The sequence below is a fragment of the Halobacillus shinanisalinarum genome (assembly GCF_022919835.1).
In the GTDB taxonomy this organism is placed as follows: domain Bacteria; phylum Bacillota; class Bacilli; order Bacillales; family Halobacillaceae; genus Halobacillus_A; species Halobacillus_A shinanisalinarum.
Genome location: NZ_CP095074.1, coordinates 3,680,687 through 3,738,357, shown reverse-complemented (window position 1 = coordinate 3,738,357; position 57,671 = coordinate 3,680,687). Strand labels below are relative to the sequence as shown.

The following is a 57,671-nucleotide window of genomic DNA, read 5'->3' as shown; positions in this document are numbered from 1 at the left end:
ACCATACTAATTGATAACAAGTCGCCCCTTGTCACCTCAAGGACGTGATACAAGTTCTTCTCAATTAATTGCATCGATCCTTGAGGGGCAAAAGGTCTGACAAGATTCAATACAGATTGTGTCGAGACCGGCAAGAAGCTTAACAAGCTGAACATTAGTATTAAAAATGGAAACAATGCGAGTAACAAATAATAGGCCAGCTGTGCAGCCATATCAAATATTTTATCTTGGAAAGAACGGCCTATTAACCTTTTGAAAAACCAGCGTATTCCTACTGTATATTGCCGTGTCATTAACTTCCCCTCAATATCCTATTTTAATGAAAGCCTCTTTCTACGAGATATATTCACCTTTCTAGAAATTATTCGAACCCGTATGTGGAAGTAAAAAAATCCATGAGGCAACTAGTTGCCTCATGGATTTCCATCTTCATACTTTCCCTTACTCGGGTAATAACGATCATTTTGTACTGGCATTCATGTGCTTATCTTCACACTTAAGAAGTTCATGGCAGCCGGTTATTTTTCTCTACTTTTGTGATCACCTGATGAATTCTGAGCGGATCCCTTTAATTTATCTTTCTTGCCGTCATTCTGCATTATCTGGTTATTCGTTGCGTTTCCTACTTGATCCTTCATTTCGCCTTTTGCCTTACTTACGGCTCCTTTAACTTTATCTGAATAGCCTTTCCCTTTAGTCATTTTCTATCGCCTCCTTGCAATCTATATAAACGTTTTCGAAGTTTATTAAACTTCTTACAGAAAAACTTAATAGGATTTGATTATTTACATTCTTTTATACAATCATTACTTACTATTTCCCCCTTGATAAATACCTTCATCTATGGCACAGTTTAAAAGACAACGTGTTAACTAAAAATGAATAGATTCCATGTAGGGGGACCAGTGCAGCTGGTTGAGATTGTATCCTTTTCAGATACTGACCCTTAGAACCTGATCTGGGTTAAACCAGCGTAGGAAACATATATGAAACGACCTCCGTTTACTAAGATATGCACCCTAGGTATGGTACCAGGGTGCTTTTTTGTGTACCCGGACCCTTGATTCCTGACCCACTTAAAAGTCAGCATTTCCGTTAGCACACGATTAATCTTTTGGAGGGAACGAAATGAAGAAGCTTCTACTATCGATCTTTACCCTGTTTGTATTAACTGCCTGTTCGGGTGGCGAGGAAGAACAGACTGGTGCGTCGTCAAGCGAAAATACAATTCAAGACATTAAACTTGTGCTGGACTGGACACCAAACACAAACCATACAGGGCTTTATGTGGCCAAGGCTAAAGGATATTTTGAAGAACAGGGATTAGATGTCGAAATTATGCTGCCTGGTGAAGCTGGGGCAGACCAACTCGTCGCCTCTGGCCAAGCTGATTTCGGTATTAGTGCCCAGGAAACATTAACAGAGGCCCGTGTTCAGGATATTCCGATTGTCTCTATTGGAGCGATCATTCAACATAATACGTCTGGATTCGCTTCACCAAAGGAGAAAAATATTACATCTCCTGAAGACTTTGAAGGCAAAACATATGGCGGCTGGGGTGCCCCTGTAGAGAAAGCTGTCCTCTCGTCTTTAATGCAAAAAGAAAACGCAGATGTTGAGAAAGTCGACATTATCAATATGGGGAACACAGACTTTTTCACAGCCATCAAGCGAGACGTTGACTTCGCCTGGATCTACTACGGCTGGACAGGTGTTGAGGCAGAACTTCGCGGACAAGAATTGAACATGATGTACTTAACCGATTATTCCGACAAACTAGATTACTATACACCCGTTTTAACAACGAATGAAAAAATGATCGCAGACAGCCCTGAGACCGTGGAAGCGTTTATGGCAGCTGTATCAAAAGGCTATCAATATGCGATTGATCAACCAGACAAGGCTGCTGATATTTTGATAGAATCCGTTCCCGACCTTGATCCTAAACTTGTGAAGGCAAGCCAGAAATGGTTGTCTCCTAAATATCAGGATGATGCAGATCAATGGGGGCAGCAGGATTTAAGTGTTTGGGAGAATTACGCTGAATGGATGTATAACCATGATTTACTTGATAAGAAGTTGAAAGCAAAGGATGCTTTTACGAATGAATTTTTGCCCGAAAAATAAGTGTTAAGCACCTATTTCGAAGACTAATGGAATAAACCGTTGTCCACTAGCTTGCAATCCTAGCAACGCGGCCCCACATTATATAAAGGAGGACGATAAAATGACTAATTCACTAGTAAGTATTCAAATTCTACCTAAGACGAAAGAGGGGGAAGACGTGATTCCATATGTTGATCACGCTATCTCAGTCATTGACGCATCCGGACTGAAATATGAGGTTCACCCACTGGAAACCACGATCGAGGGCAACCTTTCAGAGATTTTACCTTTAATTGAAAAAGTAAATGAGGCGATGGTGGAGAAGGGCTCAACCAATGTCATCTCACAAATTAAAGTACTATACCAACCGATCGGGGCTTCTATGGACTCATTGACGGAGAAATACCGTTGATGAAAAAGCTCATTCATAAAGGATGGAGACCAGCATTGGTCCTCATCCTTTTGCTTATCATTTGGGAAGGAAGCAGTCGTATGTTCGATGTGCCTGAGTGGCTGCTGCCCGCTCCCTCCTTAATCTGGCAGGAAGCCATCAGTGGCTGGTCTCAGTACAGCCATCATCTGTTCTCAACCATTCAACTAACGTTACTAGGGTTCGCTATCGGCTCAAGTTTTGGGTTGCTCGTAGCAATCCTCCTGCATATGATCCCTAAACTAAGGGAAGCCATCTATCCCCTTCTCATTTTATCGCAAAATATTCCGATCATCGTACTTGCTCCGCTGCTAGTGATCTGGTTCGGCTTTGGCTGGCTGCCGAAAGTGATCGTCATCGTGCTCGTCTGCTTCTTCCCAATTGCCGTAGCCACGATGGATGGATTGAGACAAACCAATCAAGAACTCATGCACTATATGAAAATGGCCGGAGCTTCAAAAGCACAGATTTTTCGTAAATTACAATGGCCTCATGCGATTCCGTCGATTTTCTCCGGGTTGAAGATCTCCGCTACGTACAGTGTGATGGGTGCCGTCATTTCCGAATGGCTCGGAGCTAATGAAGGGATTGGTGTGTATATGACACTTGCTTCTTCCTCCTTTCGAACAGACCGCGTATTCGTAGCGATTTGTTTAATCATGGTGTTAAGCTTATTATTATTTGGCATCATTTCCCAGATTGAAAAAGCACTCACCAAATGGCAGTCAAAGGAGGCCGATCAGCAGCATGGCTAAGCTTTCGATCAAACATTTATCAAAAACATTTGGTTCCCAGTCCATCATTGGGACCTATCCCTTACTGTCGATGACGCTGAATTCGTATCGATCTTGGGACCATCTGGCAGCGGAAAGAGTACTCTTTTCCATATGATTGGAGGTCTTTATCCTCCTGATCATGGCGATATCTACCTTGACAATAAGTTGATTACCGGTGAAAAAGGAGCCATCAGCTATATGCCGCAAACCCCCTCCCTTCTTCCTTGGCGAACCATTTTAGATAATGTGCTGCTGGGCGGAGAAATTGTCGGGAGACGCGATTCGGACAGGGCCATGGAGATGATTCAAAAAGCCGGACTGAGCGGATATGAATCAGCTTACCCAAGCCAGTTGTCTGGCGGCATGAAACAGCGTGCTTCCTTTATCAGGAGCCTGCTTAGTCCTCAATCTCTTATCTGTCTGGATGAACCGTTTTCTGCACTCGATGAATTTACGAGACTTGAAATGCAAAAATGGCTGTTGTCCATTTGGGAACAATATAAACGCTCGATTTTATTTGTTACCCACAATATTGAAGAAGCTCTCTTTTTATCTGATCGCATCATCGTACTCTCGGATAAACCCGCTCATGTACAAAAAGAGTACACCATTCCTTTTAAGCGGCCTAGAGAAGAAGCATTAATGCTCAGCCATGAATTCTTGGAATGGAAGAAAACAATTTTCAACGAACTGAGGGAACTTTAGTGAAGCAACCTATCATCGATGCCCACATTCACTTAGATATGTACAGCGAGGAATCACGGAAGAAGATGCTGAAGGAGCTGGAACTTTTCCACGTAGACAGCCTCCTCTCCGTATCTAATCACGCAGAATCCGCACGGAAGAATTTGCAGCTTGCTCAAAAAGACAAAAGAATTAAATCAGCAATTGGCTTTCACCCCGAGCAGGAATTGCCTGACAATAATCAACTTGAGAAGATTTTTACACTTATTAAAAAACATAAAGAAGAAATAGTGGCCATTGGAGAAGTCGGTCTCCCTTACTATTCCCGAAAAAAAGACGCAACCCTATCACTAACGCCTTATATAGAAATGCTTGAACAATTTATAAGGCTTGCCGTCAAGTTGGACAAACCTATCATCCTTCATGCTATTTATGAAGATGCGGATATTGCTTGTGACTTACTAGAAAAATATGCTGTGAGAAAAGCTCATTTCCACTGGTTTAAGGGCTCTGCTGCAACGATTCAACGTTTGATCGAGAATCGCTGCTACATTTCTGTTACACCCGACTGTTTATATGAATTAGAAATTCAGCAGCTTATCGAGCAATATCCTCTCGAGTTAATGATGGTCGAGACAGACGGACCTTGGCCATTTGAAGGGAAATTCAAAGATGAACGAACACATCCAAAAATGATTCATGAATCCATTCGTAAAATAGCTGAGATTAAATCTCTTCCATTGAATGAAATGTATAAGCAGTTGTACCAAAATACAGTCGATTTTTACGGCATTGACAGCAGCTTTACTCTTAAAAATTAACATTGGTCTATCCCGTTGGATTTAACATTGATCAAAAATGGGTATAGATAGGTATAACCTTTAAAATAGGAGGCTCACATATGAGCGTTTTTAAATTAGGAGAAAAAATACCAAATTTTAATTTGCCTGCTGTTTCAGGAGAAGAATATTCATTTGAGGAGTATCGTAATGCTAATGAAGGAAACTGGCATTTACTCGTTTACTTCAGAGGATCATGGTGCCCGGCATGTATGGAAGAATTAAAAGAATTTGAAGAAAGCAAAGGCTATTTCGAAGATAAAAAAATTAAACTAACAACGATCTCAACAGATAATATGGAAAGTCTGAAAAAGATGGTCGATGAGCACGGATTTTCATTTCCAGTGCTGGCTGACGAAGATCTCACTGTATTAGCCCAATACGATGTCCACTATCACGGGGCGGATGATCCGTATGAAGATCACGGCACACACGGGGAGCCAGCCTATTTTTTGACGGATAGCCAAGGAAACCTTCTTTACCAACAGCGGCAAACTAGCCCGTTCGGCCGCCCTCATCCTAAGGAAATCCGAAAAATCATTAAGTATATTAGCGAGAACTTAAAATAGTACAGATTTTGAAATGCTAAGCTAGGACCCGATAAATGGATAATCCGTTTATCGGGTTTTTAATGTTCAAGAGGACCTTTAATCTGGGGTACCATGAGAGAAATGATTCGGGATTCTACCCAAAAGCTAAATGGATTCTATTTCTGACCTAACCTCCCTGATTCTATCAAAAAAGCTGAGAATTCTACCCAAGATCATTAAGATTCCTCCTAAAAACAAGCTGATTCTTCCCTAATAGCAAAAGATTCTGACCAAAACGTTTTTTGACGAAATTACAGAAATAGTCCCTCTCTTTAATTTTGACAATAAAGATGGACCACCGAGTCTCCCCTTTTTTTAAAGAGGAAAACGATACTGATAGGATTCCCTGCTATTATGATCTATCCCAAAGAGTTGTAGTCCTCATTATGCCATTCCATTGATGTCGCATATTCTAAAGATGCATCATCACCCGGCAAGTAACCAGGGATCATTTCATTCAATACGAAACCGTTCTTCATTTGAAACGTCATCACAGGGTCGTAGATGTTTTTCTTCATCACTTGGTCGGCGTACTCCTGCGCCGACATCTGATCGGCATACTTGTGGTAGTATGGAATCCGACCGCCGATGATAATACTTTTCAGATTCAAATCCTTACACAGTTGTTTTCTAGCATCATATAGACGGCGCCCTAGCTTCAATTGTCTGTAATCAGGATGAACACATACTTCAACGCCATAGAGGTTGACCCCGTCTGGATTATGATTACGAATATAGCCATGGTCCGAAATTTCAACATAGGAATGTTTGTCTGTATACTCGTCAAAATTAACGATCAGGCTCGAAGAAGAACCGACGATTTTCCCCTCGAACTCCACAATGATTTGTCCTTCTGGAAAAATTTTAGATTGGCTCGCAAAATGTTCCCGTTTGAACGCTATGTCCGGACCGAAACTGTTATCGGATAGGGCAGCAACTTCATCAAGATCTTCCAGTGTGGTGTTGCGAATGACGATTTTTTTCTCTGACCTATTCAGGTTGATGTTTGACATGAATGTTTTCTCCCCTTTCAAAATTTCTTTCCCTGTCACTCTCCTGTATGAATAGAGACAAACTTCTCTTCCAAATACTCCATCATTCCAGATTTTCCACCTTCTTTGCCTATGCCGCTTTCCTTAATACCGCCAAAAGGTGCTTGAGCAACGATAGGCAAGGGATCATTGATTCCAACGATGCCATACTCCAGTTCACGCATCATCCGGTGGCCCCTGGCCAAGTCTTTCGTGAAACAGTAGGCGGCTAGTCCGTAGCTAGCATGATTGGCTCTCTCAATAATTTCTGCTTCATCTTTAAACGTAAATATCGGTGCCACGGGCCCAAAGGTTTCCTCTTGAGCGATCTTCATTTGATCATGAGCTTGATTGATCACGGTAGGCTCATAGAAATGGCCATTCGGTAAGTTTCCCGTATATCGCTTTCCTCCACAAAGAACAACTCCATTATGCTTACGTGCATCTTCCACATGACTTTCGACTTTCTCCAATGCCTGCTCGTTGATGAGCGGACCGACATCCACACCGTTTTCTATTCCATTACCAACCCTTAACTGTGACACTTTTTCAGCTAATTTTTGGCTGAAATTCTTCGCAATGCTATCAGCGACATAAACACGATTGGTACTGATACACGTTTGACCGGAGTTTTTGAATTTCGTCAGTAAAACACCTTCTACAGCAGCATCGATATTGGCATCCTCAAATACAATCAGCGGTGCATGCCCGCCAAGCTCCATCGAAACCTTTTTAACGGTGTCTGCAGAGTCGCGGAGCAGCTTTTTCCCGACATGGGTCGACCCAGTGAAGGTCAGCTTGCGCACGTCAGGATGCTGGGTCAGTTCAGGTCCGATTTCCTCAGCTTGACCGATGACCAAGTTGGCTACACCCTTCGGAAGCCCGGCTTCATGAAAACATTCAAACACCTTGATGGCCGATATCGGGGTAGAGGGGGCTGGTTTCAATACAACGGTACATCCAGCCGCGATGGCCGGAGCAATCTTACGAGTAATCATCGACGCCGGGAAATTCCATGGCGTGATCGCAGCGGTTACACCAATTGGCTCCCTGAGAACCATCAGCTGTTTGTCAGGATGGGAGGCAGGAACGATTTCTCCATATCCCCTCTTCGCCTCTTCTGCATACCAATCCACGTAGCTGATCGCCCCAAGGACTTCTCTCTTTGCGTCAGGGAAAGGTTTTCCCATCTCAAGTGTGATGGTTTCTGCAATTTCATCCAGCTTTCCCCTCATTTTCGAAGAAACTTGAGCCAAATAATTGCCTCGCTCTTGGCCAGTTACTCTTTTCCATGTCTTGAAGGCTGCTTTCGCTGATTCTATGGCCTCGATCGTCTCCTCACGGCCACCTGCTGCTACTTTGTCGATCAACTCACCTGTTGCCGGGTTCGTTACCTCGATGGTTTTCCCGGAGTTTGCTTGTTTCCATTCTCCATTGACATAAAGCATGTGATCCCCTCCTTACTGTATTTCTTCAAATTGTGCGTCAGACGGATGCCCGACACAAAGAAATACTTTTCTTTCTGATAAATTCATAATGATAGAAAACACTGTTTCCATGCGCCGATGTTCAGGAGCACGCAAGTTTTCATAATGATCGATGGAATTCGGTGTATTGAATTGATCTGCAAGCCATTCCTTAAACGCTGCCTCATTAATTGGTTTTTGCTGGGCAATCTTTGAATCTATTAACTGTTCGGCCCTCTTTTTACGGATCATCGAATCATCGAAGACAAATTCGCTCATGTCTTTAAGATTTTGTTTAAGGTCAGAAGAGACTAAGTGATTGGTATGGACTAACTTACCTTCATTTCCTCCTACCATATCAATCCCAAATGGCGAGACCTCCACGTTCAAGGCCATGCCATTCCCCTCTCCTTCGTCGATTCCAATTAAAAAACTAGCAGCGGCGGCTATTTGGCCACCTTTAATCTTCGAGATGGCTTCATGTAAAGAACTCGAATTCAACACGCTGCGCAACCCAAGATGGATGGGAACTTCACTCGACTTTTTATCTGTCAACAGTGCATTAAAGCAAAGACCGATTCCAGCAGAATTAAAGCCGATTTTCCCGATGATGCCCCCTCGGTCACCATAGTTATCACAGGCTTCGATTGATTGTGAATTTCAAGCAGCAGAAGGCTTTCCTTTTGCTCAGCTTTCCAGTCCCAATTTTGCCCGATGATCGTTTCCATCGTTAACGGGGCTGTCACAGCGATGGCCGTACAACCATCAGAGAAATTTGCTCCTCTATAGTTAGCTAACGCAATTTCACTTCGCGCGTTCAGTGCTAGAATATCTTCAAATTCCACCCCTGCTCCTTCAGCGACCCCCTCCATTTCCTCAATCAGCTGCTTATCGTACTTCTCGATTGCCGGTAGATGCTCACGCGCAATTTCCCTGGCTTCCTCCCAGCTGATGCCTTTATATCCGTGAAACAATTTCTCGTACGTCTCCAAACTTTTCAGCACTTCCGCTTTTCCCTGATTTCCATGCTGCTTGCCTATTTCTCTTGGAGAACCTTGAAGTATCAGCTTCTTAATCATTAATGACGGCTCCTTTCAATGCTAGTTTTAACAAAATTTCTTTTCAAATACAGTGATAGAATCGTCTATAATATTGATCATGTCGTCCATTTGTTGTTTGTTAATGATCAGCGGCGGTGCGATGGCAACAATGTTCCTTCCTACATTTGAGGAAAGTGCTCTTAGGATTAGTTTACGTTTGAAGCACTCTTCCACTACCTCGGCCGACGGATGAATCGATGAGTCGAAGGGGATACCCTTGTCACGGTCGGCATACAGTTCAAAACCGGCTAACAGTCCCAGTGCTCTCGTTTTTGTGACAGTAGGGTGTTTAGCTTTTAGATATTCAAACCCTGCCTTTAGTTCATGTTCCATGTTTTTCGTGTTGGCTACAATTTGGTCACGTTCCAAGATTTCAATATTCTTCAACGCAACCGCACAAGCCGTAGGATGACCGCTGTAAGTGAAGCCATGAGCCAAAACTTGATCATACCGGACGAGCACATCCCGGATACTTTCTTTGATCAGAACGCCGCCTAGCTGAGAGTATCCACTTGAAATCCCTTTGGCCACACTCATCAAATCAGGGACAACATCCCAGTTTTCCACACCGAACATTGTTCCGGTACGTCCGAACCCACAGATTACTTCATCCGCGATAAACAAAATACCATATTCATCACAAAGGTCTCTGACCGCTTCCAAGTAACCTTCCGGAGGAACATGTACGCCACCAGACCCTTGAACAGGCTCGATGATGACAGCAGCAATCGTGTCTGCCCCTTCTTTTTCAACGATATCCCGAATACATCCTTCATAGTTCGGATCACTTTTGTCGCCTCGTTCACAATTCGTCAGATGTGAATTGGCATGGAATACTTCGGATATCTTTGAACCGGAAAACTCATGGAACAATGGGATTGAAGTAGCTGTTTGAGCCGCAATGGTCACCCCATGATAAGCCTGCTTGATACCGATGATCTTTGTTTTTTCAGGCTTTCCTTTCAATGTCCAGTAAAAACGAGATAATTTGAAAGCGGTGTCATTTGCTTCCGAACCGCCAGACGTATAAAAAATGGAATTCAAATCACCAGGAGCCATGGATGCAAGTTTCTCAGCCAACCTGACAGCAGGTTCATTCGAGTATCCGGCAAATGACGAGCTGAACGCCAATTTAGACATTTGTTCTTTCGCTGCTTCAGCAAGTTCTTGCTGACCATGCCCAAGATTGACATTCCAAAGCATCGAAAGTCCATCGATATATTTTTCACCATTCAAATCTTTTACATAGATCCCTTCACCTTCCGAAAAAGTAAGTTTAGGACCTTGATTGACATGGGTTTTAGGAATGGTTGTCGGATGCAGATAGTGTTTCTTATCCAACTCCTCTAACTCTGATTGTTTTGAATTTTTAAAGGATAGTTGATCAGTCATGTATAAAACCTCCAGAATTTATAATTGTTTCACTATTATTTAATGCAAGTTCTATGCCATATTCTTATTCCGTAACATTCCGATTGGATCGGTGATCAGAAAAGTAACCGTCATTCAAATGTTATGAATAAATGCATAGGGTTAGTATAATCCGCATAAAAAAGCTACCCTTCTAAAAAGAAAGGCAACTTCTATATATTAATAAAGGAATACTAATGAAGTGCTTCCCTATCCACTTTTTTCTGGAGGATTTTCTGATACTTGCGGCTTACGGCAGATTGACTGATCTCAAGTGCCTTCGCCGCTTTTGTCGTTGTTTTATATTTTTTCATGGCGAGCATGATCAATTGTTCCTCCACATACTCTTGTGCTTCGTGGTAAGGAAGGATGCCGGTGATCATCGGTTTCGAATGCTTGCTTTCCCCAAACTTCAAGGATTGATTGACGAAATCAGCACTAATGACATCATCATCAGCTGTAACGACAAGCCGTTCTATTAAATTCTGCAGTTCCCTGATGTTCCCAGGCCAATCGTACACTTCCAAAAGATTAAGAGCTTCTGGAGACAGATGATAGCTTTTATTGTATTGCTCATTTAATTGCTGGATGAAATGAAACGCCAATAATGGCACGTCCTCAGGTCTTTCCCTTAAAGGTGGAACTTGAATGGGAATGACATTGATTCGGTAATATAAATCTTCCCGAAACGAGCCTTCCTTCACCATTTTCTCTAAATCCCGGTTTGTTGCAGCAATGATTTGCACATCAATCGGAATAGGCTTCGTGCTGCCAACGGGAGTCACTTCTTTTTCTTGCAAAACCCTTAACAATTTCACCTGAAGCCGCAACGGGATTTCACCGATCTCATCTAAAAACAATATCCCCTTGTCTGCTTGTTCAAAAAAACCAACTTTGCCTTTTGTATCTGCTCCTGTAAAAGCGCCTTTCTTATAACCGAACAGCTCACTTTCCAACAATTCTTCAGAAATGGCCCCACAATTAACTGTCAGAAAAGGTTTTTCCACACGGTGTCCTTCTTTATGAATGGACTTAGCGATCAATTCCTTACCGACGCCGGATTCACCTAGTATCAAAACCGTAGAATCAAAATCGGCTAATTTTTTTGTTTTAACCATGACTTGTTCCATTTGAGGGCTGCAATAAATGATTTTTTTCATAACATGATTGCTATTTTTCAATTTCTCTAATTCTTCTTTGTAGTTTTTAGACATGCGTTTGGTTTCTCTTAATTCAGATTTGAGTTTCTTCGTTTCAGTGATATCCCTTGATGCAACAATGATTCGATGAATGTCACCATTTTCATTGAAAACAGGATTCCCTACAGCCAATACACTTTTCCCCTTTGGTGTCGTTTGAACGACAGAAACTTTCTTCTTCTTATCAAGTACCAGCCTTACGACAGATGGACTGAATACCCCTTGCTTTTCAAATTCAAGCAGGTTTTTCCCGACCATTTCTTTTAAATCAGAAACACCCCAAAAATCGGGAATAAAATTATCGCTGTACCGAAGCAGCTCCCCCTCACGATTCACTACTAAAATTTCGTCATACATCGTAGCTAGGATCGCATTCAAATCGGTATTGAGATCTTTGACATATTCAATTTCCATCGCCATGTCTTCGACCATCGGCAAGTCCTGGACAATAATGATCATCCCATCGACTTGCTTATGATCATTTATAATCGGGCTATAATCGACAAGAACGCCCATTTCGTCGGTAATGTGGAGTTGGTTGAGCAAGGTTTCCCCTGTCGATAATGCTTGGTCTATGTGTGCTTGATTAAATACTTCTCCAGCATCTACATTGATGACTTGTTGGTTGGATGACTTGATCATTTTCAATCCAGATTCATTACAATTAACGATCTTTTTCTCACGATCAACAACGAAAATCCCCATTGGAATGGAAGATAACATCACCTTTAAAAGGTTGATATTATTATCCTGACGAAACAACTCAACAAGAGCATCCTCTCTTCGAATATAGCCGCTATAGTCGTTTTTATCATTTTTAATCAATGTAATATGTTCCCCAAGTATCTGGAAAATGAATGGTAAGGAAGCTGAATGACCAGGCTTTAACTCGCCGACATTACTGATAGGAATGGCATGAAATTGAAGAGATTCAATCGTCAGTTCCGAACCGCCCTTCCCATCGACAGTCAGGTCATCCAAATAAACATAAGCATAAACTTGATTGTCCTTTTTCAGAAATACGAAAGGTTCTCTTATTTCAGCTAGCTGCCGTTTCCAATCTTCTCCCGGGGGTCCACAGATATACAAAAAAGGGGACTTAGTTTATCGCTTATTGTATGATTCATCTATAACGCTCCTTCCCATGGCAATACACCTACCTATTATAGCAAATTTAGAAATTTTCCGGAAAACTCTACGTTTAAATCAGATGTGTCATTCTCAATTAAAAATGGAGAAGATAAAATTTCTCCATCTTCTCCATTACTCCTTCATATTTTTAATCACTGCCACTAACAACAAGGTCTTCTTCAATATAGGCCAGTACCATTCCTGGTATAACTTCCTCGCCTATCTTGACTTCTAATGAGTGGACCGATCCACTCATTCCTGTAGCGACTGTTTTAATAGTGTCCTCATCTGTTCGAACGATAAACAAAGACTCCCATTCATATATTCTACTATTTGACTGAATGCATATCTCTTCAATGATGCCGTGATAAGGGCTTGTAATCATTTCCTTATAGTTCAATTCAATTTACTCCCTCCATTTAGTGTAATCGCTTTCATATATGAGTGTATTAGGCTTCTTCTCTTTTCGCTGCTTGATTGGCAATATCATATTCTGCATGTTGGTCTTGGGCAGCTTCTTTAGATAAGTATTCAATTTTAACATTTGCGTAACCGTATATGACCGCGATAATTGGGCTGATGAGGTTTAAAAAGGCGTAAGGAGCATAGCTAAATGCGGAAATACCTAAGGTTGCAAACATAAACGCCCCGCACGTATTCCAGGGGACCAGCGGAGAAGTCATGGTTCCTGCATCTTCAAGTGTTCTGGATAAATTTTTGGCGTGAAGATTTCGATCTTTATAGGCCTTGGAATACATACGACCGGGTAGAATGATTGATAAATATTGGTCACAGGCAATAATATTTGCTGTAATGCATGTCCCGACTGTAGCGGCAATCAAGCTTCCTGTTTTTTTAGCAAAAGAAAGTAAGGCAACAACAATCGCTTCTAAAATACCAGCTTTCTCTAATATTCCGCCAAAAGACATGGCGATGAGGATCAGAGCGACTGTGTACATCATGCTTTCCATGCCGCCATTGTTCAGTAGATTATCCACGACCTCAATGCCGACCTCTTTTGAAAAACCGTAGTACATCACACTGAGAGCATCTCCCGTGCCCATTCCTTGAAATCCAATGGCAAAGGCCACACCAATGAGTGAGCCGATGGTAAGCCCTGGAATAGCTGGCATCTTCAATATCATCATTAAAATTACGGCTGCTGGACCGATCAACAGCCAGGGTGTGATAACAAAGATGTCGCTCAACTGATTTTGGAGCGTTTGTACTTCAGCGATACTTGATTGGGTTTCTGAAAATTGAAGTCCTAAGATCGTGTAAATAACTAAGGCTATCAATAGCGCCGGAACCGTGGTAAACATCATATGCTTGATATGTTCAAACAACTCTGCCCCTGTTATCCCAGGTGCCATATTAGTTGTTTCTGACAAAGGGGAAACTTTATCTCCAAAGTACACACCTGATATGACGGCGCCTGCCACCATTGCCATGTCAACACCAAGCCCTTGCCCGATACCCATGATGGCAATTCCAATTGTACCGGCCGCTGTCCACGCGTTTCCGGAGGCTAAAGCCACGACACATGAGATCGCACAGGCTGATACTAAGAAATAGCCTGGTGATAATAAATCCAATCCATAGTAAATCATCGTCGGAACAATACCGGCAGCAATCCACGACCCAATGATTGCCCCGATAATCAATAAAATAACGATGGCTTGTAAGGACAGTCTAATCGTATCCAAAAAACTGCTTTCTATGTCTTCCCATGAGTATCCAAGCCCCATAGCGACAATTGCGGCAACAACGCCGCTTAACAGTAAAGGTATGTGTGGATCCAATCCAAACATAGCAATGCCTAAGTAAAGCGCCACAATCATGAATACAATCGGGATCATGGCCACTTTTAAGGATGGCCTTTTAACCGCCTTCTTCACATGATTTCCCTTCAAATTCATCCCTCTCTCCCTGAATATTGTTTCCGCCGTCTCAACGGAAACGTTCACCTTTATCAATTGCAAGTTCCATGCCAACTCCATTTGTTGGTTTATTCGTATAATTCAGACTACTATTTTTAATCTTTTACCCGTATTTGCATAATTTATTTGTTTTATCATAATGAATCAATTTCATAATTGCTCTTTTTAAAACGCCAAAGACTGGCAGAATATACGGCTCTTTTTTCGAAAAGTTCAAACTGGATTCTCTTATCCAGCAGATTTTAGTTTCCGTTTTATAAAGAAGTTGGATCAGTTTCTATCCATGTTGCTTCACATCGCCCCCTTATCCTGGAGACTTAGCTCCGTTACGGTATGAGAGCTCGGGGTGGCTGGGAAACGACTCGTTTTCCTGCGGCCCCACAGGACGTGCCGAACTTAGTCGAACATCCTCTAAACAGCAAGCCTCCTCAGGCGAAGCCTTCCGGGGTCCTTTTTTGCGTTTTGAATCCCTTGGGGCAGAAGAGGCTTAAATTATGAAATTGATTCATAATAGAAAGTAAAAAAAGCTGATTCTCCATCGTTTAGGAAAAATCAGCTTTTCATTCATTATCTAATGGTTACTTTAACCGTGTTTGCTAAGGTTCTCCTCGATAATAGGTTTGACCGTTTTCTTCATATAAAAGACAACCCCGATCAATAGGGCGATCGATGTTGCAAAGCCGAGGATGGTGCTTCCTGTAAAACCGAGTACGAGATAACCAACTACAGCGATGCCCCCGGCTACGATCGCATAAGGTAATTGCGTATTAACGTGATCCATATGGTCGCACCCCGCTCCAGTAGAAGACAGGATGGTCGTATCGGAAATAGGCGAACAGTGATCACCTAACACCGAACCTGCAAGAACCGCTGCAAGCATAGGCAGCATGTAAGAAACATCCGTATTCGCCGCAACCTGCCCAGCAATCGGAAGCATCAAACCGAACGTTCCCCACGAGGTACCGGTTGAAAAGGCCATAAATGCTGCAAAGATAAAGATCAACGCTGGCAATAAACCGAGAGGGATATTCCATGCTTGAACCAATCCCGCCAAGTACGTTCCTGTCTCCAATTCGCTGATGATTGTGGTAATCGTCCATGCAGTAATGAGTATAAAAATCGCTGGGAGCATAGATTTGATCCCACTTTTGAAGCCTAGCCTCCAGTCCTTGAACGAAAACCCTTTCGGCAAAAATACAAGCAAAGTAACGATCAAGCCGGCTAAACCGCCGTATACGAGTGATTTAGCAACAGCTGTATTTTCAAAAATGGCTAAGATCGTTACACTATCACTAGCGACAGCCTGGTACCCCGTGTAGACCATTGCGCTGACCGTGCCGATCAGAAGTGCTATGATCGGCCAAATCAGATCGCTGACTCTGCCTTTATGACTTTCAGGAAGGCTCGTTAAAACTCCGAGTGTATCACCTTCGCCTCTCACTTCACCTGTGTTCATCGCTTTTTCTTCATGCTTTCTCATGAAACCGAAATTAATGTTGAACCAAGCCGTTGCAATCACGAGTAAAATGGCAACAACCGCATATAAGTTCATCGGAATCATATAGAGGAAACCGGTAAACGCACTGTATTCTGTCACTTGATGCGTGACTAGAACCGTTCCAATTAAGCCAATAATATAGGCTCCCCAGCTGGATATCGGTGAAACGACACATATCGGCGCCGCCGTAGAGTCAAGATAGTACGCGAGTTTCGCTCTGGAAATACGGTGACGGTCTGTTAAGGGGCGGCTGACTTGTCCGACAGCCAAAGAGTTAAAATAGTCATCAATAAATACGATAATTCCCAGGAAAACGGTTAATAATTGAGCACCTTTACGCGATTTCACACGCTTGATTGCCCAGTCACCAAACGCTCGTGTGCCGCCAGCCATAGAAATGAAGGCTGTCATCATTCCTAAAATCAATAGGAATAACAAGATGAAAATGTTCCACGTGTTAAACTCCCACGTGGATTCGTTCACGGTCACAAAAATATCACGAACCGTATTGAATATTTTGGCAATGGCTCCTGCGAAATCAAATTGATGAAGCATCAGGGCACCAAGAAAAATCCCTAGGCCAAGCGACAAGAGTACTCGGCGGGTGAGGATGACCATGACAATAGCTAACAATGGTGGAATTAACGAAAACACTGAATTAACATATTCACTCTCCATGTGTCGATCTCCTCCTTATTAAAATAGTTGTGTCTTCTCATATGATCAGCCCCCTCCCTTACTCTGTATTACTAATTTATTCAAGAGCGTCCAAGTTCATTTCGGGGGCTGAGAATATTCCAATCAAGGTTAACCTGTTCAGACTAGCAAAGGACATATAAGGATTTCATCGTTTCGTCGGAAGGACCTTGGAAATATGCCCCCATTTCTTTAAGCTGGCGAATCGTTTTTACGTGATTAGCTGTGATCTTCTCCCCAGGCGTCAATAAAGGGATGCCAGGTGGATAGGGGAGAACCATCTCTCCGCAGATAGCTCCAATTGCTTCTTGTAAAGCAGCCCGCTTACGAGGCTTGTGAAAAGCCTCATGCAACGATAATGCTGGCTTATAGAGGGTACCTTCTTCTTCAAAGAGAACCATGTCAGATTTGTCAGGTGGATCAGGCACGGCCATTTTTTGCAGCTTTTCATCCATCTCCTTAATCTTACGGACGACTTTCTCGATGTCTTCCTCCCTTTCATCTATTGAAAATAAGAATCCAACATTCCGAGGATCACAAATTTCCGCTGTGCAATCTAGTTCATAAAACATATCTAATAATTGAAAACCCGAAACGGCATCATTTTTACTTGATATAATCCACTTCAACGGATCTCTATGATCAACCTGCTGGCTTCCTTCCCAAATGGAAAGGGCTTGTAATTCAGAGGCTAGAGCCGCCCGCTTCGTGTCTAAACGTTTTACCGTCTCTTTTATTTGCGCTCGCCCCTTTGTCACTAAATAGCGTCTTGCAAGATCTAAAGAGGCTAGCAGCGGGTAGGAAGGACTCGTTGATTGAATCATTCCGAGCACTTGCGCTAGTCTTTCGCGGAAAACCATGTTTCCTTTTACATGAAGCATCGAAGCCATGGTCATCGCTGTTAACATTTTGTGTGTGGACTGGACTACGAGATCCGCTCCTTGAGATAGAGCTGAAGGAGGAACCTCTGCTGCTTGCCCGAAATGAGGGCCATGAGCTTCGTCCACAACGAGAGGCACCCCTGCTTGATGACAAGCGTTTGCTAAGGAAGTGATGTCCTGACTCATTCCATAGTAATTCGGATTGGTTATCCATACCCCCTTCACATCGGGGTTTTCCTTTAATGCTTTCTCGATAAAAGAAAGATCCGATACCTTAGCCACTTTTGTTGTAGGTTCCATCGATGGAGCGATAAAAATAGGATGAGCACCGGCTACCATGAGGCCATGGAAGACAGATTTATGCATATTGCGCTGAACGATAATTTTGTCACCTGGGCTGCATAGGGTAAGTGCAACTCCTATATTTCCTATCGTACTTCCTCCCACAAGAAAGAACGTATGATCGGCTCCAAAGGCATCAGCCGCTAAGGTTTGTGCTTCAGCGATAAAGTTCGTCGGATGATGTAAACCATCAATCCCCACTGATTCAGTGGCATCAATCTTTAATATGCTTGAAAAGCGGCCTAGGGCTTCTTCGTCAAACACACGTCCATCCTTATGTCCTGGAACATGTAACGACGTACGTTGACTCCTTTCATACAAGCAAAGCGCCTCATATAGCGGGGCAGCGCTATGATCCATTGTTGAATGAAGTTGTTCTTGATGTGTTGTAGCTTTAAAAACCATTACATCCTCTCCTTCTCCTAACATCATTTGCGAAGTCCCCACACGTCCTTTTTCTGAAACATCATCTGAACGTATGCAGATGTATTAACTCTCTCACTGTTTTAGTAAAGCAAGATGCGTGCCAAAACTTTGTTTTATTTATAGAAACCCCTACAACACACTGAAAATTGGGTTAATTTAAACTATTCACACTTCACTCTATAGGTGATTTTGAATAGAAAAACACGAAAAACCGCCGAATTTTCGGCGGTTTTTTAAGATAGCTTTAATTTATTGGATTTATATTGTAAGGTTTGCCGTGGAATCTCCAACAAATTAGCTGCTTGTTGAATGTTTCCATTGGTTTCCTTCAACGCCTGGGTAATTAATCGTTCTTCGGTTTCCATTAATACTTTTCGCAGTGGTTGTAAGGGCGGTTGTTTCGTCCTTTTTAATGAGGAATAACTGTCAATGATATGAGGCGGCAAATGTTCCGTTAAGATCCGGTCCCCATCGACCATGTTCATGGCTGATTCGATCGCGTGCTCTAATTCACGGACGTTGCCTGGCCATTCATAAAGGTGAAAGATTTCCTTCACTTCCTCTTCCACCTTTGTAACAAGCTTTCCGAATTGAAAATTATATTTTTGTACAAAGTGATCAATTAAGAGCGGAATATCGCCCTTCCTATCCTTAAGCTGAGGAATGTGCAGGTGAATAACATTTAAACGAAAGTACAAATCAGAACGCAGCTTCTTTTCACGGACACAAGTTTCTGGCGGCTCGTTCATCGCGGCAATGATTCGAAGGTTCAAGGTAATTTCCTTCGTTCCGCCGACTCTTCGTATCACTCCATTCTGCAGCACCCTCAATAGCTTGGCTTGAATATCCAACGGCATGCTGCTTAGTTCATCTAAAAATAAGGTCCCCCCGTCAGCCAGTTCAAACAAACCCGGCCGGTCCGTTGCGCCGGTGTAGCTCCCTTTGGTAGTCCCAAATAAAATACTTTCAAGCAACGACGAAGGGATCGCCGCGCAGTTCTGAGCAATAAAAGGCCTCTTGCAACGAGGTGAAGCGTTGTGAATGGATTGTACAAGCAATTCTTTTCCTGTCCCTGTTTCACCATAAATTAAGATCGGTGAAGTAGTACATGCCACCTTTAACGCTTTTGATTTCAGTTCGTTAAAGGTAGGGTCGTTTGTAATCATATCCGTCATATGATAAGTAGCTCCTGTATTTCGGTTAGGAGATTTTTTTTGATTGTTCGTTGTCTCTATCTTTGCCTGTAAATCAAGCAGCTTTTCCGAAAGATGTTTAATTTTCGTTAAGTCTTTGGCAATTTCTACAGCCCCGACTAATTTCCTGTTGACCTTAATAGGCAAAGTGGTGTTCACGGTATCCACTAAGACTCCGCGAATATTACGGTATGATTGATGTTGATTATAAATAGGTTCTCCGGTTTGACAAACCTTCATTAATGTACTTGTTTCTGTAGACAAGGAAGGGAAATTATCTAATAAAAGTTTCCCTAATACTTCTTTTCTCTCTAAGCCATCAAGCTTGGATGCAATATGATTATAAAAAATAGTGACTCCATTTTCGTCAACTGCATGAATGCCTTCATCAATACTGCTTAAAATGGCCTGCAGCATTTCTTTCGCATTTGCCATCTACATCCCCCTGTTACTAGTTAGGAAAAACGCAAGCACCCTGGCTGAATCCTGCGAGTCTAAAGCGCTGAATTTTCGTCACGTTGCCGCCGAATTTTCGGCATCATCGTAGTTTGGATGAATGATGACTGTGGACTAACAGGAAATAGTTTCTATCCATTCCATCTCAGTGTAAGTCATGTAAAGAATTAATGGCGCTCCAAAACGGGCAATAGTTCTAGGGCTCCCAACCAGTCGTACCAAACTTATATGGCCCCCTTTTCCTTGAGTTCATGAATCTCATCGTCTGACAACCCATATTCCTTTAATAAATCAACGGTGTGTTCCCCGAGAATAGGAGGATGTGATTTTGCTTCGATATTTGTATTCCTGAATTTAATCGGGTTTCGAACTGTCCTTACTTCCCCAAGAGTAGGATGATCACTTACCTGCACCATATCACGCGCTTTTACTTGCGGATGATCAAACACCTGCTTCACATTGTTTACAGGTCCACACGGGATGTCACTGGAAGACAGTAATTGTTCCCACTCATCTGCCCCCTTTTTCAAAAACTCTTTCTCTAACTGGTTCCTTAATTCCTGCCTGTTTTCGATACGATTGGCATTTGTTTTAAAACGACCGTCTTCCTTCCACTCTGGATGACCCATCACGTCTGCCATGTTATAAAACATACGATCATTTCCAGCCGCTACCATAATTGGCTTATCGGCACATTTAAACGTCTCGTATGGGGTAATGTTTCCGTGAGCATTTCCCATTCTTTTTGACACATGCCCTTTTAAAAGATAGCTGCTTGAAATGTTTCCGAGCGAGGCTACTTGAATGTCGAGGAGCGACAAATCAATGCGTTCGCCTTCCCCACTCATATCACGCTTTCTCAAAGCTGCTAGAACACTGATCGCAACATAATGAGACGTCATAATATCAACGACTGGTGTTCCGACCCGTGTGGCCTCAGAATCTGACTCCCCGGTAACATCCATGAGTCCTCCCACCGCTTGAATAACGGGATCGTAGCCAGGGAGGTGTTTATAAGGGCCAGTCTGTCCGTATCCTGTGACAGAACAAAGAATGAGATCTTCATTTTCTTGTTTGAGCACTTCATATCCTAATCCAAGACGATCCATCGTCCCCGTTTTAAAATTTTCAATAACTACATCCGCCTGAGCTGCCATTTTTTTAAAAAGAGCTTTTCCCTCTTCCTGCTTTAGATTAATCGTGATCGATTTCTTATTGCGATTCGCAGAAAGATAATAGGTACTTTCTTCTTCAACGAAAGGCCACCAGTGCCGTATGTCGTCCTTTCCCCAGGGGCTTCGACACGTATCACTTCAGCCCCGAGATCAGCGAGCTGCATCGATCCGAGCGGACCAGCCAGCACACGAGATAAATCGAGAATTTTTATTCCTTCCAACGGTAGATTCATTACAAGACACTCCTATTTATAGATTTGCTTTTAAAAAGCTAGTGTTTTTATGCTTTTCCTGCGAGAACAATTCTAGATAGTGCTCGCAAAATGAAAGTTAGTCTACTTTTCATTGACCTGTGTGAGCGTGTCAGGTTCAGAAGTTTGTTGATCAGAATCTTTCATCACACGATCGATCTCTGCTTTCATATGTTGTTCTGAATGGTTTGCACCGTACTTTGAAATAGAAATTTTATAGAGAATGGCACCTAGAACAGCCCATGATAAAATAATGATCCACTCATACGGCCACACGAGTGCAGACGGCATACCCGGCACGTAAAGCACGCAAACCCCAAGCGACAAAAGTGCGGCTATCCAGCCAAGTGTTGTTCCTCCTCGAAGACGAAAAGGCCGATTCATTTCGGGGCTCTTTTTACGGAGAATAATAAAGGATATCGCTACCATTAACCAGGCCACAACCAAGCCGAGACCGCCAGCATTGACTAACCATACGAGGGATGGCCTCCCGAATAACGGTGCGATCGTTGATAGAACTCCTATCGATAGAATAGCTTTATACGGCGTGTTATATTTTGGGTGCAGTTCACTTAAGGCCTTAGGAAGCATTCCAGCTTTCGCAAGTGCATAAACAGCACGGCTCCCTCCTACATAAAAGCCGATCCAACTTGTCAAAATGCCTCCGATCCCGCCTAGGACGAGAATATTTCCCATCATCGGGCTGCCTCCAAAGGCTGTGGCCATCGCATCAGCTGTCACTAATTCTGATCCATTGATAGCGGCTGGGTTCAACACACGTGACACGCCAAAAATAATTAGAATATACCAAACCACTGCTAGAATGACAGACAAGATTAATAGCTGCCCAATCTTCTTACGTGGAAGATTGATCTCTTCAGCTGCCTGTGGAATCACATCAAATCCAACAAACATAAATGGAGTCATAATGATAACGGTTAATAATCCAGCCATCCCCTGATCGAATAGCGGCTGCATGTTTTGCACGTTACCCGCTGCTGTGCCGCCCGTGATCAATAAAATTCCGGCTATAATAATCAATAAAGTTAAAATGAACGTAATCGATGTGGTCAATTTAATTCCGCGATAATTAATCCAAGCTACAAGAATCGAACCTGCAATCCCTACTCCCGCCCATGTAGCCGTAACATCCCAATCTGCTATGGTATAGAGGTACCCCTGACTATAACCTGAAACAAGGTACTCAAATACGGTCGGAAGAGCCACCGCTTCAAAGGCTACAACTGATACATAACCAAGAATAATCGACCACGTTGTGATAAAGGATGCCACCCTCCCCATCGCCTTAAAACTGTAGACATGCTCTCCCCCAGTGAGCGGGAGGGCTGAAGCTAGTTCAGCATACGTGAGACCGACGAATGTAACAAGAAGACCGCCAATCGCAAAGGCAAGGATCGCACCGAGCGACCCTGCTTCCGTAATCCAAAGGCCTGCGGTGACTACCCAGCCCCACCCAATCATGGCACCAAAAGCAAGAGCGAGAACGTCCTTATTCCCAAGCACCTTCATTAGTTTTTGATCAGTAATGGTGATGACCTCCCATATTGGATATTTGAGCAGACCAACATACTTATTGCGACACGCGGTCACCGAGCTGCTTTTGCACAGCCAATACCGCATCATGCAATTTTTCCAGCAATGTTTGAATTTGAGTTTTATTAATAATCAACGGTGGCGCAAAACAAATAATATCTGTACCTTCGTAGGTCACCGCCCGGCATATGACCCCTCTTTCATGTAGCGCCTCAATCACTTCCGGAGCTACTTTTAAATCAGCAGAAAATCGTTTGTTGGTTTCAGGATCCTCGACCAGTTCCATCGCCCCAAGTAGGCCAGTGGTGCGCACATCGCCAACAATATCCAATTGCTGTTTCATTTGCTTAAACCCTTTTAGCAGTTCATCCCCCATGGCCTGTGAGTTGGCAACCAAGCCTTCCTGTTCAATGATCTCGATATTTTTCAAAGCTACTGCCGCCGCTGTGGGATGGCCGCTATACGTAAAACCGTGGAAGAGCGTGCCCGTTGATTTTTCCTTCAACACGTTATGAATCGGATCTGAGACCACTACACCGCCAAACGGAATATAGCCGCTTGTTACTCCTTTAGCAAACGTCATCATGTCAGGAACCACGCCACAGTGTTCCAAACCAAACATTTTCCCTGTACGTCCAAACCCCGTAATGACCTCATCGGCAATAAACAAAATTCCATATTCGTCACACAGCTGGCGGACTTCTTTAAAATAATCATCAGGTGGAATCAAAACACCGCCCGCACCTTGCACTGGTTCTGCTATAAAAGCGGCGATGTTCTCCCGGCCTTCGCTTTCAATCTTTTCACGAATCGAACGGATTGATTTTTCCGTACCTTGTTCATATGGGGACTCGGCATGGATAAAACCTGGCACCGTTAAATCAGCCATTTCCCAAAACTCAGGAATTCCTGTCGCACTTGTGGACGCGCTAGCTACACCGTGATATCCCTTTTTAAGAGCAATGATTTTATTGCGCTGGGGCTCCCCTTTTAGTTTCCAGAAATGCCGAACCAATTTGAAGGCCGAATCATTGGACTCAGATCCTCCAGACGTAAAAAATACAGCATTTAAGTTGCCCGGAGAGATCGCTGCGATTTTTTCTGCCAACTGAATAGCCGGTTCATGACTAAAGGTTGAAAACGCCGAGCTGAAAGCCAACGTTTCCATTTGTTGTTTGGCCGCTTCAGCCAGTTCTTTTCTTCCATGACCAATATTGACATTCCATAAGGAGGACATGGCATCTATAAAAGTCTTTCCGTTAAAGTCTTTTAGATAAATACCATCTCCTTCCTTAATAATAGATTTTGCTCCTTGTTCCTGTTGCTGTTTAATGGAAGAAGTAGGGTGAATAAAATGCTTTTTGTCCAAATCAATTAATTGTTTCAAAGTAATTCCTCCTTCAATAGATTAATGTGCTCCCATAGTGAGGGATTCTTTCACAAATTTACTGAAATCGCTTTCTATGCATTTGAGAAAAATACCTGGGACTTGTTTGTGGAAAGTAAAAAGCCAGCTATATCGACAGAGAAATCCACAAAGAAGTCCCGTCTATATAACTGGCTCTAATCTAAGGTTTGCTCTACTTCTTAGGTAGAGTCTGTTAGATTTGACAGTTAATTATTAGTTTAAAGCTATATTAACAATAATTTGAAATGGGTGTCAACATGAATTTCTGAAGTTTCAAAATTATTTGTACTCAATACATATTATACTATAAAGCCGCTTTCCTTATGAGTTTTTTTTATAAAACAGAGGCCAAGCTGCGAAAGACCAACTACCTGATAACGATAATAGGTTTCTCTCCAAAAGTTGAATGATTCTGCCCAAACGAACTGTGATTCTTCCCAGAAAACGAGGATTCTACCGAAAATCATTAGGATTCTGTCCAAAACCAGAACAATTCTACCCAAATGACAACAGATTCTGCCCAAACCACTTTTTAGCTTTTCCAGACTTTTAAAATAAAATTGTTGAATTTTCGTAACATTGGTAAAATACTAGAGTAGGCAAACACCAAATGATCCACTCTTATTGACAAACAACGGAGGTTCTTATGGAAAAGCTTCTAAGAGTTTCACTTCAGATCAAAATCTTAGGATTAGTGATCGTTCTACTATTGCTTGTTTTAAGTCTAGTTACCTTCATGGTCGCCTATATGGAGTCTAATGAGGATGTTGAAAACGCGGAAAACTTGGCACTTCAAACAGCCCAAACCCTTTCTTATATGCCTGTGGTCCAGGACTCGTTCCTATCAAACAGGCCCACAGATGAAATGAACCACATTGCCGATCAGATTAGGGATCAAGTGGATGCCTCAGCTATTAAAATTGCCAATCGAACGGGTGATATCTACGGCTATTCTGGTCAAGAATCTACCTTTTCTGCTTCTAGGGAGGATTATTACCGCGCCCTAGTGTTCGGAAGCAATTATGTCATTCACACACAAGAGGATCATCATAAAATCCTCAAAGGAATCTCACCGATTATCGTCGATTATGGGGATTACAGGCAAGTAGAAGGCAGCGTGTCTGTAGAGTTTCAAATGGAATCAATACATAATGAAATCGCTGCAGATATTAAAAAAATTATTATGGCTTCCGGTGCTGTTTTCCTTTTTGGAATTGCTGGCAGCTTTCTCCTTTCCAAAAGCATTCGAAAAGACACGCTTGGACTTGAGCCTTTTGAAATATCTGCCTTATATCGGGAGAGAAATGCAGTATTGCAGTCTGTCAAAGAAGGGATGATTGCCTTTGACCACTACGGCACAATTACGATGATTAACCTCTCAGCAAGGGAGTTATTAGATCTACCTCGGATTGTTGAGGGTCAAAACGTATATAATGTAATCTCCTCACCAAAACTACTTGACTTGGTTAATGCAGATAAGGGGTTAGTGAATAAAGAACTTCAATATAAGGATAAGACTGTGATTATTAACAGCAATCCGATTACCGAAGATGGGAAACGAACCGGTACTGTCGTTAGTTTTAGGGATAAAACGGAGATTAAAAAGATGATTGATGCCATTTCCGAGGTCAGACAATATTCAGAGGATCTTAGAGCACAGGCTCATGAATTTACGAGCAAACTGTATGTCATTTTAGGGTTGATACAATTAGGAAAATATGAGGAAGCCATTCAATTGATACAAGAGGAAGCCCATACACAAGAGAAGGTAACCGAAATGTTCTTCAAAGATATTCGCGATGAAAAAATTCAAGCAATTTTGCTTGGCAAATTCGCTAAAGCGTCTGAGAAGAAAATCAACTTCACCATTGAAGATGGCAGTTCACTGGACCCATTGCCAGAGCATATTCATTTATCACCGCTGATTGTGATGTTAGGGAACCTCATCAACAATGCTTTTGAAGCTGTCTCTGATCAAAAGAATAAGGATGTTTCTTTCTTCGTAACAGACTTAGGAAACGATATCGTTTTTGAGATTGCCGACCGTGGCAAAGGACTCAAAGAAGGAATGGAGCAGCATATCTTTCAAAAGGGGATTTCCTCTAAAGGCGATAATCGTGGATATGGTCTTGCCAATGTAAGAGAGGAAGTGGACATGTTAAAGGGGTCTATCGAAATAAGCAGTCGCGAACATGAAGGAACCATTTTTACAATAATCCTTCCTAAAAGTGTGTGTTCAAAAAGTTGACACATGAGAAACAAGAAGTTCGAGGCGCGAAAGTTTTGAGGACCGCAAGCCGTATGCCTTTCATACGTGAGGACCGGAAAAACCGAGCAACGGAGAAATTCGCCATTATTATTTGGTGACTTTTTGAAGAAAAAGATGGGATAAAAGGAAATAGAAAAATACCTTGGAGAGGATGGTTGGATGTTTCGTGTAGTCATTGCAGAGGATGATTTCCGGGTTGCGCAAATTCATGAGGAATTCTTAGCCAAAGAAAAAAAGATGCAGTTAGTAGGTAAGGCAAGTAACGCAAAAGAGACCTTGCAGTTATTAGAAGAGCATTCAGTCGACCTGCTGTTGCTCGATGTCTATATGCCTGATGAGCTCGGAACCGAATTATTGCACAAAATTAGAGAACGGCACCCTCGTGTCGATATGATTATGATTACAGCTGCAACAGACAAGGCGTTTTTAGAAAAGGCGATCAATTATGGTGTGCAAGATTACTTAATAAAGCCAGTAACGATCCAACAATTTCAAGAATCGCTGGCTCGTTATCAAAAGAAGAAAAACATGCTCCAATCAACGGAGGAAGTCAATCAGGACATTCTTGAACAAGTATTCGGTTCTGGCTCGGGGCAAAAAGAACAAGATGTCCCTTCCCTCCCTACTGGCATTGACTTTAGAACACTAGAAAAAATAAAGACCATTCTTATGCGGGAAAATGATGGAATCACTTCTGAAAAAGCTGGAGAAAGAATCGGTGCATCGAGAACAACTGCCCGAAGATACCTGGAGTATCTAGTAGGGATAAATGAAGCATCTGTTGAACAAGTTTATGGAATTGTTGGCCGTCCTGAACGTCGCTATTACAGCAACCAACAAATTGATTAAATCTTATAAATACTAGAAACATTTTGTGAACTTAATGCACAAAATGTTTTTTAATTATATAAAACACATTATTTTGAAAACGTTTACACTGATTTACTTGTAAGGGTAAGATGAATTTAATTAGTCATTCACACCGTTTATAAACACAGTACTGTTAGGTGAGGCTAGACTAAAAAATTTTAAAGGAGTGTTTGTATGCGAAAGTTTGGAATGATTCCTCTATTATTACTTCTTCTCTTGATGACAGCCTGTTCAGGAAATGCTTCAAGCAGTCAGGAATATCCTACCAAAAATCTTGAGATTGTAGCACCCGCTTCACCAGGCGGCGGATGGGACTTAACTGCACGTTCACTTAAAAAAGTTCTTTCCGGACAAGGTTTGGTTGAAGAGAACATTAATGTCATTAATAAACCAGGCGGCGGTGGAGAAGTTGGATGGAAATACTTAGAAAACCAGGATGCCCACTCCCTAGCTGTTAACTCAAGCCTAGTGTTAACAAACAATCTTCTGGGTCAGAGTGAGTTGACTTACAAAGATTTCACTCCAATCGCTACACTAGCCACAGAATGGCAATCCCTTGCTGTTCCTAAAGATTCGAAATTTAAGTCAGCTAAAGAATTCATGGAAGCATTAAAGAAAGATCCTAGTTCTATCAAAATCGGTGTAGGCCCTGGGCTCGGAAATGATGACCACCTCTCGATCGTCCAAGCTGCCAGCGAATATGGCATAGACCCCTCCAAGTTGAACTTCCTTGTTTATGAGGGTGGCGGAGATGTCGTAACAGCCCTGCTTGGTGGTCATGTTGACGCAGTAACTACCTCACTATCTGAAGTAAAAGATCAGCACATTGCTGACAAACTTGAGATTTTAGCCGTGTCCTCTGAGAAACCAATCGAAGGAATCGAAGATGTACCGACTTGGAAAGAGCAAGGAGTCGACTTGGTCTTCCCTCACTGGAGAGGTCTGATGGGACCACCTGATATGACAGAAGAACAAATTGCTTTCTGGGATGAGAAATTAAGCAAAATGGTAGAAACAGAAGAATGGAAGAAAGTCTTAAAAAACAATGACTGGGAAGGTTTTTACAAAAATAGCGAAGAAACAAAAGCCTTTTTACAAGAACAGCATGATTTATACAAACAACTCATAGAAGACTCTGGATTAGTTAACTAATCAATGGATATTGCCTGTTGTCGGAGTATATGGCAGCAGGCATTTATTTCTAATAAAAGAGGTGAATAGTTAGTGAAAACCATTAAAATGGGCGTCCCTACCTTCTTAATTATATTCAGTATCGTTTTCCTAATCGCCTCACTCAATCTACCAAAGGCGAACTTAGGTAACCCAAATGCACCTATTTATTTTCCGGCAGGATTAAGTATCATCATGTTAATTTTTAGTGTCATTTATTTCTTTCAAGAACTGAAGAACTTTCATAAAGAAAATGAATATATCAAACAGATCCTTTCTGGAAGAACACCTAAATTGATTGGATTTACTCTCCTGTTCGGTGGGATTTATGCCTTAATTTTTGACCGCATCGGTTTCCTATTCTCAACCATCATTTACTTAGGTGCCCTTCTCTTTTATATTAATGGCCTGAAAAAATGGCTGGTTAATATCATTGTTACTATTAGTTTCTCATTTATTTCATGGTATGCATTTAGTGTATTACTTGGAGTCAGTTTACCTTAGGAGGTGATCAAATGGATGTAAGTAGTTTTGTGGAAGGACTTTCGATTGCTTTAGAACCTATTAATATTATGTGGATTATTATTGGTGGGTTTCTAGGAACTGTTGTCGGAATGCTTCCCGGTCTAGGTCCAGCGACTGCTGTTGCCGTATTAATCCCCGTTACGTTTGGGATGAATCCAGTCAGTGCGATTATTTTAATGGCGGCTATCTATTACGGTGCGATGTATGGAGGCTCACGAAGCTCGATTCTCCTCAATACACCTGGTGATGGATCTGCGATTGCAGCGACATTTGATGGCTATCCCATGGCGAAAAAAGGGCAGGCCGGGCAAGCATTAGCGATATCTGCTGTTGCCTCCTTCATCGGGGGTATGATTGCCGTTGTCGGTTTTATCTTTCTCGCTGAACCCTTAGCCAACTTTGCTCTAAAGTTCGGCCCGGCAGAATATTTTCTATTAATGCTGCTCACCCTGTCAGCCATTGTCGCTCTATCGATTGGAAAAATGGTCAAAGGGTTTCTAGCTATGATGATTGGACTTGCCTTAAGTACAGTTGGTATCGACACCCAAACAGGTGTATATCGATTTACAATGGGCTTCCCCCATTTAAGTGAGGGCATCGATTTTCTAATTGTCATCATTGGTGTGTATGCCATTGGCGAAGTTCTCTATAATTTTCTTAACATTGACCAACAAAAAAAGGAAAAGAAAAAAGTTGGCAAGGTTTGGTTTTCAAAGGAACAATGGAAACGATCTAAATGGCCAATCTTGCGGAGCGGTCCTTTAGGGTTCCTGGTCGGTGTACTACCTGGAGCCGGGGGTTCGATCGCATCAATGATTGGTTATACCACCGAAAAACAAATTTCTAAAAAACCCGAGGAATTTGGGGAAGGTGCTGTTGAAGGCCTAGCAGCGCCGGAGTCAGCTAACAACGCTGCCTCTGTAGGTGCCATGATCCCGCTTCTTACGATGGGAATCCCTGGTTCCGGAACAACGGCCGTCATGCTTGGTGCGCTCATTATGCTTGGTTTAAGACCGGGCCCACTATTATTCGAACAACAGCCCGAGACAGCTTGGGCATTAATCAATAGTATGTTTATTGGAAATATAGCCTTAGTTATTATCAACATCCTTCTTGTAGGGTTGCTTGTCAAAATCCTTGATACACCGGCAAAAGTGCTCTACCCAATCATTGTCTTGTTAGCTTTTATTGGAACCTACACATTAAGCTATTCAACGATCGACTTTTTCTTACTCCTTGTATTTGGAATTTTCGGTTTAATGATGAAGGTTCTTGATTTTCCGATTGCACCACTTGTGCTTGCCTTAATCGTCGGAGTTGATATGGAGCAAAACTTTCGGATGGCCCTATTATCATCAAATGGAAGCATCGGCATCTTCTTCTCTTCTGGAGTAAGCATTACCTTGATCATACTTACATTGTTGTCACTGTTATATCCGCTTATTATTAAGCTCGTTAATAAAAAAAGACAAAATAGCCAAAAAGATCAAATCACAAAATCTTCCTGAGGAGGAACCATTGATGTCAAATCACTCTACACACTCATCAAGCTATGATTTAGTTGTCGTTGGAGCAGGAAATGCCGCCTTGTGTGCGGCCATTTCCGCCCGCGAAGCTGGGGCAAATGTATTAGTTCTTGAAAAAGCACCAGAACATAAACGTGGCGGCAACTCGTATTTCACCGATGGCGCGATTCGTTTTGCCTACAATGACCTTAGTGACATAAGAAAGCTTATGCCTGATTTATCGGATGAGGAAGCTGCCAACATTGTCATGCCTGAATATAGCACGAACAATTACTATGATGATTTATTGAGAGTGACTGGTGGGAAAAGTACCCCAGAATTAGCGAACCATTTAGTCAACGAATCTTATCAAACGATCTCCTGGATGAGAGAGCATGGTGTTGAATTTGAGCTAAATTACAACAATCAATCTTTTGAAAAAGAAGGACAATACCACTTCTGGGGCGGGCTTCCTGTAAAAACGAAGAACATTGGTATGGGATTGATGAAAACATTATTTGAACGAGCTGAGAAACTAGGAGTTGACGTTTGGTACGACTCACAAGCGATTGAACTTAAAACGGAGAACAATCAGATCACATCTATTGTTCTCGCACAAAACGAGCAAACCGTTGAAATATCTACAGCCAGCGCTGTGCTTGCGTGTGGAAGCTTTGAAGCCAATAAACAGATGCGTGCAGAGCATATAGGTAAGGAATGGGAAGCAGCGATTGTCCGGGGCACGGAATTTAACACAGGTGACGGATTAACAATGGCCCTTGCGATTGGCGCCCAAAGGCATGGCGAATGGGCAGGTTGCCATTCGATTGGAACAGACTACAATGCTCCAAAGGTGGGGGACTTCACGAAGCCTGGGGACATTTTTAAAAAACATTCCTACCCATTAAGCATTATGCTCAATAAAGAGGGCAAACGATTTGTCGATGAAGGAGCCGATTTCAGAAATTATACCTATGCTAAATATGGCAGGGAAATACTAAAGCAGCCTGATCACGTTGCTTATCAATTCTACGACCAGCAAGTCCGTCCGATGCTGCGTAAAGAATACAACCTTGAGGAAGCCACCTATTATCAGGCCGACACACTTGAAGAGTTAGTGGAGAAACTAGATGTGAACAAGGAACAGTTTCTCAAAACAATCTCAGAATATAATGATGCGGTAAAAGAAGGCTACTACAACCCAACCGTCAAAGATGGAAAAGGAACAACAGACCTTACACCGCCAAAAACAAATTGGGCTCTGCCCATTGAGCAAGGACCCTTCTATGCCTTCCCTGTCACATGCGGCATTACCTTTGCGTTTGGGGGATTGCACGTTAACACAGAAGGCGAAGTGTTAAATGAAGATCGTGAGCCGATTTCAGGATTATTTGCTGCTGGGGAAATGGTCGGCGGCATCTTCTATGGGAATTATCCTGGAGGATCTGGATTAATGTCAGGAGCGGTTTTTGGTAAAACGGCCGGTGCTTCCGCCGCCTCTTACGTACAAAACAAAAATACAAACATCACTTCTTAAGCAGACTAAAGCCACCTAACTCATGGTGGCTTTTACTCTTACATAGGAGCATGCGAAATGAACAAAAGACCACTATTATTAGCGCTAGCATTCATCATCTATTTATTGTTTTTTACGCCGATTTTCATCTGGGATATCAAACTGCAGGCGATCGCGGCCCTAGCCATCATTCAAATCCTATGGATCGGCCGCGTTTTCCCATTAGCGTATAGCTCCCTATTATTTTTCCTGCTGCTATCGTTTCATTTTTTTACGTACTCGGAAACCTTAGCCTACTTTAGTTCGGAAATTGTATGGCTTTTATTTGCGACCTTTATTATTTCACACGCTTTTATCGAAACAGGACTCGCAAGCCGTGTTTCTTTTCAATTGTTAAAAATATCTGGAGGCTCCGGCCGAGGCTTGATTCTGATTTCTTTTTTCCTAATGCTCGTTCTATCGGTTTTAATCCCATCAAACGTAGGCAAAGCCAACCTTGTCACGTCAGTACTTGATCGCTTACTTAAAAATTTAAAGGAAATTAACGAAGGGAAAAACTTAGCAAAAGCCTTATTTATTGGGATAAGCTATTTAGCTGCTATTTCAGGGGCCTTTGTCGCTACGGGAGCAAGCTCAACGATCTATACATTTGGCCTTTTCTCAAGTATTTCAACGAACCTGAACTATCTTACGTGGATCCTGTACTTCGCTCCCCCTATTCTCGTATTTATCATCTTGTTATGGCTTATCTTTCTGCATTACTTTCCACCAGAAAACATTGATAAACAGCATTTGCTGCAATTACTAGAAGAACGATTAGCAGAATTAGGCCGACTAAGTCTAGCAGAGAAAAAAGTTATTACTATTATGGGGTTAACGTTAATTCTATGGGCCACACAAACACTGCACGGCTTCTCCATCCCTCTCGTCGGTTTGTTAGGGGCCGTATTAACCATCTTCCCAAGAATAGGTGTTTGGAAATGGGAACAAGCTAAGAAATCTATCAATTGGGACATGATGCTGTTCTTTGCAAGCACACTCATGGTATCAGGTATGCTGATCAAAACCGGAACGATTGAATGGATCGCTGACTTTCTTGTCTATTCCGTATCATCACAATCAGCTATTCTTGTCCTATTGATCTTAGTTCTATGTACCGCACTGATTAGAATTATTTTTGTGAATATCCTAGGTTTTCTAACCATAATGATCCCGTTATCTATTAATATAGGTGAGAGTCTGACTGGTTTTTCACCGTTGGTTGTAGCGATGGCTGTATTCCTGACTGGGATACCAGGATTTTTTTTGATTACGCAGTCACCTGTGCATTTGATTAGTTATTCTTATGGATATTTTACGGATCGGGATTTGCTTAAAGTAGGGATCCCCTATCGATCGTATGGATAACATTAATCGTCTGTTCTATTTTATTTTTCTGGAGGTATGTTTTATAAGAAGGGATTGCGGAAATAAATACTTAACAGTCGACCCCGCATTTTCGTTCGCCAAATGTGGGCTCTTCCATGTTATTAAATAATCCATACATCAAGAGAAATTGTAAATATGAAGGGATCATAGGAACAAACATCCCCTTACAGTCGCCCCTATCCCCAAAACTCTCCCGCAAACCAACAATAAGCTTAGCAAACGTTCTTCAAACAGAAATAAGGACATTTCCTGAGGCATAGATTATAGAGGCAAAAATTGTGGTTTGTCACCAACAGGAGGATGCTGACTATGGTCAAAAAAAGATGAACATTATTAAGGGAAACCCTATATCCTTACAAGGGGTTTGTGTTTCCCGATGTTCAAGGGCGACGGCTTCGATGGGGCGCACACAACCCTTAGAGGCTTTCTGGAATAGAAAGGGATATGGTTATAACGCTATATGTAAGGCTGATATTAAAGTAGAATAATTAATAGAATAGCTTTTTAGGTCATCTTGTTTAATAGTCAGAAATAAAATTGGCCTATTCCAAAACCGATAAAAGCCAATAAAATGCCGCCACCGTAACTTACAACATTATAAAGTATAAGCACTTTCCAACGTTTTTTTATATGCAGCTGTATCCCCTCAAGTTTAAACGTTGAAAATGTGGTAAATGACCCCATCAGTCCAACCCCACACAACAGGTAGATAGGCTCCGTTACTTCTGAACCAATAAGAAATCCTAAGAGAAAGGATCCGACTAAGTTTACAATTAACGTGGCAACAGGCAGATTCAATGAGTACTTTTTATTAACAAATTGGCTGATTGCAAACCGTAATCCAGCTCCAACAAAACCTCCCACTCCAACTAGAAGCACTTTAATAAAAAAACTCATACCCTTTTCCTCCTTTTTGCCACAACAAAACCTACATTAGTTAAGAGCAATCCCCCACTAATACTGGCCAACACATAAATCACAGCCAGGATGTAATCCCTTTTTCAAGCATTAAAACCGTTTCAATACTAAGAGTGGAAAATGTTGTGAATGATCCTACAAATCCTGTACCTATAGCGACTTCCATTTTCGATGATAGAGAAAACTTATTAAATAATTCAAAGGTAAACCAAGCAAGAAAAAAGCTTCCAAGTAAATTTACAAATAATGTTGAAAACGGAAAATATACATCTGCATCGTAGAGCACTATCCCAATAATATACCTGAATGAAGCTCCTAGAAACCCCGCCATCCCTACAAAAAAATAAGCCAATATCTTGCCTCCTTCATGTAACTGTTCTTCCTTCCATATGAATCATCGCTAAAGACTTTTAAAAAACATCAAAACATGGGGTCGTTTTTCAAGAAAAGACAATGATGATCATCATTCGCCTATATTAATTTAGAATATTCCTTTCTTGAGTCGAAATCAAAAGTGACATTCTTTTATGATTTTTTGTTGAATACCTACACAACACTCACATAAATAAGATCCTTTTTGTATTGATGGTTTGAAGTATCTCCCTCCGTCCCTCTAGTAAGCTATCGCTCCATCTATTCTCGTATTTATAAGTATAACCTTTCCTGCTAATGGTTAGAGTGTTACAAACAGGTATTTAACTTATTGGAAGGAGGCACGAAGATGGCAGAAAACAACGAACGTTCTACCATGTCTCGTCGCCGGTTTATCAAAAATTCAAGCTATGCAGCCGGGGGAGCAATCGGTGGCGGATTCATCGGTACTCTTATTGGAAGAAATCTCTTAGGTGATAATCAAGAGGTGAAAAATGAATCACAATCCGATGCTCCACCTGATTTCAACCATGCCTTAATGCATTTTACTAATCAAAAAGAATTTGCGGTACTAAGCGCAGCAACAGAAAGGATCTTCCCTGAGGATGATAACGGCCCAGGCGCCGTCAAGCTGGGCGTGCCATTTTTTATTGATCACCAGTTGGCTGGATCCTATGGCCATAATGATAGAGAGTATATGCGGGGACCATTCTATCCAGGTTCTGACTTCCAAGGCTATCAAACCAGGCTTAAACGTCATGAAGTGTTCGATGTCGGCATTAAAGCGATACAGAATGAAAGTAAAAATGACTTTGATGCCAATTTTGTTGATCTTGAAGGGGAGCAGCAAGACAAAATCCTGCAAAAGTTTCAAGATGGCGATGTGAAATTGAAAGGTGTTACACCAACTACCTTCTTTGAGCTTCTGCGTTCGGCTACGATTGAAGGCGCTTATTCAGATCCGCTTTACGGAGGCAATGGCAATATGGAAGGTTGGATGATGAAGGAGTACCCAGGTAACTATATGAGCTATCTTAATGAGATTGGGAAAGAAAAATTCATTAAAAAAGAACCGAGAGCTTTGAGAGCACATCTGAAATCGTAATAAAGGAGTGTAGGATTAAATATGGCTACAACATTAGATAAGGTCGAGATTGTTACAGTAGGAGTCGGATGGACAGGCGGTATCATTGGAGCTGAGCTTGCGAAGAAGGGGGCTCAAGTCGTTGGTCTGGAACGTGGAAAAGCCAGATCAACAGATGACTTTCAACATATTCATGATGAATATCGATATGCAATCCGTTATGAATTGATGCAAGATTTATCTCGAGAAACTATTACATTTAGGAATGATAGAGATACCCGTGCTCTTCCGATGCGTCAGTTAGGTTCCTTCCTGCTTGGTGAAGGACTTGGCGGGGCAGGTGTCCACTGGAATGGACAAACGTGGCGTTTCTTACCCTATGATCTTGAGATTAAATCCATAACCGAAAAGAAATACGGAAAAAATAAGCTAGGTGACGAGTACACCATTCAAGATTGGGGCATCACATATGATGAACTGGAGCCCTATTTCTACAAGTTTGAACAGACGACTGGTATAAGCGGTGAAGAAAATGAGTTTAGTGCACCAAGAAACAACCCATATCCAAACCCGCCAATGAAAGAAACACCTATCACAAAGCGGTTTAAGGATGCAGCCAAGAATTTAGATCTCAGCCCTTTCCATATGCCATCAGGCAATATGTCTCAAACTTATGAGAACCCTGACGGCCAAACGATTGCTCAATGCCAGTATTGCGGTTTTTGTGAACGTTTCGGCTGTGAATACGGTGCCAAGTCTTCGCCAAACGTTACGGTCATCCCAACCGCTCAAAAAACAGGGAACTTTGAATTGCGGACACACGCTAATGTCACAGAAGTCATGTATGACGGGAATAAGGCAACAGGTGTCAAATATGTTGACCTGCAAACTGGGGAAGAATTTATCCAGCCTGCAGATATCGTTGTCCTCACGAGCTATGTGATGAACAACGTCCGTTTGCTGTTGAACTCTGGAGTGGGTCGCCCTTACGATCCCGAGAAACGTTCAGGTGTTATCGGCAAAAATTATTGCTATCAAATTTTACCTGGGGCTACGGCTTTCTTTGAGGAAGAAAAATTCAATTCCTATATGGGTGCGGGGTCGCTTGGAGCCACTGTTGATAATTATAATGGTGATAATTTTGACCATTCCGATGTAAACTTCATCCATGGCGGATCTGTATCCATCACTCAAACAGGCCAGCGCCCGATTAATAACAACACAGTACCTAAAGACACACCGAACTGGGGAAAACAGTTTAAAGCTGAGTCGATCAAATATTATCATCGTAACTTATCGATAGGGCCCAGGGTGCATCCATGCCCCATCGTAACAACTATTTAAGCCTGGACCCGGATTATAAGGATATCTTTGGATACCCGCTTCTCAGATTGACGTATGACTTTACAGAACAGGATAAAAATCTGCACAACTACCTTAGTGAGAAATGTGCAGCCATAGCAAAAGAAATGGGTGCAAGTAAGGTAGAACCAAGGGAAATCAGTGACCACTACAGCATTGTCCCTTATCAAACTACCCATAATACTGGCGGAGTGATCATGGGCGGCGATCCTGAAACATCGGCTGTCAATAATTACTCACAAATGTGGGATGTGGACAACTTGTTTGTGATTGGAGCTTCCTCTTTCGCTCATAACGGCGGCTATAACCCAACCGGTACTGTCGGGGCTTTGGCGTATCGTGCAGCCGAAGGAATTGCTAAGTTTAGAGAACAAAAAGGACAACTGGTGAAGGTTCAAAGCAATAGCGAACATGTATAAGGTATGGATTGGCCAATAAAGTAACATGCTAAAAAAGACAAGCTTTTAGGGTCAGCGTATCATTTGAACCACGTGCCCTGGCCCTACACATCCACAATACAAAAGGAGCGATCAAGATGGGCATAGCGAATATAGGTATTCCGGGTTTAATTATTATCCTTGTTGTAACTTTAATTATTTTCGGGCCTAAAAAATTACCCGAAATTGGCTCAGCATTCGGGCAGACTCTGTCTGAGTTCAAAAAGTCAGCCAATAGCCTGATGAATGATGAGGATAATGAACAGAAGAAGATTGTTGACGCAACGAAAGACGAGAATAAAGATCATCCATCTTAACGTTCCGGGGGGAATCGATGATGCACGAAGCACACTTGGATAAGCAACTGCTGAAAGAAGAAGAACAGACACTGGTCGAGCACATTACCGACCTAAGAAGGGCGATTATTAGCTCGGCCATCTTCTTCATCGTTTGTTTTGTTGCCATTCTAGTTTCCATTAATTACGTAATCCCTTTAGTAACTGACGGAAACAAACTCGTCATGCTCGGACCACTAGACGTTATAAGGTTTTATACCGGGATAGCAGGAAGCTTGAGTCTTGGACTATCAGCGCCATTTATTGGGTACCAAGCCTGGAAGTTTGTCAAACCTGCTATGACAACGAAAGAAAGCAAAACAACTTTATCGTTTATCCCAGGTATATTGATCAGCTTTTTGGCGGGTGTCGCTTTCGGATTTTTCATAGTATTCCCAACGGTCTATGGGTTTCTCATGAATATCGGCTCTCAAAATTTTGAGATGATGATCACAGCTAAAGAATACTTCTCCTTTATGTTGATGACATCCATCCCACTTGGTTTCTTATTTGAAGTACCATTGCTACTGATGTTTTTGACAGCGATCGGGATCGTGACACCGAGTAAATTAGGAGAAATCAGAAAATATGGGTATCTTCTGATGGCCATTGTTTCTGCTCTCATCACACCACCCGATCTGCTCTCTCAAATCATTGTTCTTGGACCTTTGATTGTCTTATATGAGCTCGGAGTTATCCTTTCGAAAATGGTTTATCGTCGAAAGTGGGAAACAGATGATCAGACAGAGAAACTATGAAGCGGGTAGGTTTAATACTTTGGACTAGAAAGCTGAACATTTTATGGGCGTGATCCTTAATAGGGATAGCGTCCATTTTTGTGGTTAAAAGATGCTGACCTATTAGGTTCTTATAAATTCTCTGTTCTTGGCTTCCTATATATTCATTAGTGTTCAAAAAAAGCAACCACACTCAGCGTTTGTCAAGGCCGAGTACGGTTGCTTAATTAATAGCATTGCGAGGTAAGTAGGTTATTCCCTCTCAAAATTAGTCCGTCTGCTGCGGTTTAAAGTTTTCTTCTATTTCATTATCTCCATCATAGTTTTCACCAAAGATCTTCCTCATTCGTTCATCCGCTTGTTGTTTAATCGAATCATCAATATATGGCTTTATTTTAGATAGTGCATAAACGATGACCATCGCATCATCTGCAAACCCTGCGACTGGAATGAAGTCTGGAATAAGATCTATTGGCAGAATCAAGTATCCTAATGCACCCGCTATAGTCACTTTAGTTGATTTAGGAGTGGCCGGATTTTTAAATGCATAGAATAAAAGTAAACTATAATAGGATATTTTGACTCCCATTTTCTTGGCATATTTCAGTAACTTTGCAACATATTTATTCTCAGAAAAATGCTTTTCCTTCCCTTTAATAGCTTCAGAAGAATCAAAGTTCTTTAATTCTTTTTCATAGTCTTTTTCATTAGACATGTTATCTCCTCCTCCTTGACAATTCATGAGCATCCTATGTGTACACTTCGATTCAAACCCCTTGTGTTGGGGCAACTTTCTACCTTAAAGAGGATGTTCAAAATGTTTATGGACTAGAAAGGTCCAATTGCAGTTTCTAATATTTCCTTACACTACTAGGGATTGCCTAATTATACCTGATCTATTCCTCTGTTGCCAAGAAAACCATATAGCCTAGCATATATTATTGTAGAAGTAGATTCACAGCATGTCCTCAAGTTATGCATATCAAAAAGCATCCACACTCGGGCTTATTATTCAAAGCTAAAGTGTGGATGCTTGCCAAGGAATGTTCATTTCTAATCACAATCTATATTCGTCACGCTGCCTCATCAAGATCAGAATTTGACTCCTGGCTAGAGGATTCTATTATAAGTGGTTTAAAATAAGGGGTTTGCCGAGACTGCAGTAATTTTTCTTGATTAAACCACCGATCTGATTGCAGTGTGTCAAATTCCGCCGTAATTACTTCTTCTTCACCCATCGAAGCCACAACTGGTTGATCAAGACCATATAGTGGATCAAGGGTGTATAGACCAGACCCGCCTAAGTAATCTTTATCTGTTCCGATAAAGTTTGCTACAACCGTATACGCCTGGGCACCGATGGCGACAGCATCCCATGTCACCATTGCGTTATCAGGATAAGGGTTCTTGGAAATAGCTCGGTTGATTTCCATTTTCCCGCCATATTGCCCGTGCCACGCTGAAGGAATAGCAATCATATCGGCCCTATTAACGGCCAGGACACCCGCGGTTTCAGGGAAAGCAGCGTCTTCCCCAATTAAGATTCCGATTCTTCCCAGATCTTCCGTTTCAAAGACAGGCAGCTTTGCTCCAGCTTCGGCCCACGCCTTGTCACTTTCGTTTAAGTGAGTCTTTCGGTATTTTCCAGCCTTATTGCCGTTTTTATCAATAAGCATTGCCGAGTTATACAACTTATTCTCTTCTTTTTCAACGAAACCGTAAACAATGGCTATATCATTTGCTGTGGCCAGGTCAGCCATAAATTTCTTTGTTTGGCCTTGTTCCGTCTCTGCCAATGAACGAATGTCTTTTTTGCTTTTCTTATCCACAGGTCCGATTAACGAGGTTTCCGGCAGGACGACTAAATCCAAGGATTGATTTTCACGTGTTGCTTGCTCGATCAAATGAGAAACCTTCTCCATATTTTTTGCTTTATCCAAAGCGACAGGTTCATATTGTAGAGCTGCTACATTTACATGATGGGATGTTGTGGTTTTTGTAGAGTTCCAAGGAGCGACTTTGTGCATTAATTCTTTATACAGTTCTGGACGTCTACGCTCTAATCGCTCCTTATTTTCGTTTTCATATTGTTTCAGATCGATTTCTGCGTATTCAATAACTGTTTCTTCAATCGCTTCTTCTTTTGTCATAGCTATGGGAGCTTCAGCCAGCTTTTCACCTGTGGGAGACCAAACTGCACTTCCCCCTATCATGTGAAACCCTTTTTCTGTATTGGAGCGGTTTGCGCTGACAATATACATCCCGTTCTGCTGTGCTCTTGCGGGGAGAGCAGATATCGTTTGGGCTGAGGAATTTGTAGGGAAAGCCATAATATCAGCTCCCTTAATACCCGCTAGTCTTGCCGTTTCAAAGTAAGCTGAGTCCATGCATATGTTAATGGCAATCTTTCCAATAACCGTATCAAATACAGGTACACCCATATCTCCCCATGCAGCCCAGTGCATTTCCGTTTCCCACATCTGGGTTTTTCTATATTTGCCTATGTACCCGTCTGGACCGATTAATACCGCTGAGTTGTAATAAAGACCTGTTTTTTCATCTACTTCTGCCATGCCAAAGACGATATATCCATGATTCTCTTTGGCTATCTTGGCGAATGTAGCCGTGGTTTTTCCTGGTATTGTATCAACGAAAGGTTCGATGGCTTCCCGATCTTCATACATATAACCTGTTGTAGCCATCTCTGGTGCTACGACCAATTTCGCACCATTTTCAAAAGCTTTTTCAGCCACACGTGATAACTCTTTAACGTTCTTTTTCCTTTCGTTCAAGGTGGGATTAAATTGGAGAGTCGCTACTTTAAAGGGAGAAGTTTGCATCTCTCCTCTTTCCGTTTTCGTATCTTGGCTACCAGTTGCCTGTTTAATAGAACCGGATTGATAGAAAAAAATGACGAAAACTGCGGCTACTATGGACAAAACCGTTATATTCAGCGCTTTTTTACTCATTGTGAGCCTCCCTTTCATAAATTAAACCCAGACACCGTGCTGTTATATGTGCGGTATCTGGGTTTGAAGTGAAATCTATGAAGTTACAAAGTTTACTGAGTAACATATTGACCTTACTCTGATCCCTTTTGAAACGGCGTCTGTCTAGGCCCATCCTGCCTGGCCACAGGGGATGCTTCCATTAATAGATCTACAAGATGAACAGCTTCCATTCCGTCGCTGACCTTTTCCCGCTCAATCCCTAGTTTCATCTGCAGTAGGCACCCAGGGTTCGTTGTTACAATGGAACCTGGATCAATCCTACATACATCTTTCATTTTTACATCCAATATATCCATTGATTCTTCGTAATTAATGATGTTATAAATGCCTGCTGATCCGCAGCAAAAGTCAGGACGGTCTAATTCTTTTAACGTAATCCCGGGGATTTTCCTTATCAGCTCCAATGGCGGGCTTTTTACACCTTGTACGTTTGTCATATGGCACGATGGTTGGTAGGTAACCGTATAATCAATGGGTGTTGTGAATTCTAATTCGTCTACTTCTACCAACACTTCTGAAATGTCTTTCACTTTGGAAACAAACTGCTTGGCTCGCTCATGCCATGAGGTCCCTTCTTCAAATAAATGATGATATTCGATCAACCGCGCCCCACAGCCTCCCGCATTGTTTACAATATAATCCGCCTTCTCTTCCTCAAAAGCTTCAATATTGCGTTTGGCTAATTCTCTAGAATCATTGATCTTCCCTGAGTGTGCATGTAGAGCACCGCAACAGGTTTGCTGTTCAGGAAGAACGACTTCTAGCCCACTTCGCAAAAGCAATTCAATCGTGTTTTGGTTGGTCTCAAAAAACACACTATCCATTACACACCCTGTAAAGAAGGCAACCTTAGCCGTCGCTGGCCTTTTACGCATATAACGTTTGGCACGTTTGGCGCGTTCTTTTGGAGAAGGCTGCACTGGAATCACTTGTTCAAACTGGTCCAAATGAAGCGGAGCTAATTTTGTTAAAGACAGCAAATTTGCAAAAGCCTGCAGACCTGTTCTTTGATAAAACCAAGTCAAGTTCCCTAACGTATTCATCCATTTGCCAGAGGGGAAAAATGACTCAAACAGGAAATCTTCCGTTTTTTTCTGCCATACAGATTTCACTTGATGATCCTCGATCACCTCTTTGGCTCCTTCTAAAATTTGTCCATACTGAACATTCGTAGGGCAGACCGTTGTACAGGCCATACATCCAAGACACTTTTCAATTGGTTCTTGTAAATCCTTGATAGATGCTTTTCCCTCCGCTACAAGCTTTACAAGATTTATGCGTCCACGAGGAGAATGAGTTTCTCTCTCCATCGTTTCATAAGTGGGACAGGCAGGTAGACAGTACCCACATTGGACACAATCAAATGTTTTATCATAGTTGATTTTTTCTTGAAGGGTTTGAACATCACTCATCTGTTAACACCAGCTTTTGGCCTTTCTCAGGGAAAATTTTCCCTGGATTCATAATTCCATTTGGATCCCAGCTGTCTTTAATCCGTTTCATCATGTCTAAACCAACTTCTCCAAGTTCTTTTTCCATAAATGGCGCTTTCATTGTACCGATTCCATGTTCGCCAGATAAGGTGCCTCCTAGGTCGATAGCTGCTTGAAAGACTTCTTCTACAGCTTGCTCTACACGTCCCATTTCTTCTTGATCCCTTTTATCACATAAAATATTTGGATGAAGGTTTCCATCACCGGCATGACCAAAGACAACGACTTCAACATTGTACTTATTCTTAATATCATGTAATCGATCCATCATCTCAGGAATCTTACTGCGAGGAACCGTTGCATCTTCAGATACCTTTGTCGGCTTAATTTTAGCGATGGCAGGTGATACCTGTTTTCTTGCATGCCAAATTTTATCCGCTTCTTCTTTCGTTTTCGGAATGATTAAATTCGTAGCACCAATGGAAGACATAATGTTTTGGACGAGTTTCGTTTCCACATCAAGCGTTTGTGGATGTCCGTCTAACTCAATAATTACAATGGCTTTTGCATCAACCGGGAGTCCCGATGGCTTAAAATTCTCAACAGCTTGAATACATGCCTGATCCATAAACTCCATTTTCGAAGGTAAGATCCCAGACGTTAAGGTACGCGATATCGCCTGCCCGGCTGTTCGTACATGATCAAATTCAACCATAATGGTTTGTACAGCAGGAGGTTTAGGGATAAGTTTTAAGGTTGCTTCCGTAATGACACCCAGCGTCCCTTCAGATCCGACAATCAATTTGGTCAGGTCAAAGCCGGTTACATTTTTAATCGTTTGACCTCCTGTACGAATGACTTCACCCTCAGGCGTCACGAGTTCAAGACCTATGACAAAATCTTTGGTCACTCCGTACTTCAGGCCACGAGGGCCCCCGGAGTTCTCTGCAAGATTTCCTCCTATTGTTGCTACATGAGCACTGCTCGGATCAGGTGCATACATAAGACCATGTTTCTCAGCTTCTTCGTTTATACGGGCTGTCAGAACGCTCGGGGATACGTTAATAGTTAGATCTTCAACATTCAAGGTGATCTGTTCAGGCCATTGAGAAAGATCAAGCACCATTCCTCCGTAAACTGGTAACGGCCCGCCACTTAAACATGTCCCCTGTCCCCGGGGATAGATAGGGATACCGAATTGATTGGCCACTTTCACGATATAAACAACTTCCTGTTTATTTTTAGCTTGAACGACGACGTCTGGAAGATATTCACCAAAGGAAGCATCAAAACTATAACTATATCGATCAGCTAATTCGGTCATGATTTGACCCTCTGGTATTTCTTTTTTTAGAGCTTCGATCCAATTACTCACTTATTTACGCTCCTTTTCATCCTCTTCACCTCAAAACAACAAATATTCAGGGTTCGTTACAATCATTTCTCTCACACTCTCTTCCCCTATTCCTTCCTTCAGTAACTGTGCAACAAAGTCACTTAGCCCTTGAACAGGTGTAGGGTTATGAGGCTGCCCGAAGTCAGTAACTAGAACACAAGATTTTGACCCAATGGTTTGAATAGACTGAGCCATTTGTGAAATCGTCAGGTTATTAAAGTCTTCTCCACATGCTAAATAGCACTTTTCGATCAGGCACCCTTGATTCGCTAACTTTCTTTGTAAATCGATCGGAATTTGGGCAATTCCTAAATCGGCGTGTTGAATTAGGATTCGTTTGACACCGATCATTCGTGCTTCTTCTACTAAAAGATCCACTTCATCAGGAGATAAATGGCCCGTTGCAAGCACAGCATCGTAGGAAGCGATCAAATAAAGGATCCGTTTCACTTCATCTTTGACTACGCCCTTTTCATTTAAGATGGTTAAATCGGAACCAGAGTTATCCAGGGATGTTTCACTATTGAAAAAGCGCCCCTGATCATGATCGGAAAAATAGTTGGCATGTTGTTCCGCCGATATCGTAGGCATCCAGATTACTTTTGCCCCATACGTAATGCCATATCAACCGAATGTGAAGATAACCCTCCTGTAAACAAATTACAAACTAAACCTCCATAAACTTTCATCTCGGGAATTTGCTGACGAATAAGGGTTGCTCGATCATGTGTAGCCCCCTCATGTGCCTTAATCACCAAACCTTTCATGCCAGCTTGTTTAGCCTCTGCTACCAGTTCCCAATCGGTCTGTTTTCTAGGAAAAGCACTAGGGGAGCTATGAACATGAAGTTCATAAGCCCCCTCTAATAGTGGATGGTACAGACCCTCGTGTTCGCTTAAGTGGTTCATGACAGAAGAGCCTCTTCAAAAAACGTTCCCAGCTCCTCCACTAGTGCTTTAAATTCATAATGGTCACTATACATAAAATCATTGTGCTTCCCATTGATTTCATAAAAAACTTTCGGACTTGCTGCATTATGGAAAAGAAATACAGACTCTTCAAACGGATGGAGAATGTTATCTTTTCCATGAGCAACGAACAAAGGCGTATCCTCCAATTTTTGAGCTGCCTTCTCGGCATCCATTTCTAGAATTGAATCCGAGAATTGAATGCGTGTCTCTCCACCAAAGCCTTTCTTAGCAGCCAACTCTTTATCAACATAGTCCCGAGTTGCCGGATCTAGTGGGTAATGCAAGAAAGGATCAGCTGGCTTTGATTCCCCAGTAGTTACACGAAGAATACGATCCTCATATACGGTCTCTAGTACATTCAACCAATTTTCATAGGAATGAATCGTCTTTAACCAGCGTTCGCCGTGATAAAATCCATTTAAAGCAGCAACGGCTGCTACATCTTCCTTTTCAGCTACACGGACAACGTTTGATCCGCCCATGCCCCATCCAATTAAACCAATTCGCTCATGATCGACTTCACTTTGGGTACGTAGGAAGGTTAGGGCATTGCGGATATCATCTACCTGCTCATCTAAGATAACGCGTGCCGGGTCTCCTTCACTGTCAGCAAAACCGCGATAATCAAATCCCAAACAAATATACCCCTTTTCCGTCATTGCCTTTGCAAACATACGAGGATAAAACTCGTTCACACCTTGATAACCAGAGTTTGCTATAATCGCAGGATGTTTTTCCTTATTTTCATAGTCTTCTGGGAAATATAACGTGCCTTGTAGTTTGAAACCTTCACTGTAAAATTGTACGGATTTTTCAATCATTGTAATCTCTCCTTTAGAAATTTAAGAATTGGATGCTTGATTAAATGTATCTTTAAATTTTTTACACGCATTACTGAGATGGTGGTGCATTTCATCTCTCGATTGTGCACCATCGTTTAATCGAATAGCTGTATAGATTCGCTCATGTTCACTGAGCACCTGGGCACGCTTTTCCTTAATCCCCATGTTCTTTGTAAGAGAAAATCGTATAGCTTTTTCATAGAGGTTCATGATATTCTCGATTGTTTGGATGAGTATAGGATTATGAGAAGCTTTGACAATGGCATGGTGAAACGCAATGTCTTCTTTGTATCCGACTTGATTATCATTCTGTGAAGTACGGAGATCTTCCAATCTTTCTTTGATCATAGCTATATCATTTGCAGTGGCTCGAATAGCAGCCAAACGTGCAGCTTCTTCCTCAAGAATGATTCGTGTTTCTAGTAGATTAAGTATTTCATCTGTATCAACAAACTCAAACTGGGTTTCTTCCATAAGATTGGTTAGGGAGGTGACTTGGATAATACTTCCTCCCCCTTGCTTAGAAACTGTTAGCCCGCTTGCTTCTAGAACACTCAGCGCTTCTCGCACAGGGGTTCGACTAACCCCAAACATTTCTGATAATTGCTTTTCAGTGGGAAGTCGATCACCTGGCTTTAACTCTTTCTGTTGAATGAGATCTTTAATACGATCAAATACCTGCATCGATATCTTCTTCCGTTCAATTTTCATACGAAACTATCATCCTTTCCTAGGAAACGTTTGAGTCTCTATTAAATTTCTTCGTGTCTTGAATAGAAGCCAGCCAGCCTGACTTAGCGGCAATGATTATAAGTACAGCGCTTGTCCCTAGTAAAATAAGCGAGAATATTCCGCCGAATCCTGCCATCATCATTATAGGGCCAAAGGTTATGACCATAATCTCTACTGGAACCATCCCGACATAACCTAAAGCATAGTCGTCCAAGGTAGTACTTTTCGATTTGGGATCGACTATGCGCAGGAGGGCAATTCCCATTGCCACAGTACCTGTACTCCATCCCCATCCAAAAATGGCATTTTCAAACCAGTGGCGATGGAACACGCGTGGAGCAATAAAGTGGAAAATGCAGTACGCCCAGATAACTCCAAAAACGAATAATGCCAGAAGCGGCCAAGCATATGCTGCCACAACAGCAAGATTGATAGAAGTAATACCAAAAGCAACAATTAAATCTGTAGCGGTTCCGGCTAAGCGATCGATCACTCTTTTATCCACATAGTGATTACCTTTCGTTGTGTTTAATACGAACTGCATCAGCAAACCAACGACAAATGACAGACTTAATAGAGGAATGCTGACCTGAGGAAAGGTGGCTTCAATCCCTACTTGTAAAAAGTAACTTACCATGACAACAACCGCTAAAATGGCAATATGAAAAAATAATGGATCGACGGTGTTGCTAGATACCGTATTCTCCCCTGAAGAAGGACGGTTTTCTTTAGGGACTAAACCTGTACGTAATTCATTAGGCAGCTCTTCAAAGTCGGAAATAAAATTGGTCTGGTTATTACGTGTATTCTTCTTAATGAGCAGCAGTCCACCAAGGATAGCACAAATTAAACCTATCGTTGCTGAAGTATAGCCTAATGCTGTGGCCTCCTCCCAGCCAAGTCCACTGAAAGCTTCGCCAACTGCTGCTGCTGTACCGTGCCCCCCGAGAAATCCAGCCCCAAGGACCAGTCCAAAACCTGTTGGGATATCCCATACCCGGGCTATGATTAAGTATGTAACCATCGCACCCCCACCCCACATAAGTAAGGTTAACAGCATCGAGTACACCCACATATTTCTCACTCGTCCAAAGGTCTGCTTCCAATTCACTTTGGCAGCACCGATCGGGATCGCACCAAAAATAACCGCGATTAAAACCGTAGGATATTCACTTACCAAACCGGAAAAGGGTAACCAATCAAGACCGTTAGGACCTAGGGTTAGACCAATACCCCCTGCTATGATACTAGCCGGAATAAATAGCCTTTGGACGATTCCCACTTTCGCTCGTAACACTACACCAACTAACAATAAAACCGAAATCAATCCCAAATCAATAGCTAAATCCCATGCTGACAATGTCATTCCTCCCAAAAAAAACAGATTTTAAGAAAGCGCTATCATAATTTGTACGACAATTATACAATACGATAATCGATTATGGGAAGGGTAAATTTTAAAAATTGTAAAAAAACTTCGTAGAAGAATGAATTTCATAATTTAAGACCCTTGTGCCCCAAGGGATTCAAAACGGAAAAAGTACCGTCGCAAGTCTTGTATAATGATTCGCATCTGCCAAAAAGTTTATAAAATCAAAATTACGACAGATTTACGTCGATACACAGCGGCAGCTCGCGGGTCAAAGACTTGGAAAACCATCTTTAAACAACGCACTGCTGTTGATAGAATTGTTTCAGCTAAACAACGCTCGTCATCGAACTGAAAAACGCGTGAAAGTCCATTTTCGACATCTTAACGCTTATTTATAATGCTGCAAAATTAGCTGCAGACCGTATCCAAAATTAAATGAACAACAAGCTGCATTTAGACTCTCTTATAAGAGTTTGGCAAATGACTCCATGTCAGCAGTGGAAATATGCGAGACTCCTGCGGGAAGAACAAGCTAGGCGAGGAACGAGCTGAGGAGGCTCGACACTTGCCCGCGGAAAGCGAGTATATTTCCACTGCGGCATCACGAATACTGATTCAGAAACTAATTTCTATCCATTTTTGAAACCTTAGCTATTCCCTTCTATAGAACGGTTCCTGTTTATTAGCATTACTAGAGCTCGCAAAAAAATCTCAGAAGGAGTTCGCCCTCTGAGATTTCTTAAATGTATTTACTGTCTAAAAGTGTGTGTTCAAAAAGTTGACGAATGAGAACGTCGACACTAGCACGTTCCTTGCGCGTCACAAGAAGTTCGAGGCGTGAAAGTTTTGAGGACCAAAGCGTATGCCTTTCCTACGTGAGGACCGGAAAAACCGAGCAACGAAACCATTCGCCGTTATCATTTGGTGACTTTTTGAACATCCTCTAAAAGATAATTTAGAAGGAGCTCATGGTCTTCACAAAATCATTTACAAAGTATTCCACCTCGAAATCAAAAATAATCTTGTTTATTGGGTAGTGTGGAATAGTTTCCGGAACAGGACGAAAATCAGCATAGGTTAATCCTCTTGATGGGCCGTCATCGACAACAAAAACTTGCCGACTTATGAGTTTATAATGATCTTGACTTGTTAGAAATGAAAGCAAAGTGACATCGTGTAAAGGAGCACCGTTAATACCGGGGATAATGGATTGATATTGGATGCTATAGTAATCCATGATGGGGTTAAGAATAGGAGAAAAGTATGTCGATGTTTGTTCTGAAAGATAGTGAATCATGTCAAGAGGGATGATGGCACGGTTACTCACATTAAGCGGTACAAATGTGATTCCCCTTCCACGGGTAGCAACAATTTTTGCGGCTTGAGGGTCACCATAAACATTGGCCTCCGCTAAAGGACTGCTATTTCCCGGTACAAAAAAGGCTCCCCCCATGACAATGATTTCTCCCACCTCATGGATATTACTTCCTGCTTGAACAAAAGTAAGAGCTAATGTTGTGAACCGGGACAGATTCACAATCGTAAGCTCCTTACCATAAGTTGAAATTAAATCAAAAATCTTCTGAAAGGGATAAACCTTAGCAGGCGTAATATGCTCTGTATTCACTCCACCTATGCCATGGTAACCATGAATCTCATAAAAATATTGAGGGGGAAAAGAAAGGGGGGCTTCTGCTCCATTGATGAGTGGGATGTCTTCTCTACCTGCAAGCTTAAGTAAATAGGCGCTATTCCTTAGTGCGTCAGCTTGACTGACATTCCCATATCCGCATACAATCCCCACCACTTCGATGTTTGGGTTTAAAAGGGCATACATAATAGCAAACGAATCATCAACCCCAGGGTCTGTGATTAATAAAATCTTCCTCAATTCAACGCCTCCCTCTTTAAATTATTTTATATGGATTGGAACGTCTTTATGCCCGCATTAGTTCGTTATTTTCTTTATCATCTCAATAAAAAGACATCCGCGCTCAAGCATTTGTAAAGCTTGAGCGTGGATGCTTGAACGATCAGTCATCTCACTTTAAATCTTCTTTCGGCAACGAGAAAAAGTCCCTGCTTTCACTAAAACTTGCTGCCAACCTTCCCAAGGGACGCAGTTTCTCAAAGTTCACCTTATAATTTTCAAGATAATAGTCTTCTTGAATATGATAAAACACCATTTCCCCAATAATTAAATGGTCGCTGCCAAGTTCAATGATTTGGTGCAGCTTACATTCCATTTGAATTGGTGCTTCCTTGATTCTCATCGGTTTAACTTTTTCACTTGCAACCGGTGTGACCCCCGCTTCCTCGAACTCATCCACTTCGCGAGCCAGATTCTCAGAGGATTTTTGAACCTCATTGCCAAGCGGTGTCGATGAGATGTTAATAACAAATTCTTTTCCTGTACGGATGTTTTCCAGTGTGTCTTTAACGGTTCCTTTTCTAGCCCCAACGCCTAGTCCAATCGAAATACAGAGCATCGGCGGCTGTCTTGATGCCACCGTAAAGAAGCTAAATGGAGCCAAGTTACGAATTTCGTTTTCAGATGTCGTGGAAACCCAGGCAATCGGGCGTGGAACAACCGACCCTGATAACAATTTATAAACGTTTTTTGTCTCTAGTTTTGAAGGATCAAACTTCATGTCAACTTTCTCCTTTTAAAATTGTATCGATGTTAGTTGGAAGAAACGTTCTCTTTTGCCACAACATATAAGCTGGCTAAGACGAACAGCACGCCGATCATGATTCCGGAAATCAGCAGCCAGCCAAATGTGTAGCTTTGGTTTTGGTCAACTAAAAAGCCGAACAGTGGCGGAAGGAGGATAACGCCCATCGAACCAAGCGTAATACTGAATCCGCTTGATAATCCTGTTTGCTCTTTAGGAACGAGTTCTGAGGCTAAATTCATCCATATCCCATTAAACCCTGAAACGGAGAAGCCAAATACGAGAAAGATGGGGACGAGCACCCAAAACGGGGTTCCCACTGGAATAAAAGCCACAACAACACTCATAAGCAAGGTGATACTGACAATGATAACGAGGATAATCAGCCGTTTTCCATCAAACAGACGATCACTAATCACTCCCCACCCTACTCTACCAAGCGAGCCGCCAATTTCAGAAATTACGAGCAGCATCCCTGCTAATACTAGACTAATGCCAATCTGTTCATAGGCGAACAATACGAGATACGTATTTAAGCACATCTGAGATCCATTAACACCCATGGCACTAAAACTGACGAGAAGTAAGGCCTTATTTTTAGCCATACTGAGAATGGAAGAATAAATCGATCGAAATGTCGGCTTCTCCTTAGCCACTGCCGCCTCTTTGGAAGGGTCGCGATAGAGGTAAAAGGCGACCAAACCCGTCGCAATTAAACCCAGGCATGCAATCAACATGACAGGTCTCCAGCCATAACTTGCAGCAAGCGGCAATAATAAAATTGCTGAGAGAGCTGAGCCAAAAGTAATCCCCATTTGTTTAATTCCCATTGCTGTCCCTCGTTGCTTTTGCGAAAACCAATAAATAATTCCTCTATTGGTAGTAGGATGCATGCCGCCATACCCCAACCCGCCAATCATCACTAGGAATAGTACAAACCAAAAGGCGGATTGGAACGTCATAAATAGGAAGCTTGTTCCAAGGCATAGGGATAACAACAACAATAGCGGCCTTGAGCCAGTTCGATCAGCAACAAAACCAGAAGGGATCGATGCCATGGCTTGACCGAGGAAAAGCGCCGATGGCAACAATCCAATTTGGGCCTTTGTTAGTGATAAATCTTCTCCAATCAGTACACCAAGCGGCCCAAGGCTCCGTCCAATAAAGGCGACCATAATTTGAGCCATCAGCAGCCATAATAACATTTTCCACGGATAAGCCATGCTCGCCGGTGTTGTATTCACTGCAACTGTTCTCATTCCAAGACATCCCTTTTCTAATAACTCTTTTCGTAAATTTTGTTGCTCTTACCCCTCGCAGTTAATATAAACCTTCGCCATAAAAGCAATGTTGATTTCCGCTTCGGGCCGTCGCTTCAATCAACCGCCATAACAGCGAAGGAAATATACGAAGACTCATTCGGAAAAGCGTAGTGTATTTCCGAAGCCGTATGTTATGACGCCGTTTATAGTTTTTGTGTCAAAAACAACAATCTTTTAGAAAACAGCCTTTCTAATAATAGTAGACTAGGCTTCGACTCTACTCAGCCTGCACCCATTCATAGACAAACCAGTCAATCGACCCGATTGACTGGTTTGTCTATGAAACGGGTCGTTACATACCAATCACTTGATCTGCTTCTTCCTCTTCAGCAGCCGAGACACTCATAAACAGGCTGCCAATCACACAAATTAAGAGGTTAATAAGTAATCCCCAAAGACCACTAAATATTCCTAAAGGTGTAATGTTGGCAAACGTCATATACGAAGCGAACACCGTACCAACGAGCATTCCTGTGAACACGGCCTTCGGATGAAGGCGATTCCAATATAATCCGAAGACTAAAGCCGGAGCCACTTGTATTAATAGCTCAAATTTTAACACAAAAATCTGATAAAGCGTGGCTGGAGGGAACCAGGCAATAATGACTAGAAGCACAACAGCTGCCACACCAACAAGTTTACCGACGAGAATTTTCTTGTTTTGTGATGCTTCCGGATTGATGTATCTTCCATATAAATCATTGGAAACAATCGATGAGAACGTTAATAGTACAGAATCAGCTGTTGATACAATAGCAGCAATAACACCGCCGAATAGGAGAACCATTGCCCAATAAAACAGAGCATTCTGGTTAGCAACCGCACTCGCCATCATCCCCACCAATTGTTCAGACTCAGCCGTATCTAATCCGGGAAATGCAGCAATCCCGATAATTCCTACGACAAACACAACCCCTGCAGTCAGAAAAGGCATCCAAGCCATTTGTGTAAAAGAACGTTTTAACGTTTTTTCACTTTTGGCAGAAAAAATCCTCTGGACAGCATGAGGATAGACGGCTGCACCAATTCCAACGAGAACTAATAAACTAAACCAATTGACGGTACCAGGTCCATCCGGAACACCTAATTTTTCCGGTGCATAAGCTTGCATATAATCTGCCGCCGTTGGCAAACCACCAAAGTAGATAATGGAACCGATTAAAAGCATGAACACACCGAACAGTAACGCGATCCCCTGCATGGTGTCTGTATAGGCGACAGAACGCATACCGCCAAGCCACCCGTAAATAAGCATAATGGTAATGAAGAACACAACACCTACTTGATAAGGAATCGTTCCTCCTGTTAAACCAGAAACACCTTGGCCGATGGCAACAAACTGTTCCAATAAATAGTTTCCGAGCGCATAAAGCATTAAAAAAGCAGCTAAAATGGAAACAGGTTTCGACTTGAATCGCTTGTCAATCCAGTCAACGGGGGTGAGCAGTTTGTACTTTTTCCCCATCAGATACAGTCGGGGCGCAAACATCAGGTACACCATTATAATTAGGATAAAGTAAGGCACAGATACGAGATACTCATACCCCATTCGATAGGCTGTCGGAGGATAGCCGACGACTGTATTTCCACTGTACTGCGTCGCAAAGAAAGTAAAGAACAATACCATGACGCCGAGCCCGCGCCCACCAAGATAATACTCATCAAGGCTTTCGTGAACATTTCTGTTTTTCCAATACGTGGCCACACCGACTCCAAGCATAATCGCGCCATACATTAATAAGATTAAAACTCCTGACCAACCTGCAAATGCTAGTTCCATGGGTTATTTCGCCTCCTTCTTTTCCTTCTCTTCCTCATCCTCTTCCAAGTTCCATTGGTATTTTAAAACATAGGTTAAAAATGCTGATAGCAATAATGAAGCACCGATGATAATTAATGCCCAATAGGGAATTCCCAAGAACAATGGTTGGTAGGACCCGGTCGGGAAATACCACGGGTTGATCAAGACAAACAGGATACCAAACACAATCCATAACTTGCCGTTTTTGATCGGTTCTTTCTTTGGTTTGCTCATACGTGATTCCTCCTTTGGTTTCACAATATTCAGACTAAAAATGGTAGAAAAAGCAGGGGCAGGACATCATTTGATCCGAAAACAACCCCTGCCGCAGCCTTAAAAAACGGTCGGATTCATATGAGAAGGTCTACCCTTTTCAAAGCCCTTAATACTGTCCTCTGCTTGTAAAGTCAGAGCAATGTCATCCAACCCATTCAAGAATTTATGGCGAGTGTTTTTTTTGCAGCCAATGGTGATTCCCCTTTCTATGAATAAGATACGGAATGCAGGTCGGTGATTTTGCCAGCTTTAATAATTTGTCCAGGCACTTCGCGTTGCAGGATCGTTTCCAGTCGCTTAGCCGTATCGATTAACTGATCAAGATCTACTCTCATCTCATAGTCCATAAAGGCGAGCATATGAACGAGATCCTCCGTACATATATTGCCGGTTGCACCCGGGGCAAATGGGCATCCGCCTAAGCCGCCTAAGGAAGCATCGAACCTTATTACACCCGCGCGAATCCCTTCGATAACATTGGCTAGTCCCATTCCTCTTGTATTATGGAAATGCAGTGTAATCGGCAGGTTCGGCCAACGGGTTAACACCTTTTCACACAATTTATAGACTTGCTTCGGTGTGCCCATCCCAGTCGTATCAGCGAGGGTAATCCCGCCAGCTCCAAGTTCTAAATACTCATTAATCAAGGTCAGCACTCTGTCTTCTGAGATTCTCCCCTCGAACGGACAGCCAAACGTCGTCGCGAGCGTACCGTTAATCTGGATCCCCGTGCCTGATAGAAAGCTCGCAATGTTTTTGAAATCGGAAAAGGATTCGTCTACCTTCCGACGAACATTTTTCATATTGTGTGTTTCACTGACAGATGCGACCAGATTGACTTCGTCTGCCTCACACTCTGCTGCTTGTTCTGCCCCTTTCACATTAGGAATTAACGTGGTATAAGTGACGTCAGGCTTGCGGTCAATTCCTTCGATGACTTCCTTGGCATCCTTTAAGTTAGGAACAGCTTTTGGTGAAACAAAGGAGGTCACTTCAATTTTGTCGAGCCCTGAAGAACCCATCCTATTAATCAAATCTATCTTTTGATCTGTCGGCACAAACTGGTCTTCAATTTGAAATCCATCCCTCGTAGCCACTTCCTGGATATAAATTCTTTGCAAAATGACTTCCCTCCCTTAAAGTACGTGTTCAAAAAGTTGCCAAATTAGAACATCGACAAAGATCGGCACGTTCCTTGCGCGTCGCAAGAAGTTCGAGGCGCGGAAGTTTTGAGGACCGCAAACTGTATGCTTTTCATACGTAAGGACCGGAAAAACCGAGCAACGAAGACATTCGCCGTTTATCATCGCCGTTTATCATTAGGTGACTTTTTGAACATCCTCTTAAAGATTCTGTTATATGATCCCTTTATCTTTTAACTGCTGAATTTTCTCATCATCATAGGTCAACAGGCTTCTCATCACTTCATCCGTATGCTGACCGAGCTCCGGGCCAAGCCATTTGGTTTCACCTGGTGTTTCACTCATTTTCGGCACAACCCCTGGGATTTTCAGTGATTCTTCTTCATTCATTTGGAAATTCTGAATCATTTCCCTGCTCAAGTAATGGGGATCATTTACGATATCTTCAATACTGTAAATCGGTCCAGCCGGAACTCTCGCCTCGTCAAGTACAGTTAAAGCGGTTTCAAAATCAACCGTTTTTGTCCAAGCTTCAATCAGTTCATCTAGATAGTCCGCGTGTGCAGATCGTCCGCTATTACTTTGAAAACGCTCATCCTCGGCCAAATCCGGCTGTCCAATCGCGTTCATTAACCGTTTGAAAATGGCATCCCCATTTCCGCCGATGACGATATATTTGCCATCATTGCATTGGTACGTATTCGAAGGCGCGATCCCCGGCAAGGCCGATCCTGTCCTCTCCCGAACAGCACCAAGCTTGTCAAACTCAGGAAGTGACCCTTCCATCAAACTAAATACAGCCTCATAAAGGGCTACATCAATGATTTGTCCTTTTCCACTACCTTTACCATCACGGTGGTACATCGCCATCATCGCACCAATCACGGAATACATCGCTGCAAGGGAATCTCCAAGGCTGACCCCTACCCTTGATGGTGTACTTTCAGGATGACCAGTGATATGGCGAAGCCCTCCCATGGATTCACCGATACTGCCAAATCCAGCCTTGTCCCGATAAGGACCTGTTTGACCGTAGCCGGAGACCCTGACCATAATCAGACCGGGATTAATGGCAGATAGTTCTTCATAGCCTAAATTCCATTTTTCCAATGTACCCGGCCGAAAATTTTCAATGAGAATATCACATTCCTTGATCAGTGATTTTATGATGTCTTGCCCTTCTTCACTTTTCAAGTCAACGGTGATCGACTTTTTATTCCTTGATTGAAGCCGCCACCAGAGTGACGTCCCCTCATAAATATGACGCCAATCCCTCAGTGGATCTCCTTTCTTCGGCGGCTCAACTTTTATCACATCTGCCCCGAATTCAGCCATTAACCTCCCAGCAAATGGACCAGCAATTAAACTTCCTAATTCTAAGACTTTAACTCCTTCTAAGCTTTGACCCATGGTTACCTCACCTCTTGTTGTATTTTTAAAAACGGATAAATGATCTGGGGGGATGAATTCAATCCGCTTTGATAGCGCTCTCCTTCATGCGCTTAAACCATTTCATAAAGGTAAATCTTCCTAAACATTTTCGTTAATTGATCATAAATTTCTGAATCTTGTGTTTTATCCTAGCAAT

43 protein-coding genes, 7 pseudogenes and 1 riboswitch (1 of these 51 cut by a window edge) are annotated in these 57,671 nt (G+C 42.3%); of the genes and pseudogenes, 18 read left to right on the top strand and 32 right to left on the bottom strand.

Annotation, left to right across the window (positions count from 1 at the left end):
- Both MUO14_RS18405 and MUO14_RS18400 read right to left on the bottom strand, forming a co-directional pair.
- A protein-coding gene (locus MUO14_RS18405; protein ID WP_244752024.1) for a YihY/virulence factor BrkB family protein crosses the window boundary here: on the bottom strand, positions 1-293 show its beginning. Its footprint begins 547 nt before the window's first position; the window shows 293 of its 840 coding nt (coding positions 1-293); the start codon lies at positions 291-293; its stop codon lies off the left edge, out of view.
- Between the two features lie 225 nt (positions 294-518).
- Positions 519-701 (bottom strand): CsbD family protein, encoded by a 183-nt coding sequence (locus tag MUO14_RS18400; RefSeq protein WP_244752023.1) that lies wholly within the window; start codon positions 699-701, stop codon positions 519-521.
- A gap of 184 nt (positions 702-885) precedes the next feature.
- Positions 886-997, top strand: a riboswitch (TPP riboswitch).
- A gap of 131 nt (positions 998-1,128) precedes the next feature.
- On the opposite strand from MUO14_RS18400, the gene MUO14_RS18395 reads away from it, so the two are divergent.
- The 6 genes and pseudogenes from MUO14_RS18395 to MUO14_RS18370 all read left to right on the top strand — a co-directional run bounded on the left by MUO14_RS18395 (position 1,129) and on the right by MUO14_RS18370 (position 5,404).
- The gene (locus MUO14_RS18395) at positions 1,129-2,127 is read left to right on the top strand and encodes an ABC transporter substrate-binding protein (protein WP_244752022.1); all 999 of its coding nucleotides are present in this window, start codon (positions 1,129-1,131) and stop codon (positions 2,125-2,127) included.
- Positions 2,128-2,227: 100 nt separating this feature from the next.
- Positions 2,228-2,518, top strand: a complete 291-nt coding sequence (locus tag MUO14_RS18390; RefSeq protein WP_244752021.1) for a thiamine-binding protein — start codon at positions 2,228-2,230, stop codon at positions 2,516-2,518.
- Complete coding sequence (locus MUO14_RS18385; RefSeq protein ID WP_244752020.1) at positions 2,518-3,291, top strand: ABC transporter permease; 774 nt, start codon at positions 2,518-2,520, stop codon at positions 3,289-3,291. Before MUO14_RS18390 ends, MUO14_RS18385 begins: the two co-directional genes overlap by 1 nt.
- Positions 3,284-4,017 (top strand): annotated as a pseudogene (locus tag MUO14_RS18380) (ABC transporter ATP-binding protein). Before MUO14_RS18385 ends, MUO14_RS18380 begins: the two are co-directional and overlap by 8 nt.
- Positions 4,017-4,817, top strand: a complete 801-nt coding sequence (locus MUO14_RS18375) for a TatD family hydrolase (RefSeq protein ID WP_244752019.1) — start codon at positions 4,017-4,019, stop codon at positions 4,815-4,817. The pseudogene MUO14_RS18380 and the gene MUO14_RS18375 overlap by 1 nt, the downstream one beginning before the upstream one ends.
- 80 nt (positions 4,818-4,897) lie before the next feature.
- Positions 4,898-5,404 (top strand): peroxiredoxin family protein, encoded by a 507-nt coding sequence (locus tag MUO14_RS18370; protein ID WP_244752018.1) that lies wholly within the window; start codon positions 4,898-4,900, stop codon positions 5,402-5,404.
- Between the two features lie 380 nt (positions 5,405-5,784).
- Here MUO14_RS18370 and MUO14_RS18365 read toward each other — a convergent pair whose 3' ends face one another.
- The 13 genes and pseudogenes from MUO14_RS18365 to MUO14_RS18305 form a co-directional block, all read right to left on the bottom strand.
- The gene (locus tag MUO14_RS18365) at positions 5,785-6,438 is read right to left on the bottom strand and encodes a GNAT family N-acetyltransferase (RefSeq protein ID WP_244752017.1); all 654 of its coding nucleotides are present in this window, start codon (positions 6,436-6,438) and stop codon (positions 5,785-5,787) included.
- Between the two features lie 35 nt (positions 6,439-6,473).
- The gene (locus MUO14_RS18360) at positions 6,474-7,904 is read right to left on the bottom strand and encodes an NAD-dependent succinate-semialdehyde dehydrogenase (RefSeq protein WP_244752016.1); all 1,431 of its coding nucleotides are present in this window, start codon (positions 7,902-7,904) and stop codon (positions 6,474-6,476) included.
- Between the two features lie 12 nt (positions 7,905-7,916).
- Positions 7,917-9,001: pseudogene (locus MUO14_RS18355) on the bottom strand (C45 family autoproteolytic acyltransferase/hydolase).
- Positions 9,002-9,028: 27 nt separating this feature from the next.
- A complete protein-coding gene (locus tag MUO14_RS18350; RefSeq protein WP_244752015.1) occupies positions 9,029-10,414 on the bottom strand; it encodes an aminotransferase family protein in 1,386 nt (461 codons plus the stop codon).
- Between the two features lie 212 nt (positions 10,415-10,626).
- A pseudogene (locus MUO14_RS18345) lies at positions 10,627-12,758 on the bottom strand (sigma 54-interacting transcriptional regulator).
- Positions 12,759-12,910: 152 nt separating this feature from the next.
- Positions 12,911-13,162 carry a biotin/lipoyl attachment domain-containing protein gene (locus MUO14_RS18340; protein WP_244752014.1) on the bottom strand — a complete coding sequence of 84 codons (252 nt, stop codon included), beginning with the start codon at positions 13,160-13,162 and terminating at the stop codon, positions 12,911-12,913.
- Positions 13,163-13,211: 49 nt separating this feature from the next.
- On the bottom strand, positions 13,212-14,681 hold the full coding sequence (gene nhaC, locus MUO14_RS18335) for a Na+/H+ antiporter NhaC (protein ID WP_244752013.1): 1,470 nt from the start codon (positions 14,679-14,681) through the stop codon (positions 13,212-13,214).
- A 604-nt stretch (positions 14,682-15,285) separates the two neighbouring features.
- Complete coding sequence (locus tag MUO14_RS18330) at positions 15,286-16,878, bottom strand: Na+/H+ antiporter NhaC family protein (RefSeq protein WP_244752012.1); 1,593 nt, start codon at positions 16,876-16,878, stop codon at positions 15,286-15,288.
- A 143-nt stretch (positions 16,879-17,021) separates the two neighbouring features.
- Positions 17,022-18,524: an aminotransferase class I/II-fold pyridoxal phosphate-dependent enzyme gene (locus tag MUO14_RS18325; RefSeq protein WP_244752011.1), complete on the bottom strand. Its 1,503-nt coding sequence runs from the start codon at positions 18,522-18,524 to the stop codon at positions 17,022-17,024.
- Between the two features lie 254 nt (positions 18,525-18,778).
- Entirely contained in the window at positions 18,779-20,173 is a 1,395-nt protein-coding gene (locus tag MUO14_RS18320) for a sigma-54 interaction domain-containing protein (RefSeq protein ID WP_244752010.1), read from the bottom strand.
- Between the two features lie 245 nt (positions 20,174-20,418).
- A pseudogene (locus tag MUO14_RS18315) lies at positions 20,419-21,533 on the bottom strand (CaiB/BaiF CoA transferase family protein).
- 171 nt (positions 21,534-21,704) lie between these two features.
- On the bottom strand, positions 21,705-23,150 hold the full coding sequence (locus MUO14_RS18310; RefSeq protein WP_244755658.1) for an APC family permease: 1,446 nt from the start codon (positions 23,148-23,150) through the stop codon (positions 21,705-21,707).
- 61 nt (positions 23,151-23,211) lie between these two features.
- A complete protein-coding gene (locus MUO14_RS18305) occupies positions 23,212-24,561 on the bottom strand; it encodes an aminotransferase family protein (RefSeq protein ID WP_244752009.1) in 1,350 nt (449 codons plus the stop codon).
- Between the two features lie 667 nt (positions 24,562-25,228).
- Here MUO14_RS18305 and MUO14_RS18300 point away from each other — a divergent pair.
- The 7 genes from MUO14_RS18300 (at position 25,229) to MUO14_RS18270 (ending at position 33,844) form a co-directional block, all read left to right on the top strand.
- A complete protein-coding gene (locus MUO14_RS18300; RefSeq protein ID WP_244752008.1) occupies positions 25,229-26,830 on the top strand; it encodes a sensor histidine kinase in 1,602 nt (533 codons plus the stop codon).
- A gap of 180 nt (positions 26,831-27,010) precedes the next feature.
- Positions 27,011-27,700, top strand: a complete 690-nt coding sequence (locus MUO14_RS18295) for a response regulator (RefSeq protein WP_244752007.1) — start codon at positions 27,011-27,013, stop codon at positions 27,698-27,700.
- Between the two features lie 195 nt (positions 27,701-27,895).
- Positions 27,896-28,873: a tripartite tricarboxylate transporter substrate binding protein gene (locus MUO14_RS18290; RefSeq protein ID WP_244752006.1), complete on the top strand. Its 978-nt coding sequence runs from the start codon at positions 27,896-27,898 to the stop codon at positions 28,871-28,873.
- A 72-nt stretch (positions 28,874-28,945) separates the two neighbouring features.
- Positions 28,946-29,395, top strand: a complete 450-nt coding sequence (locus tag MUO14_RS18285) for a tripartite tricarboxylate transporter TctB family protein (RefSeq protein WP_244752005.1) — start codon at positions 28,946-28,948, stop codon at positions 29,393-29,395.
- 11 nt (positions 29,396-29,406) lie between these two features.
- On the top strand, positions 29,407-30,924 hold the full coding sequence (locus tag MUO14_RS18280) for a tripartite tricarboxylate transporter permease (protein ID WP_244752004.1): 1,518 nt from the start codon (positions 29,407-29,409) through the stop codon (positions 30,922-30,924).
- A 13-nt stretch (positions 30,925-30,937) separates the two neighbouring features.
- Positions 30,938-32,458 (top strand): FAD-dependent tricarballylate dehydrogenase TcuA, encoded by a 1,521-nt coding sequence (gene tcuA / locus MUO14_RS18275; protein WP_244752003.1) that lies wholly within the window; start codon positions 30,938-30,940, stop codon positions 32,456-32,458.
- Between the two features lie 57 nt (positions 32,459-32,515).
- Positions 32,516-33,844, top strand: a complete 1,329-nt coding sequence (locus MUO14_RS18270; RefSeq protein ID WP_244752002.1) for an SLC13 family permease — start codon at positions 32,516-32,518, stop codon at positions 33,842-33,844.
- A gap of 546 nt (positions 33,845-34,390) precedes the next feature.
- Here MUO14_RS18270 and crcB read toward each other — a convergent pair.
- Both crcB and MUO14_RS18260 read right to left on the bottom strand, forming a co-directional pair.
- Positions 34,391-34,762, bottom strand: a complete 372-nt coding sequence (crcB, locus tag MUO14_RS18265; RefSeq protein WP_244752001.1) for a fluoride efflux transporter CrcB — start codon at positions 34,760-34,762, stop codon at positions 34,391-34,393.
- A 79-nt stretch (positions 34,763-34,841) separates the two neighbouring features.
- Positions 34,842-35,135, bottom strand: coding sequence for a fluoride efflux transporter FluC (locus tag MUO14_RS18260; protein ID WP_244752000.1), 294 nt, complete (start codon positions 35,133-35,135; stop codon positions 34,842-34,844).
- A 369-nt stretch (positions 35,136-35,504) separates the two neighbouring features.
- Between MUO14_RS18260 and MUO14_RS18255 the strand changes: the two genes are divergently transcribed.
- The 4 genes and pseudogenes from MUO14_RS18255 to tatC all read left to right on the top strand — a co-directional run bounded on the left by MUO14_RS18255 (position 35,505) and on the right by tatC (position 39,131).
- Complete coding sequence (locus MUO14_RS18255; RefSeq protein ID WP_244751999.1) at positions 35,505-36,260, top strand: gluconate 2-dehydrogenase subunit 3 family protein; 756 nt, start codon at positions 35,505-35,507, stop codon at positions 36,258-36,260.
- A 21-nt stretch (positions 36,261-36,281) separates the two neighbouring features.
- A pseudogene (locus MUO14_RS18250) lies at positions 36,282-38,020 on the top strand (GMC family oxidoreductase).
- Between the two features lie 116 nt (positions 38,021-38,136).
- A complete protein-coding gene (tatA, locus tag MUO14_RS18245) occupies positions 38,137-38,355 on the top strand; it encodes a twin-arginine translocase TatA/TatE family subunit (RefSeq protein ID WP_244751998.1) in 219 nt (72 codons plus the stop codon).
- Positions 38,356-38,372: 17 nt separating this feature from the next.
- Positions 38,373-39,131, top strand: coding sequence for a twin-arginine translocase subunit TatC (gene tatC, locus MUO14_RS18240; RefSeq protein ID WP_244751997.1), 759 nt, complete (start codon positions 38,373-38,375; stop codon positions 39,129-39,131).
- Positions 39,132-39,378: 247 nt separating this feature from the next.
- On the opposite strand, the gene MUO14_RS18235 is transcribed toward tatC, so the two are convergent.
- From MUO14_RS18235 to MUO14_RS18200, 8 genes and pseudogenes are all read right to left on the bottom strand, one after another.
- Complete coding sequence (locus tag MUO14_RS18235; RefSeq protein WP_244751996.1) at positions 39,379-39,825, bottom strand: YkvA family protein; 447 nt, start codon at positions 39,823-39,825, stop codon at positions 39,379-39,381.
- Positions 39,826-40,183: 358 nt separating this feature from the next.
- Positions 40,184-42,079 (bottom strand): nitrilase-related carbon-nitrogen hydrolase, encoded by a 1,896-nt coding sequence (locus tag MUO14_RS18230; protein WP_244751995.1) that lies wholly within the window; start codon positions 42,077-42,079, stop codon positions 40,184-40,186.
- A 113-nt stretch (positions 42,080-42,192) separates the two neighbouring features.
- On the bottom strand, positions 42,193-43,533 hold the full coding sequence (locus tag MUO14_RS18225) for a (Fe-S)-binding protein (protein WP_244751994.1): 1,341 nt from the start codon (positions 43,531-43,533) through the stop codon (positions 42,193-42,195).
- Positions 43,526-44,878 carry an FAD-binding oxidoreductase gene (locus MUO14_RS18220; protein WP_396265855.1) on the bottom strand — a complete coding sequence of 451 codons (1,353 nt, stop codon included), beginning with the start codon at positions 44,876-44,878 and terminating at the stop codon, positions 43,526-43,528. Before MUO14_RS18220 ends, MUO14_RS18225 begins: the two co-directional genes overlap by 8 nt.
- Positions 44,879-44,959: 81 nt before the next feature.
- A pseudogene (locus MUO14_RS18215) lies at positions 44,960-45,858 on the bottom strand (DUF6282 family protein).
- Positions 45,855-46,742: an alpha/beta hydrolase gene (locus tag MUO14_RS18210; RefSeq protein WP_244751992.1), complete on the bottom strand. Its 888-nt coding sequence runs from the start codon at positions 46,740-46,742 to the stop codon at positions 45,855-45,857. The pseudogene MUO14_RS18215 and the gene MUO14_RS18210 overlap by 4 nt, the downstream one beginning before the upstream one ends.
- Before the next feature lie 21 nt (positions 46,743-46,763).
- Positions 46,764-47,474 (bottom strand): FadR/GntR family transcriptional regulator, encoded by a 711-nt coding sequence (locus MUO14_RS18205; RefSeq protein ID WP_244751991.1) that lies wholly within the window; start codon positions 47,472-47,474, stop codon positions 46,764-46,766.
- A gap of 19 nt (positions 47,475-47,493) precedes the next feature.
- Positions 47,494-48,855 (bottom strand): sodium/glutamate symporter, encoded by a 1,362-nt coding sequence (locus MUO14_RS18200; protein ID WP_244751990.1) that lies wholly within the window; start codon positions 48,853-48,855, stop codon positions 47,494-47,496.
- A gap of 211 nt (positions 48,856-49,066) precedes the next feature.
- On the opposite strand from MUO14_RS18200, the pseudogene MUO14_RS18195 reads away from it, so the two are divergent.
- Positions 49,067-49,302, top strand: a pseudogene (locus MUO14_RS18195) (IS5/IS1182 family transposase); the annotation flags it as partial.
- Between the two features lie 520 nt (positions 49,303-49,822).
- On the opposite strand, the gene MUO14_RS18190 reads toward MUO14_RS18195, so the two are convergent.
- The 7 genes from MUO14_RS18190 to MUO14_RS18160 all read right to left on the bottom strand — a co-directional run bounded on the left by MUO14_RS18190 (position 49,823) and on the right by MUO14_RS18160 (position 57,493).
- Positions 49,823-50,758 carry a nucleoside hydrolase gene (locus MUO14_RS18190; RefSeq protein WP_244751989.1) on the bottom strand — a complete coding sequence of 312 codons (936 nt, stop codon included), beginning with the start codon at positions 50,756-50,758 and terminating at the stop codon, positions 49,823-49,825.
- 151 nt (positions 50,759-50,909) lie between these two features.
- Positions 50,910-51,518, bottom strand: a complete 609-nt coding sequence (locus tag MUO14_RS18185; protein ID WP_244751988.1) for a flavin reductase family protein — start codon at positions 51,516-51,518, stop codon at positions 50,910-50,912.
- A 32-nt stretch (positions 51,519-51,550) separates the two neighbouring features.
- The gene (locus MUO14_RS18180) at positions 51,551-52,801 is read right to left on the bottom strand and encodes an MFS transporter (RefSeq protein WP_244751987.1); all 1,251 of its coding nucleotides are present in this window, start codon (positions 52,799-52,801) and stop codon (positions 51,551-51,553) included.
- Positions 52,802-53,156: 355 nt separating this feature from the next.
- Positions 53,157-54,644, bottom strand: coding sequence for a sodium:solute symporter family protein (locus tag MUO14_RS18175; RefSeq protein ID WP_244751986.1), 1,488 nt, complete (start codon positions 54,642-54,644; stop codon positions 53,157-53,159).
- A gap of 3 nt (positions 54,645-54,647) precedes the next feature.
- Positions 54,648-54,899: a hypothetical protein gene (locus MUO14_RS18170; RefSeq protein WP_244751985.1), complete on the bottom strand. Its 252-nt coding sequence runs from the start codon at positions 54,897-54,899 to the stop codon at positions 54,648-54,650.
- Between the two features lie 248 nt (positions 54,900-55,147).
- Positions 55,148-56,062 carry a hydroxymethylglutaryl-CoA lyase gene (locus tag MUO14_RS18165; RefSeq protein WP_244751984.1) on the bottom strand — a complete coding sequence of 305 codons (915 nt, stop codon included), beginning with the start codon at positions 56,060-56,062 and terminating at the stop codon, positions 55,148-55,150.
- Positions 56,063-56,296: 234 nt separating this feature from the next.
- Positions 56,297-57,493, bottom strand: a complete 1,197-nt coding sequence (locus MUO14_RS18160; RefSeq protein ID WP_244751983.1) for a CaiB/BaiF CoA transferase family protein — start codon at positions 57,491-57,493, stop codon at positions 56,297-56,299.
- Positions 57,494-57,671 lie beyond the last annotated feature (178 nt).

Bases quoted from the DNA above. Each gene is read 5' to 3' on its own strand.
- MUO14_RS18400 (WP_244752023.1), bottom strand. From the start codon at position 701: ATGACTAAAGGGAAAGGCTATTCAGATAAAGTTAAAGGAGCCGTAAGT.
- MUO14_RS18395 (WP_244752022.1), top strand. From the start codon at position 1,129: ATGAAGAAGCTTCTACTATCGATCTTTACCCTGTTTGTATTAACTGCC.
- MUO14_RS18390 (WP_244752021.1), top strand. From the start codon at position 2,228: ATGACTAATTCACTAGTAAGTATTCAAATTCTACCTAAGACGAAAGAG.
- MUO14_RS18385 (WP_244752020.1), top strand. From the start codon at position 2,518: ATGAAAAAGCTCATTCATAAAGGATGGAGACCAGCATTGGTCCTCATC.
- MUO14_RS18370 (WP_244752018.1), top strand. From the start codon at position 4,898: ATGAGCGTTTTTAAATTAGGAGAAAAAATACCAAATTTTAATTTGCCT.
- MUO14_RS18365 (WP_244752017.1), bottom strand. From the start codon at position 6,438: ATGTCAAACATCAACCTGAATAGGTCAGAGAAAAAAATCGTCATTCGC.
- MUO14_RS18360 (WP_244752016.1), bottom strand. From the start codon at position 7,904: ATGCTTTATGTCAATGGAGAATGGAAACAAGCAAACTCCGGGAAAACC.
- MUO14_RS18350 (WP_244752015.1), bottom strand. From the start codon at position 10,414: ATGACTGATCAACTATCCTTTAAAAATTCAAAACAATCAGAGTTAGAG.
- nhaC (WP_244752013.1), bottom strand. From the start codon at position 14,681: ATGAATTTGAAGGGAAATCATGTGAAGAAGGCGGTTAAAAGGCCATCC.
- MUO14_RS18330 (WP_244752012.1), bottom strand. From the start codon at position 16,878: ATGGAGAGTGAATATGTTAATTCAGTGTTTTCGTTAATTCCACCATTG.
- MUO14_RS18325 (WP_244752011.1), bottom strand. From the start codon at position 18,524: ATGGTTTTTAAAGCTACAACACATCAAGAACAACTTCATTCAACAATG.
- MUO14_RS18320 (WP_244752010.1), bottom strand. From the start codon at position 20,173: ATGGCAAATGCGAAAGAAATGCTGCAGGCCATTTTAAGCAGTATTGAT.
- MUO14_RS18310 (WP_244755658.1), bottom strand. From the start codon at position 23,150: ATGAAGGTGCTTGGGAATAAGGACGTTCTCGCTCTTGCTTTTGGTGCC.
- MUO14_RS18300 (WP_244752008.1), top strand. From the start codon at position 25,229: ATGGAAAAGCTTCTAAGAGTTTCACTTCAGATCAAAATCTTAGGATTA.
- MUO14_RS18295 (WP_244752007.1), top strand. From the start codon at position 27,011: ATGTTTCGTGTAGTCATTGCAGAGGATGATTTCCGGGTTGCGCAAATT.
- MUO14_RS18290 (WP_244752006.1), top strand. From the start codon at position 27,896: ATGCGAAAGTTTGGAATGATTCCTCTATTATTACTTCTTCTCTTGATG.
- MUO14_RS18280 (WP_244752004.1), top strand. From the start codon at position 29,407: ATGGATGTAAGTAGTTTTGTGGAAGGACTTTCGATTGCTTTAGAACCT.
- tcuA (WP_244752003.1), top strand. From the start codon at position 30,938: ATGTCAAATCACTCTACACACTCATCAAGCTATGATTTAGTTGTCGTT.
- MUO14_RS18270 (WP_244752002.1), top strand. From the start codon at position 32,516: ATGAACAAAAGACCACTATTATTAGCGCTAGCATTCATCATCTATTTA.
- crcB (WP_244752001.1), bottom strand. From the start codon at position 34,762: ATGAGTTTTTTTATTAAAGTGCTTCTAGTTGGAGTGGGAGGTTTTGTT.
- MUO14_RS18255 (WP_244751999.1), top strand. From the start codon at position 35,505: ATGGCAGAAAACAACGAACGTTCTACCATGTCTCGTCGCCGGTTTATC.
- tatA (WP_244751998.1), top strand. From the start codon at position 38,137: ATGGGCATAGCGAATATAGGTATTCCGGGTTTAATTATTATCCTTGTT.
- tatC (WP_244751997.1), top strand. From the start codon at position 38,373: ATGATGCACGAAGCACACTTGGATAAGCAACTGCTGAAAGAAGAAGAA.
- MUO14_RS18235 (WP_244751996.1), bottom strand. From the start codon at position 39,825: ATGTCTAATGAAAAAGACTATGAAAAAGAATTAAAGAACTTTGATTCT.
- MUO14_RS18230 (WP_244751995.1), bottom strand. From the start codon at position 42,079: ATGAGTAAAAAAGCGCTGAATATAACGGTTTTGTCCATAGTAGCCGCA.
- MUO14_RS18225 (WP_244751994.1), bottom strand. From the start codon at position 43,533: ATGAGTGATGTTCAAACCCTTCAAGAAAAAATCAACTATGATAAAACA.
- MUO14_RS18220 (WP_396265855.1), bottom strand. From the start codon at position 44,878: ATGACCGAATTAGCTGATCGATATAGTTATAGTTTTGATGCTTCCTTT.
- MUO14_RS18210 (WP_244751992.1), bottom strand. From the start codon at position 46,742: ATGATTGAAAAATCCGTACAATTTTACAGTGAAGGTTTCAAACTACAA.
- MUO14_RS18205 (WP_244751991.1), bottom strand. From the start codon at position 47,474: ATGAAAATTGAACGGAAGAAGATATCGATGCAGGTATTTGATCGTATT.
- MUO14_RS18185 (WP_244751988.1), bottom strand. From the start codon at position 51,518: ATGAAGTTTGATCCTTCAAAACTAGAGACAAAAAACGTTTATAAATTG.
- MUO14_RS18180 (WP_244751987.1), bottom strand. From the start codon at position 52,801: ATGAGAACAGTTGCAGTGAATACAACACCGGCGAGCATGGCTTATCCG.
- MUO14_RS18175 (WP_244751986.1), bottom strand. From the start codon at position 54,644: ATGGAACTAGCATTTGCAGGTTGGTCAGGAGTTTTAATCTTATTAATG.
- MUO14_RS18170 (WP_244751985.1), bottom strand. From the start codon at position 54,899: ATGAGCAAACCAAAGAAAGAACCGATCAAAAACGGCAAGTTATGGATT.
- MUO14_RS18160 (WP_244751983.1), bottom strand. From the start codon at position 57,493: ATGGGTCAAAGCTTAGAAGGAGTTAAAGTCTTAGAATTAGGAAGTTTA.